The 57,671-nt window shown below is 70.4% G+C and carries 47 protein-coding genes (2 of these 47 only partly in view); 16 read left to right on the plus strand and 31 right to left on the minus strand.

Annotated elements, in window-relative coordinates; translation table 11 throughout:
- From purD to ACN28F_RS15435, 7 genes are all read right to left on the minus strand, one after another.
- A protein-coding gene (purD, locus tag ACN28F_RS15405; protein WP_421358354.1) for a phosphoribosylamine--glycine ligase crosses the window boundary here: on the minus strand, nucleotides 1–1,182 show its 5' portion. The gene continues 63 nt to the left of window position 1, outside the view; 1,182 of the gene's 1,245 nt are visible here — the first part of the coding sequence; its start codon is at nucleotides 1,180–1,182; its stop codon lies off the left edge, out of view.
- An 11-nt stretch (nucleotides 1,183–1,193) separates the two neighbouring features.
- Nucleotides 1,194–2,558, minus strand: a complete 1,365-nt coding sequence (locus ACN28F_RS15410) for a NarK family nitrate/nitrite MFS transporter (RefSeq protein ID WP_421358356.1) — start codon at nucleotides 2,556–2,558, stop codon at nucleotides 1,194–1,196.
- Between the two features lie 196 nt (nucleotides 2,559–2,754).
- On the minus strand, nucleotides 2,755–3,147 hold the full coding sequence (locus ACN28F_RS15415; RefSeq protein ID WP_421358358.1) for a Rieske (2Fe-2S) protein: 393 nt from the start codon (nucleotides 3,145–3,147) through the stop codon (nucleotides 2,755–2,757).
- Nucleotides 3,144–5,630: a nitrite reductase large subunit NirB gene (gene nirB / locus ACN28F_RS15420; RefSeq protein WP_421358359.1), complete on the minus strand. Its 2,487-nt coding sequence runs from the start codon at nucleotides 5,628–5,630 to the stop codon at nucleotides 3,144–3,146. Before nirB ends, ACN28F_RS15415 begins: the two co-directional genes overlap by 4 nt.
- A gap of 1 nt (nucleotide 5,631) precedes the next feature.
- Nucleotides 5,632–5,979 carry a molybdopterin oxidoreductase gene (locus tag ACN28F_RS15425; RefSeq protein ID WP_289208652.1) on the minus strand — a complete coding sequence of 116 codons (348 nt, stop codon included), beginning with the start codon at nucleotides 5,977–5,979 and terminating at the stop codon, nucleotides 5,632–5,634.
- A gap of 15 nt (nucleotides 5,980–5,994) precedes the next feature.
- Nucleotides 5,995–8,154 carry a molybdopterin oxidoreductase family protein gene (locus tag ACN28F_RS15430; RefSeq protein WP_421358361.1) on the minus strand — a complete coding sequence of 720 codons (2,160 nt, stop codon included), beginning with the start codon at nucleotides 8,152–8,154 and terminating at the stop codon, nucleotides 5,995–5,997.
- 96 nt (nucleotides 8,155–8,250) lie between these two features.
- On the minus strand, nucleotides 8,251–9,195 hold the full coding sequence (locus tag ACN28F_RS15435) for an NAD-dependent epimerase/dehydratase family protein (RefSeq protein ID WP_421358362.1): 945 nt from the start codon (nucleotides 9,193–9,195) through the stop codon (nucleotides 8,251–8,253).
- A 111-nt stretch (nucleotides 9,196–9,306) separates the two neighbouring features.
- Between ACN28F_RS15435 and ACN28F_RS15440 the strand changes: the two genes are divergently transcribed.
- A complete protein-coding gene (locus ACN28F_RS15440) occupies nucleotides 9,307–9,999 on the plus strand; it encodes a TetR/AcrR family transcriptional regulator (protein ID WP_421358363.1) in 693 nt (230 codons plus the stop codon).
- On the opposite strand, the gene ACN28F_RS15445 is transcribed toward ACN28F_RS15440, so the two are convergent.
- From ACN28F_RS15445 to ACN28F_RS15465, 5 genes are all read right to left on the minus strand, one after another.
- Complete coding sequence (locus tag ACN28F_RS15445; RefSeq protein ID WP_289208656.1) at nucleotides 9,996–10,511, minus strand: hypothetical protein; 516 nt, start codon at nucleotides 10,509–10,511, stop codon at nucleotides 9,996–9,998. The two genes, ACN28F_RS15440 and ACN28F_RS15445, sit on opposite strands and share 4 nt — an antisense overlap.
- Before the next feature lie 10 nt (nucleotides 10,512–10,521).
- Nucleotides 10,522–11,736, minus strand: coding sequence for an ABC transporter permease (locus ACN28F_RS15450; RefSeq protein ID WP_289208657.1), 1,215 nt, complete (start codon nucleotides 11,734–11,736; stop codon nucleotides 10,522–10,524).
- On the minus strand, nucleotides 11,724–12,458 hold the full coding sequence (locus tag ACN28F_RS15455) for an ABC transporter ATP-binding protein (RefSeq protein ID WP_289208658.1): 735 nt from the start codon (nucleotides 12,456–12,458) through the stop codon (nucleotides 11,724–11,726). Before ACN28F_RS15455 ends, ACN28F_RS15450 begins: the two co-directional genes overlap by 13 nt.
- Complete coding sequence (locus ACN28F_RS15460) at nucleotides 12,455–13,711, minus strand: efflux RND transporter periplasmic adaptor subunit (protein WP_421358364.1); 1,257 nt, start codon at nucleotides 13,709–13,711, stop codon at nucleotides 12,455–12,457. The genes ACN28F_RS15455 and ACN28F_RS15460 overlap by 4 nt, the downstream gene beginning before the upstream one ends.
- A gap of 77 nt (nucleotides 13,712–13,788) precedes the next feature.
- Nucleotides 13,789–15,255 carry an efflux RND transporter periplasmic adaptor subunit gene (locus tag ACN28F_RS15465; protein ID WP_421358365.1) on the minus strand — a complete coding sequence of 489 codons (1,467 nt, stop codon included), beginning with the start codon at nucleotides 15,253–15,255 and terminating at the stop codon, nucleotides 13,789–13,791.
- 197 nt (nucleotides 15,256–15,452) lie between these two features.
- Here ACN28F_RS15465 and ACN28F_RS15470 point away from each other — a divergent pair, with 197 nt between their 5' ends.
- Entirely contained in the window at nucleotides 15,453–16,034 is a 582-nt protein-coding gene (locus ACN28F_RS15470; protein ID WP_289208661.1) for a hypothetical protein, read from the plus strand.
- 29 nt (nucleotides 16,035–16,063) lie between these two features.
- On the opposite strand, the gene ACN28F_RS15475 is transcribed toward ACN28F_RS15470, so the two are convergent.
- Together ACN28F_RS15475 and ACN28F_RS15480 are read right to left on the minus strand one after the other, a co-directional pair.
- Entirely contained in the window at nucleotides 16,064–16,987 is a 924-nt protein-coding gene (locus ACN28F_RS15475; RefSeq protein ID WP_421358366.1) for an NAD-dependent epimerase/dehydratase family protein, read from the minus strand.
- 16 nt (nucleotides 16,988–17,003) lie between these two features.
- Nucleotides 17,004–18,287, minus strand: a complete 1,284-nt coding sequence (locus ACN28F_RS15480) for an alpha/beta fold hydrolase (protein ID WP_289208663.1) — start codon at nucleotides 18,285–18,287, stop codon at nucleotides 17,004–17,006.
- 276 nt (nucleotides 18,288–18,563) lie between these two features.
- Between ACN28F_RS15480 and ACN28F_RS15485 the strand changes: the two genes are divergently transcribed.
- Nucleotides 18,564–19,805, plus strand: a complete 1,242-nt coding sequence (locus ACN28F_RS15485) for a hypothetical protein (RefSeq protein WP_421358368.1) — start codon at nucleotides 18,564–18,566, stop codon at nucleotides 19,803–19,805.
- Nucleotides 19,806–19,886: 81 nt separating this feature from the next.
- Here ACN28F_RS15485 and drmC read toward each other — a convergent pair whose 3' ends face one another.
- The 3 genes from drmC to drmA are packed head-to-tail and all read right to left on the minus strand — an operon-like array spanning nucleotide 19,887 to nucleotide 26,204.
- Nucleotides 19,887–20,708, minus strand: a complete 822-nt coding sequence (drmC, locus tag ACN28F_RS15490) for a DISARM system phospholipase D-like protein DrmC (RefSeq protein ID WP_421358370.1) — start codon at nucleotides 20,706–20,708, stop codon at nucleotides 19,887–19,889.
- Nucleotides 20,709–20,721: 13 nt separating this feature from the next.
- Complete coding sequence (gene drmB, locus ACN28F_RS15495; protein WP_421358372.1) at nucleotides 20,722–22,584, minus strand: DrmB family protein; 1,863 nt, start codon at nucleotides 22,582–22,584, stop codon at nucleotides 20,722–20,724.
- Complete coding sequence (drmA, locus tag ACN28F_RS15500; protein WP_421358373.1) at nucleotides 22,581–26,204, minus strand: DISARM system helicase DrmA; 3,624 nt, start codon at nucleotides 26,202–26,204, stop codon at nucleotides 22,581–22,583. The genes drmB and drmA overlap by 4 nt, the downstream gene beginning before the upstream one ends.
- Before the next feature lie 1,224 nt (nucleotides 26,205–27,428).
- Between drmA and ACN28F_RS15505 the strand changes: the two genes are divergently transcribed.
- The 4 genes from ACN28F_RS15505 to ACN28F_RS15520 all read left to right on the plus strand — a co-directional run bounded on the left by ACN28F_RS15505 (nucleotide 27,429) and on the right by ACN28F_RS15520 (nucleotide 29,697).
- A complete protein-coding gene (locus ACN28F_RS15505) occupies nucleotides 27,429–28,229 on the plus strand; it encodes a hypothetical protein (RefSeq protein WP_421358375.1) in 801 nt (266 codons plus the stop codon).
- Between the two features lie 25 nt (nucleotides 28,230–28,254).
- The gene (locus ACN28F_RS15510) at nucleotides 28,255–28,716 is read left to right on the plus strand and encodes an NUDIX hydrolase (RefSeq protein WP_421358376.1); all 462 of its coding nucleotides are present in this window, start codon (nucleotides 28,255–28,257) and stop codon (nucleotides 28,714–28,716) included.
- Nucleotides 28,713–29,201 (plus strand): hypothetical protein, encoded by a 489-nt coding sequence (locus ACN28F_RS15515; RefSeq protein WP_421358377.1) that lies wholly within the window; start codon nucleotides 28,713–28,715, stop codon nucleotides 29,199–29,201. The genes ACN28F_RS15510 and ACN28F_RS15515 overlap by 4 nt, the downstream gene beginning before the upstream one ends.
- Nucleotides 29,202–29,331: 130 nt before the next feature.
- Entirely contained in the window at nucleotides 29,332–29,697 is a 366-nt protein-coding gene (locus ACN28F_RS15520) for a hypothetical protein (protein ID WP_421358379.1), read from the plus strand.
- Here the strand turns inward: ACN28F_RS15520 and ACN28F_RS15525 are convergent.
- Both ACN28F_RS15525 and ACN28F_RS15530 read right to left on the minus strand, forming a co-directional pair.
- Nucleotides 29,654–30,130: a DNA-processing protein DprA gene (locus ACN28F_RS15525; RefSeq protein WP_421358381.1), complete on the minus strand. Its 477-nt coding sequence runs from the start codon at nucleotides 30,128–30,130 to the stop codon at nucleotides 29,654–29,656. The two genes, ACN28F_RS15520 and ACN28F_RS15525, sit on opposite strands and share 44 nt — an antisense overlap.
- A 176-nt stretch (nucleotides 30,131–30,306) precedes the next feature.
- Nucleotides 30,307–30,636, minus strand: a complete 330-nt coding sequence (locus ACN28F_RS15530) for a hypothetical protein (RefSeq protein WP_421358382.1) — start codon at nucleotides 30,634–30,636, stop codon at nucleotides 30,307–30,309.
- Nucleotides 30,637–30,773: 137 nt separating this feature from the next.
- Here ACN28F_RS15530 and ACN28F_RS15535 point away from each other — a divergent pair, with 137 nt between their 5' ends.
- The 3 genes from ACN28F_RS15535 (at nucleotide 30,774) to ACN28F_RS15545 (ending at nucleotide 32,223) form a co-directional block, all read left to right on the plus strand.
- Nucleotides 30,774–31,670, plus strand: coding sequence for a helix-turn-helix domain-containing protein (locus tag ACN28F_RS15535; RefSeq protein ID WP_421358383.1), 897 nt, complete (start codon nucleotides 30,774–30,776; stop codon nucleotides 31,668–31,670).
- Nucleotides 31,667–31,873, plus strand: a complete 207-nt coding sequence (locus tag ACN28F_RS15540) for a DUF397 domain-containing protein (protein WP_421358385.1) — start codon at nucleotides 31,667–31,669, stop codon at nucleotides 31,871–31,873. Before ACN28F_RS15535 ends, ACN28F_RS15540 begins: the two co-directional genes overlap by 4 nt.
- 170 nt (nucleotides 31,874–32,043) lie before the next feature.
- Nucleotides 32,044–32,223: a type II toxin-antitoxin system VapB family antitoxin gene (locus ACN28F_RS15545; protein ID WP_421358386.1), complete on the plus strand. Its 180-nt coding sequence runs from the start codon at nucleotides 32,044–32,046 to the stop codon at nucleotides 32,221–32,223.
- Nucleotides 32,224–32,290: 67 nt separating this feature from the next.
- On the opposite strand, the gene ACN28F_RS15550 is transcribed toward ACN28F_RS15545, so the two are convergent.
- From ACN28F_RS15550 to drmD, 4 genes are all read right to left on the minus strand, one after another.
- Nucleotides 32,291–32,917, minus strand: a complete 627-nt coding sequence (locus tag ACN28F_RS15550) for a DUF6879 family protein (protein WP_421358388.1) — start codon at nucleotides 32,915–32,917, stop codon at nucleotides 32,291–32,293.
- A gap of 184 nt (nucleotides 32,918–33,101) precedes the next feature.
- Nucleotides 33,102–33,629, minus strand: a complete 528-nt coding sequence (locus ACN28F_RS15555) for a hypothetical protein (protein WP_421358390.1) — start codon at nucleotides 33,627–33,629, stop codon at nucleotides 33,102–33,104.
- 76 nt (nucleotides 33,630–33,705) lie between these two features.
- A complete protein-coding gene (locus tag ACN28F_RS15560; RefSeq protein ID WP_421358392.1) occupies nucleotides 33,706–37,842 on the minus strand; it encodes an Eco57I restriction-modification methylase domain-containing protein in 4,137 nt (1,378 codons plus the stop codon).
- Complete coding sequence (gene drmD, locus ACN28F_RS15565) at nucleotides 37,842–41,126, minus strand: DISARM system SNF2-like helicase DrmD (RefSeq protein WP_421361408.1); 3,285 nt, start codon at nucleotides 41,124–41,126, stop codon at nucleotides 37,842–37,844. The genes ACN28F_RS15560 and drmD overlap by 1 nt, the downstream gene beginning before the upstream one ends.
- Before the next feature lie 135 nt (nucleotides 41,127–41,261).
- Here drmD and ACN28F_RS15570 point away from each other — a divergent pair, with 135 nt between their 5' ends.
- On the plus strand, nucleotides 41,262–43,376 hold the full coding sequence (locus ACN28F_RS15570) for a UvrD-helicase domain-containing protein (protein ID WP_421358394.1): 2,115 nt from the start codon (nucleotides 41,262–41,264) through the stop codon (nucleotides 43,374–43,376).
- Between the two features lie 63 nt (nucleotides 43,377–43,439).
- Nucleotides 43,440–45,611 carry a DUF262 domain-containing protein gene (locus ACN28F_RS15575; RefSeq protein ID WP_421358395.1) on the plus strand — a complete coding sequence of 724 codons (2,172 nt, stop codon included), beginning with the start codon at nucleotides 43,440–43,442 and terminating at the stop codon, nucleotides 45,609–45,611.
- Nucleotides 45,612–45,634: 23 nt separating this feature from the next.
- Here ACN28F_RS15575 and ACN28F_RS15580 read toward each other — a convergent pair whose 3' ends face one another.
- From ACN28F_RS15580 to ACN28F_RS15595, 4 genes are all read right to left on the minus strand, one after another.
- On the minus strand, nucleotides 45,635–46,243 hold the full coding sequence (locus tag ACN28F_RS15580) for a hypothetical protein (protein ID WP_421358397.1): 609 nt from the start codon (nucleotides 46,241–46,243) through the stop codon (nucleotides 45,635–45,637).
- A 21-nt stretch (nucleotides 46,244–46,264) separates the two neighbouring features.
- The gene (locus ACN28F_RS15585) at nucleotides 46,265–46,873 is read right to left on the minus strand and encodes a hypothetical protein (RefSeq protein WP_281552476.1); all 609 of its coding nucleotides are present in this window, start codon (nucleotides 46,871–46,873) and stop codon (nucleotides 46,265–46,267) included.
- An 85-nt stretch (nucleotides 46,874–46,958) separates the two neighbouring features.
- Nucleotides 46,959–47,642: a response regulator gene (locus tag ACN28F_RS15590; protein ID WP_289208681.1), complete on the minus strand. Its 684-nt coding sequence runs from the start codon at nucleotides 47,640–47,642 to the stop codon at nucleotides 46,959–46,961.
- Nucleotides 47,639–48,844, minus strand: a complete 1,206-nt coding sequence (locus tag ACN28F_RS15595; protein WP_421358399.1) for a sensor histidine kinase — start codon at nucleotides 48,842–48,844, stop codon at nucleotides 47,639–47,641. Before ACN28F_RS15595 ends, ACN28F_RS15590 begins: the two co-directional genes overlap by 4 nt.
- 173 nt (nucleotides 48,845–49,017) lie before the next feature.
- On the opposite strand from ACN28F_RS15595, the gene ACN28F_RS15600 reads away from it, so the two are divergent.
- Together ACN28F_RS15600 and ACN28F_RS15605 are read left to right on the plus strand one after the other, a co-directional pair.
- A complete protein-coding gene (locus tag ACN28F_RS15600) occupies nucleotides 49,018–49,716 on the plus strand; it encodes an ABC transporter ATP-binding protein (protein WP_421358401.1) in 699 nt (232 codons plus the stop codon).
- On the plus strand, nucleotides 49,713–51,020 hold the full coding sequence (locus tag ACN28F_RS15605) for an ABC transporter permease (RefSeq protein ID WP_421358403.1): 1,308 nt from the start codon (nucleotides 49,713–49,715) through the stop codon (nucleotides 51,018–51,020). The genes ACN28F_RS15600 and ACN28F_RS15605 overlap by 4 nt, the downstream gene beginning before the upstream one ends.
- 104 nt (nucleotides 51,021–51,124) lie before the next feature.
- Here ACN28F_RS15605 and ACN28F_RS15610 read toward each other — a convergent pair whose 3' ends face one another.
- Complete coding sequence (locus ACN28F_RS15610) at nucleotides 51,125–52,348, minus strand: hypothetical protein (protein WP_421358405.1); 1,224 nt, start codon at nucleotides 52,346–52,348, stop codon at nucleotides 51,125–51,127.
- A gap of 404 nt (nucleotides 52,349–52,752) precedes the next feature.
- Here ACN28F_RS15610 and ACN28F_RS15615 point away from each other — a divergent pair, with 404 nt between their 5' ends.
- Nucleotides 52,753–53,181: a DinB family protein gene (locus tag ACN28F_RS15615; RefSeq protein ID WP_421358407.1), complete on the plus strand. Its 429-nt coding sequence runs from the start codon at nucleotides 52,753–52,755 to the stop codon at nucleotides 53,179–53,181.
- 164 nt (nucleotides 53,182–53,345) lie between these two features.
- Nucleotides 53,346–54,212, plus strand: a complete 867-nt coding sequence (locus ACN28F_RS15620) for a S1 family peptidase (RefSeq protein ID WP_289208687.1) — start codon at nucleotides 53,346–53,348, stop codon at nucleotides 54,210–54,212.
- Here the strand turns inward: ACN28F_RS15620 and ACN28F_RS15625 are convergent.
- The 3 genes from ACN28F_RS15625 to ACN28F_RS15635 form a co-directional block, all read right to left on the minus strand.
- The gene (locus ACN28F_RS15625) at nucleotides 54,206–55,465 is read right to left on the minus strand and encodes an FAD-dependent oxidoreductase (protein ID WP_421358409.1); all 1,260 of its coding nucleotides are present in this window, start codon (nucleotides 55,463–55,465) and stop codon (nucleotides 54,206–54,208) included. The genes ACN28F_RS15620 and ACN28F_RS15625 overlap by 7 nt on opposite strands.
- A 115-nt stretch (nucleotides 55,466–55,580) precedes the next feature.
- Entirely contained in the window at nucleotides 55,581–56,876 is a 1,296-nt protein-coding gene (locus ACN28F_RS15630; protein ID WP_421358411.1) for a ferric reductase-like transmembrane domain-containing protein, read from the minus strand.
- A gap of 296 nt (nucleotides 56,877–57,172) precedes the next feature.
- Nucleotides 57,173–57,671, minus strand: partial view of an adenylosuccinate synthase gene (locus ACN28F_RS15635; protein WP_421358412.1) — the end only. 788 nt of this gene lie beyond the right edge of the window; the window shows 499 of its 1,287 coding nt (coding positions 789–1,287); its start codon lies beyond the right edge, outside the window; the stop codon is at nucleotides 57,173–57,175.

The raw sequence follows: 57,671 nt of genomic DNA on the forward strand, positions 1-57,671 counted from the left end.
GGCCAGGCCGATCCCGCCCAGCAGGCGGTACGCCGCCGCCCGCGCCTCGGCCAGGTCTGCCCCGGTGGCGGTGGCGGCGAGCACCCGGCCGCCAGCGGAGACCAGCTCGCCGGTGTCGGCACGGGCCGTACCGGCGTGGCTCACGCCCGGCTGCTCCGCGCCGGTGAGCAGGTCACCGGCGCGGGCGCTGGCCGGATAGCCGGCCGAGGCGAGGACCACGGTCACCGCAGCCCCGTCCCGCCAGCGCAGCGGCGGGTGGTCGGCGAGCGTGCCGGTCGCCGCCGCGTGCAGCAGGCCGGCCAGCGGGGACTCCAGCAGGGCCAGCACCACCTGGGTCTCCGGGTCGCCGAACCGGGCGTTGAACTCGATCACCCGGGGTCCGGCGGCGGTGACCGCCAGCCCGACGTACAGCAGCCCGGCGAACGGGGTGCCGCGCCGGCGCATCTCGGCCAGGGTCGGCTGCACCACCTCGGCCATCACCTGGTCGACCAGGCCGGGTGGCGCCCACGGCAGGGGCGCGTACGCCCCCATGCCGCCGGTGTTCGGCCCGGTGTCGCCGTCGCCGACCCGTTTGAAGTCCTGGGCCGGCAGCAGCGGGACCGCAGCCGTGCCGTCGGTCACCACGAACAGTGACACCTCGGGACCGGCCAGGTACTCCTCGACGACGACCTGCCCGCAGGCGGCGGCGTGGGCGAGCGCGGCGGCCCGGTCGTCGGTCACCACGACACCCTTGCCGGCGGCCAGTCCGTCGTTCTTCACCACGTACGGGGTGCCGAACTCGTCGAGGGCGGCGGCCACCTCGTCCGCCGTACGGCAGGTGGCGGCCCGGGCGGTCGGCACGCCGGCGGCCGCCATCACGTCCTTGGCGAAGGTCTTCGAACCTTCGAGTACGGCGGCGGCCGCCGACGGCCCGAAGCAGGCGATGCCCTTGGCGCGTACCGCGTCGGCGACGCCGGCGACCAGCGGTGCCTCCGGGCCGACGACCACCAGGTCGGCGGCGACCTCGACGGCCAGGGCGGCGACCGCCTGCGGGTCGGTGGCGGCGACCGACCGCAGCTCGGCGACGGCGGCGATGCCGGGGTTGCCGGGGGCGGCGATCAGCTGGTCGACGGCGGGGTCGGCGGCGAGGCTCGCCGCGAGGGCGTGCTCACGTCCGCCACTGCCGATGAGAAGTACGCGCACGAAGGGAGATCCTAGACGCCGGCCTGCGCCATCCGTGAGCCGCGCCGCAGGTAGGCGAACCAGGTGACGGCCAGCATCACCAGGAACAGGACCACGTAGAACCGCAGTGCCGGTTCGATGTCGCCGTAGGTCGACCGGGCCCACGCGTAGCAGATCGGCACCAGGAAGCCGCCGAAGGCGCCGACCGAGGAGATGATGCCGAGCGCGCCGGCAGCTTCGCGGCGCATCCGCAGCATGGTCTCCGGGGAGCCGCCCCGGTCCTCACCCTTCACCCGGAAGATCTTTGAGATCATCCGGTACGTGGACCCGTTGCCGACTCCGGTGGCGACGAACAGCACCATGAAGCTGACGAAGAAGACGCCCAGGTTCTGCCGCTGTACGGCCCAGAGCGCGGCGTAGGCACCGGCCGCGAGGACGATGAAGCTACCCGCGGTCACCCGGGCACCGCCGATCCGGTCGGAGAGCCGGCCGCCGAGCGGGCGGCTGATCGAGCCGATCCCGGCCCCGAGGAAGGCCCAGCCGAGCGCGATGTCCGGTCGGTTGAACACCGCGTTCAGCAGGGTGGGGAACGCCGCCGAGTAGCCGATGAACGAGCCGAACGTGCCAATGTAGAGCAGCGACATGATCCAGGTGTCGCTGTGCCGCAGCGACGACCACACCGGCTCCACGTCCGCTTTCGCCTCGGCCAGGTTGTCCATGTAGAGGTAGGCGCAGACAGCCGCGATGACCGCCAGCGGGATGTAGATCAGGCCGGCCCAGGACAGGGCCAGCCCACCGCCGAGGACGAGCACCTTGGGCACCACGAACTGCACCACCGCGACGCCGATGTTGCCGCCGGCCGCGTTCAGCCCGAGCGCCCAGCCCTTTTCCCGTTCGGGATAGAAGAACGAGATGTTCGCCATGCTGGAGGCGAAGTTTCCGCCGCCGAATCCAGCTGTCGCGGCGATCAGCAACAGGGTGCCGTACCCGATCTGTGGGTTCTCGACCGCCCAGGCGAGACCGGCACACGGAATCAGCAGCAGCAGCGCGGAGACGACGGTCCAGTTGCGGCCGCCGAAGATCGGCACCGCGAAGGTGTACGGCAGGCGCAGGAACGCCCCGACGCCGCTGGGCACGGCGGTCAGCCAGAGCGACTGGCTGACGCTGAGGTCCCATCCCGCGCTGCCCAGGCGTACCACGACGATGCTCCAGAGCAGCCACACCGAGAAGCCGATGTGTTCGGCGAAGATGGAGAAGATGAGGTTGCGTCGGGCCACCGGCCGTCCGACGGTCTGCCAGAAGTCGGGGTCCTCCGGCTCCCAGTGAGCGATCCAGCGTTTCCGATTCTCGCGAGAGTGGTCCGCGACCTTTTCGGTATCGAGTGACCTGTTGACCATTGGATGGCTCCTTGCGATCGGTGACGGAGGGTGACGATCGACTACCTCCGGGCGGATTTCCGGAAGCGACCAGGGAGCGGGGTTTTCCGGGTGGATTGAGTGCTCACCCTACGAAGCGAGTGTTTACTACGATGGGAAACAGTGATGTCGGTACGTGGTCATCATCCGCACCGGCCGACCATCGGCATTGTGAGGTCTATCCGTCGGTGTCGGCCCGAGCCGACACCCACACGGTGCCGTCCGCATCCTGGCGCACCGGATAGACCCGTAGCGACCGCTGCCCGCTGCGGGAGCAGCCGGTGGCCAACTCGAAGACGTGCTGATGCAGTGGGCAGATCACCACCTCGGCGTCGACGAGGCCGTCGGCGATCGGGCCGCCGGCGTGCGGGCAGACCGCCGAGACCGCCCGCAGCGCTCCCGTGCTCAGTCGGAACACCGCCACCATCTCGCCGTCGACCGGATAGGCCCGCCCTTCGCCCGGCGGAATCTCCGCCACCGGACCGATCCGGTGCTCGACCAGCCGCCCGTCGACCAGCCGCCCGTCGACCATGCCGCTGTCGACCAGCCGCCCGTCGTTCACGGCGGTCACGGCCGGTCCCCGGCGCGCACCGGCACCGCCGGTAGCGGCAGCAACGGCAACGCGGTCCGGAACTGGCCCGGGGTCGCCGGCGCGTCCCGCTCCCGCCACGGATCCCGGTACGCGGCCACCGACGCCGCCATCCGTTCGTCCAGCCCGGCCCCGAGCCCGTCGCTGTCCTCGACGATCAACTCCCGCAGCCGTTCGATGCCGACCCGGGGCACGAACGCGTAGGTGCGTTCCAGCCAGTTGGCGTTCTCCCGGTAGTACTGCAGGAACCGGCCGGTCAACGCCATCACCTCCTCCGGGGTGTCCACCGTGGCCAGGAGATCGCCCTTACGGACGTGGGCGCCGGCCGCCCCGCCGACGTAGATCTCCCACCGGCCGCCCTCGATCGCGACGACACCCAGGTCCTTGACGTACGCCTCGGCACAGTTGCGCGGGCAGCCGGTGACCGCCAGCTTCAGTTTGCCCGGTGCCTCCAGCCCCTGGAAGCGTTCCTCGATCGCGATGCCGAGCGCCGTCGAGTCACCGAGCCCGAACCGGCAGAACTCGCTGCCGACGCAGGTCTTCACGGTCCGGAAGCTCTTGCCGTACGCGTACCCCGACGGCATGTCCAGGTCGGCCCAGACCTTCGGCAGGTCCTCCTTGCGGATGCCGAGCAGGTCGATGCGCTGCCCGCCGGTCAACTTCACCAACGGCACCTGGTGCTTCTCGGCCACGTCGGCGATCCGGCGCAGCTGGGCCGGGGTGGTGCAGCCGCCCTTCATCTGCGGCACGACCGAGAAGGTGCCGTCGCGTTGGATGTTGGCGTGCACCCGGTCGTTGATGAACCGGGCACCGCGCTCGTCGACGTACTCGTCGCCCCACATCATCCGCAGCAGCGACACCAGGCCCATCTTGCTCCTGGCGTCCTCGCGGCCGTCGGCGAGCGCGTCGAACACCGCCGACACGCTGCGCAGCCCGCGGGCGCGGATCTCGGCCATCAGGGTCGGTTTGTCCATCGGCACCCCGGGCACGTACCAGTTGGCGGCCGGATCCTCCGCGACGTCGCCGCCGGCGGCCCACTCGACGATCTGCGCGACCAGGCTCTTGCAGGAGCCGCACCCCTTGCCTGCGCGGGTGGCGTCCATCACCCCGGTCAGCGTCCGTACTCCGCCGGTGACGGTGGCGACCAGCGCGCCCTTGCTGACGCCGTTGCAGTTGCAGACCTGGGCGTCGTCGGCGAGTTCGGCGGCGGAGACCTCGGCCGACGGCCCGCCGAGGTCGAACAGCAGCCGGACCCGTTCCTCCGGCAGCGGCAGACCCCGGTCGAACGCCTGCATCAGGAAGCCGACCTTGCTGACGTCACCGACCAGGGTGGCGCCGATCAGCCGGTCGTCGCGGACCACCACGCTCTTGTAGACGCCGCGCCGGGGCTCGGCGAAGACCACGAACTCGTCGTCGTCGCGTTCCGGGGCGGTGACGCCCATCGCGGCCACGTCGACCCCGGCGACCTTCAACTTGGTCGCGGTCCGCGAACCGTGGTACGCCGCCGTCGGGTCGGTGCCGGTCAGGTGGCCGGCTAGCACCTTCGCCTGTTCCCACAGCGGGGCGACCAGGCCGTACGTCTGGCCCCGGTGCTGCACGCACTCGCCGACCGCGTAGATGTCCGGTTCGTCGAGCACCCGCAGCTGGTCGTCGACGACGATGCCCCGCTCCACCGGCAGCCCGCTGGCCTGGGCGAGCGCGGTGTTCGGTCGGATCCCGGCGGCGATCACCACCATGTCGGCGGCGAAGGTGCGACCGTCGGCGAGCCGGACCCCGTCGACGGCGTCCCTACCGAGGATCCGTTCGGTACGGGCCTGCGTGACGACCTCGATGCCGAGCCGTTCGACGCTGCGTCGCAGGATGTCCCCGCCGGTGGCGTCGAGCTGGGCGTTCATCAGGTGGCCGGCGGCGTGCAGCAGGGTCACCGACACGCCGTACTGCTGCAGCCCACGGGCGGCTTCCAGGCCGAGCAGGCCGCCGCCGATCACCACCGCCCGCTGGTGATCGCGGGCGTAGCGGATCATCGCCCGGGTGTCGTCGAGCGTGCGGAAGGTGAAAACGCCCTGGTGGAAGCCGCGCCGGGGATGGTGGGCGCCGTCGATCGGCGGCACGTACGGCACGCTGCCGGTGGCGACGACCAACTTGTCGTACGGGGTGACGCTGCCGTCGACGGCGTGCACCACCTTGGCGAACCCGTCGATCCGGGTGACTTCCAGCCCGGCCCGCAGGGTGATGCCGTTCTCCTGGTACCAGGGCAGGCTGTTGAGGAAGATCCCGTCCTCGGCTTCCACTCCGGACAGCACGTTGGACAGCAGGATCCGATTGTAGTTGCCGTACGGTTCGGCGCCGAACATGGTGATCGCGTACCGGTCCGGGCCGACCCGGTCGATGATCTCCTCGACGGTACGGGCACCGGCCATGCCGTTGCCGACCACCACCAGCCTCGGTCGTCGCTGCTGAGTCATCTCACACCTCGACCAGGCCGAGGTCGAGCACGACGGTGCCGGTGGCCCCGGCCGGGGCGGCCACCTGCAGTTCCAGCACGGTGCCACTGTCGAGGTCCTCGACGACCCGCAGCGGTACGTGCACCGCGTCGCGGGCGCCGATCGGGAAGTAGCGCATCGGGGCACCGTCGCGCAGCAGCAGGACGTAGATCAGCTCGCCGGAGCTGTTGCCGCCCCGGAAGTAGACGGTCTGCCCGACCAGCCCGTCCGGGACGGTGTAGCGCAGGGCGTCGTCCAGCGGCAGCGGAGTCTCCAACCCTTTGCCGTCGAACGTGAACACTCCTTGCAGGAAGCGTGGGGTCGACTGCATCGTGGGTCCCTTTCGTCAGGTGGCGGGATCGTCCGGGGCGGCGCTGCTCCGGCCGGCTCCGTCCGGGCCGGCGAGGCGGCGTAGCGCAGCCGCGCAGACCTTGAAGGCGGGCATCCGGGAGTGGCGGTCCAGGGTCGGGTCGGTCAACGCGTTGGCGCTGGCCAGGCCGCCCCAGTGGAACGGCACGAAGACGGTGTCCGGGCGGATGTGCTCGGTCAGGTAGGCCCGGAACACCGCCCGGCCCCGCCGGGTGGTCAACTCGACCAGGTCGGCGGTGCCGATGCCGAGCCGGCGGGCCAGGTCGGGGTGGATCTCGGCCTTCGGATCGCTGGCGGTGCTGGCCAGCGACGGCGAGCGACGGGTCTGGTTGCCGCTCTGGTACTGGCCCATGAGCCGGCCGGTGGTGAGCAGGTACGGGTAGCGGTGGTCGGGCAGTTCGGCCGGGTCGCGGTGTTCCACCCGGATGAACCGGGCCCGCCCGTCACCGGTGGCGAACCGCTCGGTGAACAGTCGCGGCGTACCGGGGTGGTCGTCGGTCGGGCACGGCCAGAACACGCCGTCCTCGGCCTCGATCCGCTGGTAGCTGATGCCGGCGTAGTCGGCGATTCCGCCGGCGCTGGCCCGGCGCAGCTCGTCGTAGACGGTCTGCGGGTCGGCGGAGAAGTGGCTGCCCCGGCCGAGCCGGTCGGCGAGCGCGGCCAGCACGCTCAGGTCGTCGCGGACCCCGTCGGGTGGCGGCAGCACCCGGCGGCGGCGCAGCACCCGACCCTCCAGGTTGGTCATAGTGCCTTCTTCCTCGGCCCATTGGGCGGTGGGCAGCACCACGTCGGCGACGGCGGCGGTCTCGGAGCGGAACATGTCTGAGACGGCGAGGAAGTCCAGCGCGGCCAGCCGGGCGGCGACCCGGTCCCGGTCGGGCGCGGAGACCAGGATGTTGGAGGCGAAGACCAGCATCGTGCGTACCCCGCCGACGGTGCCGATCCGGTCGATCATCTCGGTGGCGGAGACCCCGGGGCCGGGCAGTTCGGCCGGGTCGACGCCCCAGACGGCGGCGACGTGGGCGCGGGCGGCCGGGTCGTCGAGACGCCGGTAGCCGGGCAGCTGGTCGGCTTTCTGGCCGTGTTCGCGACCGCCCTGGCCGTTGCCCTGACCGGTGACGGTGCCGAAGCCGCTGCCGGGGCGGCCGGGCAGCCCGAGAGCGAGGGCCAGATTGATGTACGCCTGGGTGGTGTCCGTACCGCTGCTGTGTTGCTCGGCACCGCGGGCGGTGAGGATCATCGCGGTCGGCGCGGTCGCGAGGGCGTGCACCGTACGCTGCAGCAGCTCCTCGGAGACGCCGGTGATCCGTTCCACCCGGTCCGGCCAGTAGCCGGCGACGGCGGTGCGGACGTCGGCGAAGCCGGTGGTGCGGTCGCGGATGTACGACTCGTCGACGTAGCCGGCCCGGATGGCGATGTGCAGCAGCCCGTTGGCCAGGGCCAGGTCGGTGCCGGGGGCTACCGGTAGGTGGATGCCGGCGCCCCGGGCGGTCGCCGTACGCCGGGGGTCGGCCACGATGTGGGTGGCGCCGGCGGCCCGGCCGGCGTCGAAGTACTGCATGGCGGGTGGCATCGTGTCGGCGGGGTTGCCGCCGACGACGAGTACGGCGCGGGCGTCGGCGATGTCGGCGAGCGGGAACGGCAGACCCCGGTCGATGCCGAAGGCCCGGTTGCCGGCGGTGGCCGCCGAGGACATGCAGAACCGGCCGTTGTAGTCGATGTGCGGGGTGCGAAGCCCGACCCGGGCGAACTTGCCGAGCTGGTAGGCCTTTTCGTTGGTCAGCCCGCCGCCGCCGAACAGACCGACGCTGGCCGGTCCGTACCGGTGCTGGCCTGCTTGAATCGCGGCGGTGATCCGGTCGAGGGCCTCGTCCCAGCTGGCCGGGCGCAGCGGGCTGCGCCGGTCGGCCGGGTCGGTCCGTACCAGTGGGGTGAGCAGTCGGTCCGGGTGGTCGAGCAGTTCGGGAGCGCTCCAGCCCTTGGCGCACAGCCCGCCCCGGTTGGTGGGGAAGTCGGCTGGCTCGATGACGGGTGGCCGGGGCGGCGCCGGCCACATCCGTACCCCGCACTGCAGGGAGCAGTACGGGCAGTGGGTCGGCACACCCCCGCCGAGGTCGAAGCTGCCGGGGTCGACCATTGCCCGATCCTCATCAATCGACGTTGCGCTATCGTGTTGCCCGCGTCACGTCGGTGTTGCCAGGAGTTATTGGTTTTACCGGCATGAATTTGAGCGTCAGCGTGTCGGCGAGCCGCTGACCGGCGTCCCGCCGAGCAGGGCGACGGCCTCCCGCAGCGCCGCGTCGATCGGCTGGTGGTGCAGGCCGAAGGTGGCGGTGGCGGCGGTGGAGTCCATCACGAACGGTCGCGCGAACTGGTACGCGGTGGTCTGAAGTTCGCCGAGCAGCGGGGAGAAGCGCCCGGCGGCCCGCACGAGCGGCGCGGGCAGGGCAGTGAGTTTCGGCGCAGGTGCCCCGGCGGCGGTGGCGAACCGGGTGGCGAGTTGCCGGATGGTCAGCGGCGGTGCGCTGGGGGTGTGCCAGGCGCGGTTCCAGGCCCGCTGGTCGGTCGCGGCGGTGATCAGCATGGCCGCCATGTCGTTGGTCGAGGTCCAGGTGTGCGGCACGTCGAGCGGAGCGGGTACGTACGCCCGACGCCCGGCGAGCAGCGGGGCGCCGAGCACGTTGGTGAAGATCGACTGCGCCTGCAGGTAGTCGCTGCCGCGTACCTCGGTGACCGCACGGATCCGGCCGGTCTGCTGGGCGGCGAGGGCGTCGCGCCAGATGTCGGCCCGCATCTTCAGCTTGGGGTGGCGGGCGGCGAGTGGGGTCTGCTCGGTCATCGGGCCGGTGACCTCGCCGTAGCCGTACAGGCAGCCGGCGATGACCAGCGGGGCGCCGCTGCGTTCGGCGGCGGTGAGCAGGGCGGCGGCCATCGGGGGCCAGTCGGTGAGCCAGCGGTGGTAGGCCGGGTTGAGGCAGTTGTAGATGGCGGTGGCACCGGCGGCGAGGGTGGCGAGCCGGTCGGCGTCGGCGGCGTCGGCGGCAACCCGTTCCACCAGGGGGTGGGCCGGGCCGCGACCGGAGCGGCTGACGATGCGGACCTGTTCGCCCTGGTCGGCCAGGTGGCGGGCGGCGGTCGTGCCGACCAGGCCGGCGCCGAGGATCAGGTGTACGGGCATTGACGTCTCCCCTCAGAACGAGAGCAGCGCTCTCTGTCGAGATTAATGCTCGCGCACGAGAGCTCACGCCGTCAAGAGCACTGCTCTCGATTGTGTGCGACACTCTCTGACATGCCGGCTGCCAGCATCCGGGCCCGCGCCCGGGCCGAGATGATCAACGAGATCAAGGCGATCGCCCGCCGCCAGCTCGCCACCGACGGCGCGAACCTGTCGCTGCGGGCCGTCGCCCGCGACATGGGGATGGTCTCCTCAGCGATCTACCGCTACTTCCCAAGCCGCGACGACCTGCTCACCGCGCTCATCGTGGACGGCTACCGCGCCCTCGCCGACGCCGCCGAGGCCGGTGACACCGAGGTCACCGACCGGGCCGACCTGCGCGGCCGGTGGCTGGCCGTCTGCCACGCGATCCGCCGCTGGGCGCTGGCCCACCCCGCCGAGTACGCCCTGCTGTTCGGCAGCCCGGTGCCCGGTTACGCCGCACCGCAGGAGACCACCGCCGCCGCCGTACGGATTCCGACCGTCCTGATCCGGATCCTCATCGACGGGGTGACCGCCGGTCAGCTGGCCGACCCCGGCGGCGACAGCCTGCCCGGCCCGGTCCACGCCGACCTCGCCGCCGTGCGCGACGCGCTCTTCCCGGACCTGCCCGAAGCGCTGCTCGCCAACGCCGCCCTCGGCTGGACCCAGTGCTTCGGCACCGTCAGCTTCGAACTCTTCGGCCAGCTCGACGGCACCATCCACGCCCGCGAGGAGTTCTTCGACCACCAGATGCGGCAACTGGCGACCCTGATCGGCCTGCCCTAGTCGCCGGCCACGATGGACGCGGCGGTCACCGTACCGTCCGACGCCGTCTCCCCTTCCACCGTGACTGCCGTACCGACGGTCAACCCGGTCAGATCGCCCGGCACCCGGACCGCCGTACCGTCGTCGGTCCGGACGATCACCACCGCGCCGGTCCCGGTCTCGACGTACACCGTCGCACCGTCCACCAGCTTCACGGTGCCGGTGGCCGCCGCGGTCGCCGTGGCAGGCTGACCCGCAGCCGCTGTCGGCGTCGCCTGCGCCCCGGCCGCGTCAGCCCGACCGGACTGCCCGGCGGCGTCCGCCCGGCCGGGCAGTCCGCCGGCACCGAACTGGCGCTGGCCGGCGCCGGTGACCGTACCGCCGGTGTCGCGCGGCACCGCCACCCCGGCGGCGAACCCGGCGGCGAGCAGCGCCGCCGCCGCCAGCCACGGAGTGACCCGGTTCGTCCAGCGCCGTGGCGCGGCAGCGGCCAGCCACTCGTCGTCCCGCACGTCATCGCCTACCTTCGTCATGATCGGTCGCCTACTCGTACCGCAGGGCGTCGATGGGGCGCAGGTTCGCCGCCCGCCGCGCCGGGACACTGCCGAAGAACAATCCGATCGCCACCGACACCCCCAGCGCGAGCAGCACCGACGCCGGCACGATCACCGGCTCGACCCCGACGATCGTGAACCGGCTGCCCAGCACCGCCACCGCGACCCCGATCGCGCCACCGATCACACTGAGCAGGATCGCCTCGACCAGGAACTGCGTCATGATCGTGCCCGGTGGGGCACCGAGGGCCTTACGGATGCCGATCTCCCGGGTCCGCTCGGTCACCGTCACCAGCATGATGTTGGTGATACCGATCCCGCCGACCAGCAGACTGATCGCCGCGACCGCGCCGAGCAGTACGGTGAACGTCTCCGCCGTCGACGCCTGGGTCTCCAGCAACTGCGCGGCGTTCTGGATCCGGTACGCCTGGCCGGTGCCAGCGCCCGCACCGCCGGTCGTGCCGCCGGTCGCACCGAGCCGGCGGTCCAGAATCGCGCCCACCTGTGCCTGCGCGGCCTCGACCCGGTCCGGAGCAGCCGCCTCCACCAGCACCGAGTTGACCGTGCCGTAGCCGGTCAACGCCTGGCGTACCGCCGTCAACGGGGCCACCACCAGGTCGTTGGCGTCCTGCAGCCCGCCGACGGAGGTCCGCTCCGCGAGCACTCCGACCACGGTGAACAGGACCCCGTCGACGGTGACCTGACTGCCCACCGGATCCACCCCGGCGAACAGTTCGTCGACCACGGTCTGCCCGACCAGGGCCACCCGCCGGCCCTGCGCCACGTCGGCGTCGGTGAAGGCGGTGCCGGAACCGACCGTCATGTTGGACGCGCCGAGGTAGCTCGGGTAGGTGCCGACGAACTGGCCGACCGAGTGGTCGGCGGTCGCGTAGGTGAGGGTCGCCGACGTGCTCACCACCGGGGAGACCGAACGGACGTCCGGGGCGAACACCGGGTCGAGCAGGGCCTCGGCCACCTCGACGGTCAACCCGCCACCGCCACCGCCGGACGCCGACACGGTGATCGTGTTGGTGCCCAGCGCCTCGATCCGCTCGTTGATCGACTGCGCCGAGCCGTTGCCGACCGCGACCAGCAGGATCACCGCGGCCACACCGATCAGGATGCCGAGCGTGGTCAACGCCGAGCGCAACTTGTTCGCACCGATCCCGCCGAGCGCGGAGCGGACGATCTCTACCGGACCCACCCGCCGACCTCCTCCTGCTCCTGCGCCTGCCGGTCGTCGGAGACGATCCGGCCGTCGAGCACCCGCAGCAGCCGCCGGGTCCGGGCCGCGACCTCCGGTTCGTGCGTGATCAGCAGAATCGTCCGACCGTCCGCGTTGAGCTCGTCGAAGATGGCCAGAACCTCCTCGGTCGACGTGCTGTCCAGGTTCCCGGTCGGTTCGTCGGCCAGCACCAGGGCCGGCTCGGTGACCAACGCCCGGGCCACCGCGACCCGCTGCTGCTGGCCGCCGGAGAGTTGATTCGGCAGGTGCCCGGCCCGGTCGCCGAGGCCGACCCGGTCGAGTGCGGCCATCGCCCGACGCCGCCGGTGCGCGGGCCGCACCCCCGCGTACGCCAGCGGAAGCTCCACGTTGGCCACGGCGGTGGTACGCGGGATCAGGTTGAACGACTGGAAGACGAATCCGATCTGCCGGTTGCGGACCAGCGCCAGCTGCCGTTCGCTGAGCCGGCTGACGTCGACGCCGTCCAGCAGGTATTGGCCGGTGCTCGGCACGTCCAGGCAGCCGAGGATGTTCATCAGCGTCGACTTGCCGGAGCCGGACGACCCCATCACCGCGACGAAATCACCCCGGTCGACCCGCAGCGACACGCCGCGCAGCGCCGACACCGCGGCCGCACCGGTGCCGTACGTCTTCGTCACGTCCCGCACGTCCAGGACGGCCGGCTGGCTGCTCCGGGTCACCGTCCACCACCACCGGTGAAGCCGCCGCCCGGACCGCCACCGCCGGTGAAGCCACCGCCCCCGGTGCGACCACCACCGCCGGTGAAGCCACCGCCGGGGAACCCGCCGCCCGGAATGTCGCCGGTCCCGCCCTCCGACTCCGTCGGAATCGTGACCACCACCTGCTCACCGGCGGCCAGCCCGGAAACGACCTCGACCGTGTCGTCACCCTGCAGTCCGATCTCCACCGTCCGGACGACCTGCGCACCGTCGGCCGCGACCGTCACCACCTGCCGGGAACCGGTGCCGGTCAACGCGGCCGAACTGAGCGTCAGCACGTCCACGGCCTCACCCACCACCACCGTCACCTCCACGGTCTGGCCGGGCCGTACCCCGTCGGGCAGGCTGGCCAGGTCGAGAATGACCGGGTAGCTGACCACACCGTTGCTGGTGGTCGCGTTCGGGTCGATGACACCGACCGTGGCGTCGACCTCGGTGTCGGCAAGGGCGTTCCACCGTACGGTCGCCGGCTGTCCGACCGCGAGCCGGGTCGCGTCGGTCTCTGACACCGAGGCGGTGACCTCCAGCTGGGTCAGGTCCGCCAGGTCGATGAAGCCGCTGGCGGAGGTCGTCGACCCGGTGCCACCTGCGCCGGTGCCGTCGGCTCCGGTCGCCGATCCGGTGCCGCCACCGGACGTCGATCCGCCACCGGACGTCGACCCGCTGCCGCCGGTCGACTCGCCGACGCTGCCGTTGACCGCGACCACCGTGCCGGCCATCGGGGCGACCAGCGTCGTCCCGTCGACCGCCGCGCCCGCCTCCTCGACCGCCAGCTCGGCCCGGGTCACCTCCGACTCTGTTTCGCTGGTGTCACCACCGGCGGTCTCGGCCCGGTCGACCGCCTCGCGCGCGGCGACGAGATCGGCCTCGGCGGCGGCGAGTTCCCTCCTGGCCACCGTGTCGTCGACCCGGGCCAGAACGTCTCCCTCGGCGACCTGCTGGCCGACGTCGACCAGGATCTCGGTCACCGGGCCGGCGGTGGCGAAGTCGGCGACCGCGGTCTTCGCGGCACGTACCGAGCCCGAGGCGGTGACCGTCGCGGTTACCGTGCCCTGGCCGACCGGGACGGTCACGGTGCCCGCGCTGCTGGCGGCGGCTTCGTCGGCCACGCCGAGTCGCAGATAGACCCAGCCGGCCGCACCCACCAGCATCGCCACCAGAACGGAATTGACGACCAGCGGTCGGGACAGACCGCTCAGACGACGCAGACGCATGGCCGACAGGGTCCGGGCAGGACCTCGATGCGAGGTCGGCTCCGGCTGAGGAAAAGCTGGGAACCCGCCGCCCGTCGTCACTCGCCACCTCCGGCGCCAGTGGTCAGGATCTCCTCGCCAACGGTCAGACCGTCGATCACCTCGACGTAGCGGTCACCGCGAACGCCGACGACCACCACCCGGCGTTGCTGGGCGCCGTCGGCGGCCCGGACGGTCACCACGTCCTCGCCGCCGTCGCCGCGCAGGGCGGTCACCGGTATCCGTACGGTGTCCGTCACCTCGTCCACGACGATCCGTACGCTGGCGCTCTGACCGACCAGCAGGTCAGCTGGCACCTCGTCGAAGTCGACGAGCACGCCGTAGCGGACCAGTTGCCCGTCGACGGTGCCGACCGGATCGACCTGCCCGACCCGGGCACCGAACTCGTCGTCCGGCCGGGTCGGCAGGGTGACCACCGCGGGCTGGCCGACCGCCAGCCGGGCGGCGTCGGCCTCCGGGAAACTCGCCGTCACCTGCATCTCGGCGACCGCCGCGAGCTCGATGAAGGTGCCGCCGGCCCGGACCGTGCTGCCGACGGCACCAGCGACGGCGAGCACCTTGCCGTCGATCGGGGCGCGGATCACCGTACCGGCGAGTTCGTCCTCGGCTGCGGCCAACCGCAGCTCGGCTGCGGTGACCTGCTGCTGGGCCCGCAACACCTGGTCTCCACTGCCTGAACCGCCACTGCCTGAACCGCCACTGCCGGATCCGGCAGCGTCCGAACCGGTGCCGCTCTGCGCGTCGGACGAGCCGCACGTGGTCCCGGTGCCGTCCGTCGACGGTGTCGGCCTACCGGGCGTGCCGGCAGACGCCGTGGGCGACATCGACGGTACGGGTGTGGGCGACACCGTCGGTGCGGGGTTGGCGGTGGCAGTGGGCTCCGGGGCGGTCGGCGTCACCGCCGGTGCCGACGGGGCTGCCGGCGTCGGATCGGCCGGTGAGCTGGCGTCGGTGGTCGGCTCCGGAGTCGTCCCGGCCACCAGTGCGACGCCGGCCACCAGTGCGACGCCGGCCGGCAGCACGGCACTGGTCCGTACGAGGCTCACCGCCGAACCGGTGCGGGTCGTGGCGCAGTCGTCCACGCCTGCGGCGTCCGCAGCCGATTCCCGGGCCGCCGCCAACGCGTCCTGCGCGTCGGCCACCTCCGACTGCGCCTGCTCGACCTCGGCGACGGCGTCGCCGTCGTCGATCGACGCCAGGACGTCGCCGGCCGCCACGTCCTGACCGAGCCGTACGTCGAGTTGGTTCACCGTGCCCGCCACCGCGAAACTCAGTTGGCGGTCCTGCGCCGGCTGCACGCTGGCAGCGGTCGCAATCTCGACCGTGACAGGTCCCCGATCGACCCGAACAGTGGTCACCGGGTCGGTCTCGTCGGCGCGGCTCGCACCGGACAACCCGTACGCGAGCGCTCCGGCCATGGTCAGCGTCGCGCCGACAGCTGCTACCGCCAGCCGCCGTCGGCCACGCCACCGCCACGCCGGCCTCTGCCAACGGCTGAATGTCATGAGCGCGCAGTGTTACGGCGCCAGCTCGGTGACGGCTCGGTCCCGCCTCGACGTTCGCTGTGAAACCTGCCCGCCCCAGGGGACGACGCTCAGCCCGGTCACAGCAATCCCTGACGCGCTCCGGAGGTACGCCGGTTCTGCTTGCCGGTGCACTGTCGACGACCGTCGCGGGCTGAACGGATGGGGAGGGTACGGCTGTGCTCGTTGCACTCAGGCAGTCCGCGTGGGGTGCCGCTGGCGGTATCTGCCTGCTGCTACTGCTCACCGCGTGTGCCGACTCCGATCCGCAGACCAGCGACCAGGAGGCGACGGCCGGCGGCGGGATGAGCGGGTACGTCGAATGCCTGCGGAACAACGGGGTCGACATCGGCGATCTGCCGACCGGCGCTCCGGACGCACAACGGTCCGGTCGGCCGGAAGGCTTCCCGTCGGATCGACCGTCAGGTTTCCCGTCGGGCCGACCGACCAGCGTCCCGTCGGACCGGGCGGGCAGCCGACCCGGTGGTGGCTTCGCCGACATGCTGCGCCCCGACGGGGTGGACGACGAGACCTGGGCCGCAGCTCAGGAGGCGTGCCAGTCCGAGCTGCCGGCCGGCGGACCCGGCGGTCGGGGCGGACCCGGCGGCAACACCGGAAACGACGCGGAAGGTAGCGCCACCGTCGCCTATCGCAACTGTCTGGCCGAGCACGACGTCCAGTGGGCCGACGACCTGGACTCCTCGGATCCGACCGTCGCCGCGGCGCTGGACGCCTGCGAACCTCTGCAGCCGGCCGAGTGACCGCTGCACGTCCGCTGGGACGAGACCATTCACCCGCCGGCAGGTGACGCTGCGAAGGTCTCGCGGATCGCCGGGTCGAGCGACCGGCCGGTCAGCGGCTCGATGAACAGCTCGGCGAGGAGCAGATCGGCCAGGTGGGCGGGGTCGAGCCCGGACTCCTTGCGGGTCAGCGCCTGCAGAGCGCCACCGAGCCACAGGCCGCCGCGCAGCGCGCCGGCAGGCAGCCGACGTACCGGCCGAGGCCGGCCCACCGCCCCGGCGATCCGCCCGACCATCTCGGCCCAGGTGAGGTTGGCGTCCGCGACCGGAACGTCCGCGCCGTCCGCGCCCTCGAGCGCGCCGACCGCCGCGACGGCGACGCTGCCGGCCGAGGCCGCGGCGGTCCCGCCGACCGGGGCCAGCAGCGGTGCTGCGGACCGCGCCCACCGGTCCAGCGGGCCGGCCCAGTTCGGCAGCCGGTCGCCGGCCCGGCCGAAGACGAAGGGCAGTTCCAGCACCGTGACCGGCAGGTCGGGTCCGGCCGCCGTCCGCGCCTGCCGGGCCTGCTCCAGCCGGCACCGGATGTACGCGTGCCGGTCGCCGAGCCGCCACTGGGGACGGAGCCGGTCGTGGTAGGTGTAGTAGGAGCCGAGCAGGACGCCACGGGTCAGACCGGCGTGCCGCGCGGCGGTGAACATCCGCTCCACGGGATCGACGAGCTCGGCGCGGAGCACCGGGTGGATCGGTGCGGGGAGGACCCGCTGCTCGTCGACGCGGATGCCGTACACGATGCCGTCCTGGCCGGTGAGCAGCGGCCGCAGGTCGTCGACCAGGGCGGGCCCGACATCGAGCACGTGGTCGACCCCGGCACGGGCGGTCCGCGCCACCGTGGTCACCACGTGGCCGCGCTCGCGCAGCAGGTCGACAACGTGGGTGCCGATCAGGCCGGACCCACCCACGACAAGGATCCTCATGCCGGCTTCCCCCTGGTCAGTCGGTCAGGAACGCGTCGATCTGGGCCAGGAACTCCGGCCACGCCGGCTCGGTCGCGCTGAGCAGATGGTTACGGCTGTCCAGCAGGACCAGCTGGCTGTCCGGGATGAGCGTGGCCAGCTCGCTGGCCTGCGATATCGGCACCCGCAGGTCGTCGCGGCAGTGCAGGATCAAGGTCGGGCACTGCACCCGGTGGGCGATCGCCGACACGTCGATGCGGGCGAACTCCTCCAGGAAGCGGACCCCGTTGGCCGGCGACGTCGTCCGCCGTTGGAAGCCGATGAACTCCTCGAGCTCCTCCGGCGTACCGTCCGGCAGGAACTGGGCGGCGAACACCCCGAGGAAACTCGGATCCTGATGGGACCAGCCGACCCGGGCCAGGTTCAGATCCAGCGCGGCCTCGTCGCGTTCGGCCTGGTCGCGGGCCCGGACCAGGCGACCCCGGGCGTACGCCCCGGCGAGAATCAGCCGGCTGACCCGCTCCGGACGACGGACGGCGTACGCGACCGCCACCGCACCGCCCTGCGAGACGCCGAGCAGCGGGAACCGGTCGAGGCCCACCGCGTCGACCACGGTTTCCAGGTCGTCGACCCAGTCGTCGAACGAGAAACTCGGCACTTCCCAGTCGGACAGGCCGCAACCCCGCTCGTCGTAGCGGACCAGCTGGCGGTTGCGAGCCAGGCCGCTGAGCCAGTGCGACCAGACCGGGGTGGTCCACTCCAGATCAAGGTGGGACATCCAGTTGGCGGCCTTGAGCAGTGGCGGCCCGGAGCCGACGGTCGCGTACGCGATACGGGTGCCGTCGTCGGCCCGGCAGAACCGGACGACCTGGCTCTCCGGGACACCGATCGACGCAGCGGCCGCGCCGGCTCCCGCACGGGAGCCGGGCTCGGTGAGATGGCGGGTCGCGGGCTCGGCGCGGTGGCGGATGCCGCCCGCGCCGCCCGCCGTACCGCTGACGGGGAGCACCGTCACCGGCGCCACGAACTGGTACCCGCGTCGGTGCACCGTGCGGATCAGCTGCTGGTGGCGGCCGGTGTCGCCGATGGCCAGGCGGGCGGTCCGCAGCCCGGTGGTGAGCGCCGCCTCGCTGACGAACCGGTCGCCCCACACCTGGTCGAGCAGCTCGGTCTTGGGCACCACCCGGTCCCGGTGCTCGATCAGATACTGCAGCAGGTCGAGGGCACGGGGCTCGACATGGACCGGTTGGCCGGACCGGCGCAGCTCGTAGCGGGCCATGTCCAGTTCGTACTCACCGAAGCGGTAGGTGTCGCCGGCCATCGGCTGAGCGTACCCCCGGTGCGCGCCCGGCCCTCGACGGACGATCTTGGCCACCGCCTCGCGGCGACCAGAACGCCCTGGTCAGCGGCGCCACGAATGGTCGCACTGTTTCAGACCCGACAGAAATGCTGTAGGGTTTCGGGCAGAGTCAATGTAACGGCGATCACTGACTCCACCGGAAAGAGCACTGGCCATGTTCCTTCCTCATATTTTCCTCAGCTGATCCTTCGAATTCCACCAAGGCTGCGCGGTCCTGCATCACCAGACTTGGCACTCATGACATTCCTGCAGCGCCGTCGGATGTTCCGACACGCCCGCACCGCGACCGTCCTGTCCGTACTGATGCTGGGTCCGATGCTCGCCGTGAGCACCCCGGCCGCCGCCTCCTCCACCGTGCCCACCGCGGAGATGGCCGACTGTCTGCTCTACGAGTCCGCCGAAGAGCTGGCCTGCTACCGCGACTTCCGGACCGCCATGAAGGTGGCGACCGCCGGGGCGGTCACCGACGCCCCGCGTGACGGCAGCCGACTCGACGCCGCGACCACCGAGCGGATCGCCGCCGCCGGCACCGCCGCCACCCGCGCCATGGCTTCGGGTACGTCCGCGGCCGCCCAGGTGGTCCTCGGGATCGCGTACCAGAACGCCAACTACACCGGCGGCTCACTGAGCATGGTCTCGCGATCCGGCACCTGCAGCGGCGGCAAGTACTACAACTTCAACAACCTCGCTGACGCCGGCGCCGCCTGGAGTAACGTGATCAGTTCATACAAGAACATCACCGACTGCGCCAGCAACTATTACGTCAACACCAACCAGTCCGGCACCCCCCACATGTGGTACTCGCACGACCAGCTCGCGCAGGTGCCCGCCGACAACCAGTACAGCTCGGTCAGGTTCTGGGACGGACCGTCCCGCGCGGAGCTTTTCGAGCACTGCGACAGCCGGGCCGTGTCCTGCCAGTTCGTTGCGGGGACACCGGTGACCGAGACCACCGCCGGCTTCCACGAGGTCGCCTCGCACTTCAACTGCACCCCGTACGACAACAGCCTGTCGGTCGAATGGTCCGACACCACCGGTGGGTCGATCAGCATGACCGCCGAGGTGCCCGCGACCACCTTCGGCTCCAGCGCGCTGAGCAACGTGTCGACGAGCATCAGCCAGAGCATCGGCCGGCAGTGGAACTGGGAGTCGACGGTCTCCCGGACCACGTCGCTCAACGCCGGCCCGTCGGGCTGGGCCGCGCTGGACCGCAGCCCCAAGCTGCAGACCGCCCAGGGCACGATCGAGATCAAGCTGAAGAACAAGGCCTGGGGCCGCAAGGAGTGGTACATCTGGGACTTCGAGGCGACCGTCGAGGTCCCCGACCACCTGGGCGTCACCCGGTCCCGGGGCGGCCCGATGACCGAGGCCCAGATCGCTGAGCTCTGCACCGATCAGGCCCGCCGGGCTGCCGCCGCGCCGACCCGCTCCGAGACCCGCCGCGAGCTCGCCGACGGCCAGCCGGCCACCGCCAGCTGATCCCTGCCCCGCCTTCCGGCCCGGGGTGTCCGCCAGCGGACACCCCGGGCCGGGGTGCCTTGTGAGGCCGCGACCTACCGGTCAGAGTCGCCGCAGGACTCCGGCGCGCGGGTCCGTCAGCGCGGCGAAGTGGTCGACGAGTCGTCGTACCGCGTCCGGGTCCCGCACCACCACCCCGACTTCCAGGTTGTCCGACAGCGCCCGGTCGGTCAGGTTGGCGCTGCTGACCAGGGCGGCGTCGGTGTCGGCGGCGATCACCTTGGCGTGCAGGGCCGGAAGCGACCGGCCGGGCTGTCGCCGCGCCGCCACCGGCCAGTGCCAGCAAGTGACCCGGTCACCGAGGCCGGCGAAGACGTCGGCTCCGGTCACCCCGCGCAGCGGTCCACCGTCGGCGGTGCCGCTCTCGGACACCAGGTCGACCCGGACGCCGCGGTCGGCGGCGGCGGACACCTCGGCGACGACCTCGGCGACGCCGTACGCGGCGAAGCTGACCATCAGCAATGATCGGCGGGCCTGCCGGATCAACTCGACCACCACCGACCGGGTCAGCCGGACCGCGACGGCCGGGCTGCTCGGCCCGCTGACCACCAGCTCGGTACGCCGTACTTCGGCCCGTCGCTGCAGGTGGGCGGCGCTGCGCAGAGCGAGCGCGACGGCCGCACCGGGCAGGTCGGGGGCGTGACTTCGCCAGACGGCGACCAGCCGCCGGGCGTGGGCGGCGACCGCGTACCCGGGGCGGGCGTCGATCAGCGCGGCCTCCACCGTGGCCTCCGACCGCTGGACCGAGGCCAGTACGCCGGCCCAGGCGGCGACGTGCCCGGCCGGCAGCTCGGCGGCCAACTCGGCGACGGTCTGCGCCAGCGCCTCGGAAGGAAGTCCGGCGGTGGCCTCGGACGGGTTCACCGCTGGCAGCCGGTCACCTGAAGAAGCCGCACTCGTTGTCGGCGAGGGTGTCGACCAGCAACGACCGGTCCAGGTAGTGGTTGCCGCCTTCGCAGGACGTTTCGGCGGCGTACAGGCAGGCATGACAGGCGGCTCCGGCGAGCCGGCCGTGCACCGTCGGGTCGTGTTCGGCACAGAGCGGGTCGGAGCTGCACAGCCGGGCACCGTGCAACGCGCGGTCGATGAGTGGGCCGAGCCGGTCGGCGCGGCCGAGGGATACCAGCCCGCCGAGGGTGCCTTCGCTGTCCGGGGCGGCGGTGTAGAGCAGCACCCCGGCCATCGGCACTTCGCCGGTACGCGCGTACACCCGCTCGCCGATGCCGGAGGCGCTGTAGCCGCATTCCAGCGCCAGCTCCCGGATCAGGGTGTGCCCGAAGGTGTGCAGCAGCAGGTAGCGCAGGCCGGGCCAGGCTCCAGGGGGTAGTTCCCGCTGCGCCCGCCATTTCTCGTGGGCCCGGATCAGCAGCTGTTCGCGGGCCTTGACCCCAGGGTCGTGCTCCCAGGCGACGATGCGGTCCTCGGCGAACCGCAGGAAGATGCCTTCGCCCCGGGTTTCGGCGCACGGCACCCAGGTGGGCGGCTCGGCGGACAGCGGTGCGCGACGCCACTCGGGGGTGTCGAGCGCGTCGCGCTCGGGGGCGTCGATGCGGGTGAAGCCGTACAGTGCGGCGACCCGGCGCAGCCGGGGCACCAGCACCAGCTGGCTCAGCCAGTCCTGGTGCCCGGCCGGAACCCGCTCCGGTCTGGTGGTGAAGTCGGGCAGTGACGCGGCGGTACTGGCCGTGAACGCCCGCCACTCGGGCAGGTAAAGGTCGAGATGGTCCCGGTCACCGCCCGGCCGGTCACCGCCATCGGACCGACCGTCACCGCCGGCAGCGAACCGCCGCTGAATCGCCGTCCACACCTTGTCCACACCGTACGGTTGCAGCTCGGGCCAGCAGGTCTGGGTGGGCAGGATCGCCTTGCCGGTCTCCGGTGGCAGCGAGGCGAGCACGCTCAGCTTCTCCCAGAATTCGTCGACCGTGTGATCCACCGGATGCTCGGCTTTCGGCACACTGAACACCGGTGCCTGCATCGCGAACCAACTGTTGGTCGCGCCCAGGGCCAGGGTGCGCGGCGGCGCGTCACACGGCTCGTAGGTGCCCAGGTGCGGGTGGCGGCCCCGGCAGGCGGGCAGATTGCGTTCGGCGAGCGCCCCGATCGCCTCCGACATCGGCCGGTGGGTCGAACACTGGTCGCAGGTGACGAAGATGTTGGTGGTCTCACCGGTGCTACCGCGTTCGGACAGTTGCAGCGGATGCCCGGCGCCGGGGTCGCTGCCCCGGTGTGCGAAGTACGACCAGGGGAAGTCGTCGAGGTGTCCGTTGCCGCAGGCCAGCACGAACCGAGCCGGTACGGCGGTCGGCCGACCGCCGCCGTTGCCCCGGCAGGGGTGTGCGTAACGGACCTTGTCCGGCGTCTGCGCCGAGACCAGCTCGAACAGACCCGACTCGACCGGGGCGAGCCGGTTGCACTGGGTGTCGGAGCAACGCAGCCAGGCCGGGAACAGCGCGACCGGCACGCCGATGCGAGCCCATTCGGCATACGGGTCGGAGGTTTCCGGCAGGTACGGCGGCAGCCGCAGCGCCTGCACCTGCTTGCCGAGTTTGGCGCGCATCGCGTCCAGCAGCCGATCTTCGGTGATGGTGTTGGCTCGGGCCAGTTCCCAGTGGTCGAGGCCGAGCGGCATCACCGACAGACTGGGCAGGTCGGCGACGGAACCGATGCCATAGGTGTGCAGCAGCTGGTTGGGGCGCAGCGCCCCGACCCGCAGCTGCCGTTGCTGTGGTTCGCTCACGCCGACACCTCCGGCCCGTCGGCCGCGTCGTGGGCCGCCCCGCCGGCCCGGCCGGCGATGGACGCAGGGTCGGCGCGGGGGACGAACGGTGGCGGTGGCTCCGCCGTGGCGGCCCCGGTGAGCTGCAACTGCAGCTGCACACCGGGTTCGACGTCGCGCAACGAGGTAGGGCAGGTGGTCTGCTGCCAGCGGCCCTCCTCAGGGCGGTGCAGCAGGCCGGCGATGTCGTCGCTGCGGCGTGGCTTGTCGTACGCGAGTCGCCGGGCGGGCATGGCCCGTTCCCGCGCCCACACGTCGAGCCGCGCCTCCAACTCGTCTTCTACCCGCTGCCGTACGGCGTTGTCGGCGGCGACGTCGCTGCGCCGGGCGAGGAAACGCACCACATGGTCGGCGAGTGGACCGTACCGGTCGAAGTGCTGGGCGCTCAGGTTGCCGTTGTAGGTGGGTCCGAGGTTGCGGATCAGGGCGACCAGCACCCCGGTCAGGCCGCGGTCGATGGCCCGATCGGCGAACGGGGTGACCGACAGCGCTTCGACCTGGCGGTAAACGGTGGCGTGGAAATGGTCGAAGCGTTCGTAGTGCGACAGGTCGCGGGGCCGGGCCCAGTTGTAGACGGTGAAGACGATGCCAGGGGCGGCGCGGCCGACCCGGCTGGTGGCCTGGATGTATTCGGCCGCCGACTTGGGCTGGTTGGCGACGACCATCACGCCGAGCCGGGACACGTCGACCCCGACGGAGATCATGCTGGTGGCGAGCAGCACGTCGATCGGGCGCGGGCCGGCTTTGCCGCGCTTGGCGGTGAACCGGACGGCGAGGCGGTCCAGCAGTGGCCGGATCGCGTCCGACGACATCCGGGAGGTCAGCTCCTCCAGCAGCGGGTCGTAGCGGCGGGCGAGGCCGCGTTCGTCAGCGCGGGTAAGTCGGGTGGAGACGTCGTCTTCGACGAGGCGTCGCATACCGCCGAGGTCACGCAGGCTGTTGAAGTAGCCGACCAGGGTCATGTACGGGTCGGTGACGTCGTTGCGGCCGTAGCGTTCGTGCAGCTTCTGGGCGGCGCCGAGGACCGACACGTAGACCCGGATCAGGGTCGACTTGATCCGGGTGCCGTGGGCGCAGATGCCGATGTAGCGCCGGCCGGGACGCTGGTCGGGGTGACGCTGGCGGGCGAAGAAGCTGTCGGCGGCGTCGAGGCCGGGCGGCGGGAACACGTGGGTGCTGCGGTGGAACAGCGCGCCGATCTGCTGGTGGGCTCGGCGGACCGTCGCGGTGGAGGCGATCACCTTGGGCCGGGTCGAGTGGCCGGTCATCGGCTGCCAGGTGGCGAGCCGGTCGACGGCGGTCTCGTAGAGGCCGACGAGGGAGCCGAGCGGCCCGGAGATCAGGTGCAGCTCGTCCTGGATGATCAGGTCGGGGGGTCGCAGTCGGGGACAGTCGACGATGCGGGCCGGGCCGGCGTTGCCGGTGGCCCGGTGGTACGTCGCTTCCCAGTCGGTGCGCTCCAGGTCTTCGGTGACGTAGCCGTGCCGTTCACAGCGCCGGCTGACCTGCCCGAACAACGCTGCGGTCTCGCCCTTCCAGGCGAGTTGGGCGAACTTGTCGACGGTGGCGATCAGCAGGGCCGGCGGGTGCCGGTAGATCTCCTCGTCGACCACGAGCACCGGGAGCCCACGCTGGTCGTCAGGCCGACCGAAGCCGGCGAGCTCACCGAACGGACATTCGATGTCGGGGCAGCGCACCAGCGTCCGGCGGTACGTCGGGTCGATCATGATGTCCCGGCCGGGTTCGATCCGGCTGCCGCACCACGGGCAGCTGGTCAGCTGGTGCGGCGATCCGTGGCCCCGGGTGGCGGCACCGCGACCGCCGCGCTGCTGCTGCAGCCACTGCCGAGCCTGGTCGGTGTAGTTGGGGGTGACCTTGCCGCCGACCCACAGTCCGATCCGGATCGGCGTGTCACCCCAGGTGGTTTCGTCGGCACGGCGCAGGGTTTCGGCGGCGCAGATCAGGGTGGCGGCCCGCTCGAACTGCTGGATGGTGAGCAGCCGCAGCGTGTAGCGCATCAGCACGGCGAGGCCGTCGGCGGCGACCAGGCCACCGTAGGCGGGTTGCAGCCGGCGGATCGCGATGGTGAAGGCGGTCAACCCGAGGTACGCCTCGGTCTTGCCGCCACCGGTCGGGAACCACAGCAGGTCGGCGACGGCTCGCTGTAGATCCTCTGTGCGTTCGGCGTGCCGGGGGTCGGCCAATGCCGGCAGGTTGATCAGCAGGAAGGCGAGCTGGAACGGCCGCCAGCGGTGGTTGTCGGGCTGGTCGGCGGCGTCGGTCGCCCGCCCGAGTCCGAGGCCGGGGTGCTCGCGCCGGGCGGCGGCAACGTTGGTGTGCACCCGTTGCAGGTACATCGCCTGGTTGGCGAAGCCGAAGGCACGGCGGGCGGCCGGGTCGGTGGCGAGCAGGCCGATGCCGGCGGCGATCCGGTCGGCGGCCCGGCGGGCGTCGCTCAGCGCCTCGATGACTTGGCGGCGGTGCTCGGCGAGCCGGCGGTGCGGTTGGTCGGCGGCGGCTTCGTTGCCGGCGATCCACGCCCGGTAGCCGTCGACCAGCGGGGTCAGCGCCGCCAGCAGCGGATCACCGGCCGGACCGGCTGTCACTACCTTGGTCGGACCGGCCGCCGGAGTCACGGCCGGGGTCGCGGCCAGCCCGGCGAGGCGTTTCATGTCGAGCTCGACGGCGGCCAGCTCCGGCAGGTCAGGATCGGTGTCGGCGGTCGGCACGTCGGTGAACGGCAGTTCGTGTACGGGCACCGGGCAGGTGCGGATCCGGTGGGCGCGCAGCGCGTGGTCACCGACGGCCGGGTCGGCCCGCACGGCGGTGCCGTGGCCGACGGCGTACTCGGGGTGGAAGCGGTAGGCCATTGCCAGCCGGCGGCGTTCGGCCTGGTCGGAGGCATCGCCGCCGGTAATCTGCTCGGGTCGAGGCCAGAACACCGGCTGGTCGCCGTCACCGGTGGCGGACAGCTCCACCTGGAAGATCCAGGAGCTGGCGTCGCGCCGCGCGCCGGGCCGCTGCCGGTTTTCCAGGAACAGCGAGATCAGCCAGCGGCCGTCGCGGCGGCGGGCCCGACCGCGTACCACGATGTCGGGTTGGTCGGGGTCGAGGGCCTGCGGCGGCAGCGGGCCTTCGGCGAGTACGACGGTGATGGTGCCGCCGTGGCTCTGGCGCTGCCAGACCCGCCGGCCAGCGTGCTCCTCCCGCTGCGAGGCGACCCGGTCGTAGCGGCCCCAGTCGGCGGTGACCCGCAGCGCGACGGCGGCACCGCCCACGGTGGCGGTGAAACCGAGCGCGGACGGGGCGAGGCTGGGCACGTTGGGTGCGCTCGGCTCCGGCTGGCCTTCCATGATGTCCGGTGCGCTGGCGTCGGACAGCTCGTCCTGGGTGTCGGGCTCGACGGCCTGGCCGTTGGGGGCGAGCCGGCCGAGCAGGTAGCGGTCGAGCGGGCTCTCCTGGGTGCCGAACTCCTCGTCCGGCCCGTCGAGCGGCCCGAGCAGGTCGGCCAGGACCAGCGCCTGCAGTTCGTCGCGGATCACGCCCGCGTCTGGTCTGCCGAGTACGCCCGCCTCACCCATGCCCGCCACCGTAACGGCTTCCCCCGACACCGTCCTCATGCGATCGCCCAATGACGAATGGATCAAGAGCATCCGCACTGCCCCAGCGGGCTGGGCACTATGCCACAGGCTGCGCAGACGTCAGGCCGGACCATCGTCTGCTCCGGTTGCGGCTTACTGCGGCCACGTGCCGGCTGAAAAGACTTTGCCGGTCGGCGGCGCGCTGATGCATCCTGCGACGAGACCAGGGTGAGCGCCTTCGAGACATCTTCCTTGGAAGCCTGCGGCCAACCGTTGACTCGGAGGATGCGGACCACCTCTGCCGTTTTCCGCACCTGGCCGCTACCCTCCGGCTGGCGGGCATCCCGCACCGCCGCGATGAACTGCGAAAAGTCCTTGCCGTACTTCGTTGACTGAGGGCCCGTCCGGCTGGCCTTGCGAGTCGGTGTCGCCCCTCGGCTCGGACTTTGCCGTGTACGGGCCACAGGGCTCGCCTTCTTTGCCGGCTGTCGAGCGGGTTCCGCTCGGTTCTTCTTACCTGTTTGCGGCACCGGGTCGCCGACGACTGCTTGCACCTGGGCGGTGGTGGCATTCAGCCAGCCCTTCTCCCGCAGCTTGCGCGCGATGGTCTTGGCCTTGGCGCCAGGCAGCTGCGACCGGAGCAGCCGAGCCGCCTCCTTCAAGACCGGCGCACTGGCCGGAGCCACACGCCTGTCGGCCGCCGAGGCGGTCGAGCCCGTCGTAGCCCGCCGCCGGGACGGACCTGGTTTGCGGGGCGAACCCGACCTTGCCGGAGGGACTCGCTGAGTCTGTGGCGGCAGGCGGTCTATCCACGAATCAGGAGTCTGGTCAGGCTTGTCATCGTTCTCCCAGTCGTAACCAGGAACATCCCAATGCCTACCCTCGGCGTCGGCATACCAGTCTCCGATCGTGCGCCCGGTCATGCTTCCTCCCGAACTTGCGTCGCAGGGCAGTCAGGCTGACGAGGGCCAGTTGACCATCCATCTTGAACTACGACGCTATTGACGCCCACCGACCGATGTAAGGTCCGATCAGGCAGTGCAGGATCGACAGGCGTACAGCCGACGACAGAGTACGGCTCCCGCCGCTACGGTCTTTTGTCCTGTAGACGATCCGGCAGCCCTGTTGATCGACTCGCCGTACATCGACTATCGCCCTTGTCGATCATCGTTTGGCTCGACAATGCCGCAGGAGAGCGGCGACGCCACAGGACGGATGATCAAGATGAAGGTTCAGGATTCGGTCACCACAGCCGGCGGGGCCAGGTCGAACGAGGACCGGGTGGGCCACGCAGGTTCGCTGGCCTGGGTGATCGACGGTGCCACCGATCTGTACGACGACGCTGCCCTGCCCGCAGAACGCGACGTGGTGTGGCTGGTCGACCTGGTCGGGGCGCTCCTCACAGAAGCTGGGACGGACGGCTATCAGGGCAGTGGCACCGACTTGTTGGAGCGGATCGCCGTCGAGGTGCAGCGGCGGCAGGACGCGTACGGCTTCCCGTCGGACCGGATGCCGCCGGCCTGCTCGATCGGTCTCTGCGTCGACCAGGGCGACGGTTTCGAGCTGACCCGCATTGGCGACGCCACCGCTGTCATCGACGGCGACACCACCCGTGTCCTCGCCACCAGCTACTTCGACGGGCGAGAGGCGGCGGCGGTGCGGGCCCGCGAGACCGACCCGGCAAAGGTCGTCGCCGCCATGCAGCAGCGACGCCGGCACACCATGACCTCCGGTGACGTCGAGTCGGTCTTCTCTGGCCACCCGCAACGCCGCCTCGTCCCGCACCGGATCACCGCGGACTGGGCAGGGACCGGCCACATCCTGCTCTGCACGGACGGGTTCGCCCGGCTGGTCACCGACTACCAGCTCTTCGCCGGGTGGTCCGAGGTCGTCGCCGAGGCCCGGGAGCGCGGGGTGGCGTACCTGGAGAAGTTGATCCGGCAGACGGAGAGCGACCCGGCCATCGGCGGTGACCGTTTCAAACGCGCCGACGACGTCGCCGCCGTCCTGATCTGCGCGGGCTGAGGCCGTACAGATGGGAGCACCTGCCGTGTCCGACCGGCCGCCGTACCTCGTCGAACGCAACCCGGGCTATTTCGAGTACCAGTTGCCGATCTCGGTGAAGCTGGTCGTCGACCACCACGGTCGGGTGCCGCTGCTGAAGAACGAGCGCGACGAGTGGGAGTTGCCCGGCGGCAAGCTGGAGGTCGGCGAATCCCCGGAGCAGGGCGTCTGCCGGGAGGTAGCCGAGGAGCTGGGCCTGACAATCACCGGCGTGCAGATCATCGACTCGTGGGTGTACGAGATCACCCCGCTCCGACACGTGTTCATCGTCAGCTTCGGTGCGGTCTACACCGGTGAAGAGGAGTTGACCTACACCGACGAACACAAGGAACTCGGTGTGTTCAGCTACGACGAGGTGCCCGACCTGCACATGCCGGCACCGTACAAGGCGACGATCGCCCGTTGGCGCGACCTCGTCTCCGGTTCGACGCAACCCGCGACGACATGACCAGGCGGGAAAGCCACCGCCGCCAGGCTGGCCAGCCCACTCGGGTGCTCCTCGCCGCGCTGTCGGCCGCGGTGTGTTTCGGCTGTACGTCGAGTCCGCCGGTCTCCGTGGCCGAGTCGGACCCGGCGCTGCTCGTCCACGACGTCCGACGCGGCGGCGACGACGCGCAGATCGACGGCTATCTGCGTCACCTGGCCGACGCGGACTGCTTCGTCCTCGAACCGGACGCGGCGACCGGGCCGGACGGGATGCGCAACGTCGCCGTCTGGCCGCCCGGCACGACGGTGTGGCGGGACGGTGGGCAGGTCGCCGGGGTCGAGGCGCCAGGCCGGGAGCCGATCGCGATCGGCAGCCGGGTCGTCGGCGGTGGCGGCTACGCCAACCCCTCGACCAGCGACCTCGACCTGCCCGACGTGTCCCCCGACTGCCTGACCGGCGGCGGCGAGTTCGCCATGCTGCACACCATCGTCAGCGTCACGCCGTGAACGACAGGATTGCGATCGACCACCGGATCATGGCTTCGCCGCACAGGCGCTCGATCAGCGAACGCTTTCGCTGGGCTGACCCCATAGGATCTCTGTCGGCAGGTTGACGCAGCGTCGAAGCGGAGTGCGGGTGTCGGATCCGGGCAGCGCAACCCAGGCAGTCCGCAGCAAGGGCTGGTGGCCGTTGGCTGGCGGCATTGGCGCTGCCGCGCTGGGTCACGCGCTGGCTGTCGCCGCCCTCGCGATCCCGGTTACGAAGCTCGGCCCGTCCGATCCCAACGCGAACCTGGATGCCGGGGACCGGTTTGGCGTCTTCTACGGGGTGTTGTGCACCTACGCTGCCGTACATGTGCTTCTGCTGAACGTCGGCCTCGTCTTCGTCTGGTCCGAACGCGGCAATCGAATGTTCAAGCGAGGGCTGGTCGCCGGTTGGGTTGGCGGCTGGGCCTTGATCATTTCCATCGTTGCCACATGGTTCGCGCTTGCGGAGTCGTAGCGCCCTCCACGCCGGTTTCGGCGGGCAGTCGGTTGAGGATGCCGTTGACGGCTTCGATCAGCTCTGCTGTGCTGCGTACGACGTGGACGCCCGGCCTGGTGGCGAAGGCTTGCGCCCATCGACTTCGCATGACATGGCTGGTCAGGATCACCGGCCGGCCGTGCCCGAGGGCAAGGCGTGCCTGGATCCGGGCACCGCTGGTCTCGCCGGCTTCGACGACGAGGGTCGCTGCCGCGTACCCGCTCATCACCGCGTTGCGCATCTTGATGCCGCGCAGCTGGGCGGGGTAGCTGTCGTCGGAGACGGCGTGCACGCCGATCCCGTCCGCCCGCCAGCCGGCGATCTCGTCGGCAGTGGCGGCGACCAGCTCAGCAGCAGAGCCGGTCGTGGCCGCAAACAGTGCCTCGGGCTGACGCAGCGCCCGGGCGGGCATCGAACCTCCCACTTTCGATGGACTCGGCCCAGTCGAGCATCCGCCGACCGGGCGGCCGGCTCGGCTGCCGGACGGGTCGGACCGCCGCTGGCGGCCGTCGGTGACGGCCAGCCAGCAGCGCAGGGTCGACGGCGGTACGCGGAGCAGCCGGGCCGCTGCCGCTTCGGTGAACGCGGCTATTCGGCGGCAGGGACGAGTACCTGCGAGCCGGACCAGTTGATGTCGAGGTTGCCGAGGTCGCTCTCGGGTTCATCGTTCTCGTCGAGGATGCTGAAGGTGGCGTGGTAGCAGCCGAACCCGTGGCCGCCGGCGGCGAGGGTCGCGACCGCCCAGCCGCGCAGGTTCTCCCCCAGCTTCTCCGGCTGACGCGGGTCGACTGCGACCCGGATGACTCCGAGCAGGTCGTACGTCTGGTCACGCGTGCCGGCGTCGTCGATGCGGCACAGCGAGAACCCGTACCGCTGCTCTTCCTCCTGCTGATAGATCAACTTTCCGAATCGGTACACGGGAACCTCCTCGTTGCGGCGGGACTGCCGACCGTGACTAGCATCAGGGAAGCCGGTTGTTATATCAACCCCCTAGTCTGTATCGACTTCTTGAAGTAGGCTCACCCTGCTATCCGGTCCTGTAAGGAGTGAGGAACATGATCCAGCCACCGACGGGCCAAGAGGTAACCGACGGCGCAGACGTCTCGCCCACCGTGCAGGCATGGGAACTCGGCATCAGGTTGCGCCAGCGCCGCGAAGAGTTGGGCATGACAGCGGTTGCCGCCGGCAAGGCGACCGGCATCGCCCAGGCGTACATCTCGGGCGTCGAAGCCGGCCGGGTCAAACTGCCAGCCGGTCGACTTGCTCAACTCATCGAGATCTATGAGCTCGATGAGGAAGACGCAGCCGAGCTGGAAGAGCTGCGGGTGGGAGCAACCCGTCGCGCCTGGTGGCACCAGTACTCTCAACTCTTCCCCGCTGACTTCCTCCGCTTCCTCGGCTACGAGGCCGGCGCGGATCACGTCCGCAGCTACGACAACGAGCTACTCCACGGACTGCTCCAGACCGAGGACTACGCCCGTGCCGTGATCCGTGGCGGCAACACCTACGTCCGGCTGACCGAGATGACCAGGCGAGTGAAGGCGCGCATGGCACGGCAGGCTCGGCTGACCAGCCCCAACCCCTTGAACGTGAGCACCGTCATCAGCGAGGCAGTCCTCCGTCAACAGATCGGCGGTCCGGCGGTCATGCGCGACCAGCTCAACCACCTGGCCGAGCTGGTATCCACGCATCCGGACCAGATCCGAATCAGGGTCGTGCCGTTCACCACCGGAGCACACCCCGCGCTCGGCGGGCCGTTCCAGATCCTCTCGTTCCCATCGCCCCGGCTGCCTGACCTGGTCTGGCAGGAAGTCCTGACCTCCAGCGACATCATCGACCAGTCCGCTCGCGTAGCCGACTACACGATGACCTTCGCTGAGGCTGAGGAACGCGCGTTAAGCTCGCAGGACTCACTCTCGCTGATCCGCCAGATAGCCAAGGAGATGGGATGACCCCGCAGGTCGGCACCCCTGACCGGGACTGGTTCACGTCGTCGCGCAGCTCCAACAACGCCGCCTGCGTCGAGGTCCGCTTCGCTGGCGGCCAGGTGGACGTACGCGACACCAAGGACCGCACCGGCCCGGCTCTCGCCTTCGACGCCACCACCTGGACCAGCTTCGTCACCGGGCTCAAGCACACCAACACTCAGCCCTGACCCGCAGGACCCTGCGGCTCGACGGCTGCGCCGGCTGACTCCAGGATCTGATGCGCTCCATCTGCTCCGCGCTCAGCGTGTCGCGCAGATGGAGCGCATCCGATCATCAGCCGAGGTTGGCTCCCGCTCACAGCGTCGCCGTCCGCTCGATCTGCCCTCAGAGGTTGCCGATGACCGTCACACAGATCGACCTTGACGACGAAGCGCTGGCTGAGGCAATGCGCCTGTCTGGAACCAGGAGCGAACAGGAAGCCGTCAACCTCGCGCTACGCGAGTACACCGCTCGCCATCGGCGTATCGCGGCGCTCGAACACGACCCAGCGGCAGCACGTCACGAGATGCCAACGTAGTCCCCCGACCGGCTAGCGATCCGTTGGGCTACCGCCGCCGAGTCGTCGCCACGGCCGGTACCCGGTCTCACCCAGGTAGCTTCGCTGTGCCAGTGGGCGGGTCCAGTGTTGCCACTTCGCGATCGAAAAACGTGTCCAGCGACTCACCTTTCCGGTACAACCCTTCGATGAGTTGCTGACACCGGGCGATCAGGCCCGGATCGGTGAAGCGACGGGCGGCGGCGAGCACACCCGTGTCGTCGTAGACCGCCTCGTACATCACGTCGAGACCGAGCGTGTAGATCTCCGGCAGCGGACCCCCGTTCTCGTACGGAGCGACCTGCTCCGGACCGACGACGTTGGTCAGGCCGCCGTACTCGTGACGGAGCCGGAGCAGGTGCAGCTCCCATTGCAGGTACGGGATGATCGGCTTCTCGACGACTCGCACCCGCCGGTTGACGAAGCCTTGTCGCGCGATCCGGCCGTAGTAGTCGGCGAAGTCGTCGCGCTGCTCGTCAATCAGCCGAAGCGACTCATCCCACCGACCGTCGACGAAGGCCTTCCAGCTCTTGTTGCCGGGCTCCTTGAAGAACTGCTGCCGCTCCAGCTTCCAAAAGCCGACCGACTCTATCCGCCAGAAGTGCTCGTAGAAGTCAGACCAGTAGTCATCGAGCGTCAGCAGTTCACCGGTGTCACAACCGAGGATCTCATGCATCTTCCACCACCGATCAGGCAGATGTCGTCGCAATACAGCGCAACCGTCGCGCTCATAATACTGCACTTTGACCTACACGGAAACGGGAGACACAACCAAAGCACAAAGTGGTGAGTTCGGCGAGAATTTCTCGCATGATCACAGGGCGCAGGGCTAGACCAACTCAGAAATCACTGCAACAAGATCAGTCGACAGAGTCGGGCCTCCTGCCATAAATAACACTTCTGATCCGAAAGAAAAAAATGCTTGCAGCAAAGAAAATCCACGCGGACATCGAACCAAGAACAGATCTCCAAAGAGAATCTTCGAAGAAGAAGGTCGCAACAGAAATGGAAATGCCAGAAAAAATACAAAACAAGCCACCAAAAATGGGCGCGAACCGCCCACTCGCAAACCTAGCAGCAACCCCAAGAGTTGCCGTCACAAATAGTGTTATCAACATCAACGAGACTGCAACCAGATCCCACCGAGGAGGAAGAAGGCCTGCAAGTGTCGCGAATAGGTAGATAACTGCGGCAGCAATCAAGTTCGCTAGTACGTTCACAGAAACATCTCGCAGGAACCCTACAGAACGGCCTAGACTGTCCGCCATCCTGCGAGGATTGATCCCTAATAGATCGACCAACTCCTGCCTGAACCACCAGGAAAGCATGCCCAGGGCAGCAGGGGCCGCAACCCACACCACAAGGAACGCCCACTTGCTTGCACCCAACCGAAGCCTCCGAATCGCCGTCTAAAATCCTCCGGGTGCCCATTACTACCGGTCGCCCAAATTATCCCCAAACAGATCAGAACAGGGCGTCGGGGCGGGGGAACAGGGCGTCGTCGAAGGCAGGGGGTAGCGACTCGGATTCCGCTGCCTTGCGGGGTCGCGGGACAGCCTTGGTTGATTTGCGCGGGGTGCGCCGTGCGCCGGAGTGCAGGCCCTTGCGGACTTCTTCGGCGTAGCGCTGGTGGTTGAGCTCCAGCAGAAGGTCAAGGATCTCGACCTGCACCGCCGGGTCGATCGTGTAGCGGGTGCCCTGCCGGGTCTCGTGGAAGCCGTGGTTGAGCCGCAGGTCCGACCAGCCGTACGCCTCGGCAACCGCCTTGTCGATCTCGACGTGAATTTCCCGCAACCGCCTGATGTCCGCGCTGGTCACCCCTTCGTCGTGGAACAGGTTGTAGAGCTTGGTCAGCCCCAACCCCCGCCCCAACATCACCGACCGCCGGTACGAGTCCAACTCCTCGCCCACCCGATCCATCCGGCCCGTCAACTCCGGCTGCGGATAAGTCTCGAAGCAGTCGGAAGGCGTGTATTGCAGGTCCGACTTAAGCGTGGCCGAGTATCTCCAGGCCCACTCCACATGAATATCCGAACTCAAAAGGGTCAGCAGACCCGGACGATCGGATGCGAATACGACAATCTTCTCGTTTAGAACTTGATCCGTGGCGACCAGCGCAGGACGTCCCGTCCGACTGACACGTGCGATGGCGAGGACGCGGTCGAGTCCTTCGATGGCCTTGTACAGTTCGGGGCGACGGCGCTCGTACTGCCACCAGCGATTGCGAGCACTAGCACTGTACTTGTTGCGCTCACGCTCAGGTTTGACTTCGCGTTCGACGATGGCGAAGCAGTCTGGGTATTGCTGGGCGCGTTCGATGGGCCACTCGTGGAAGTTGATGACCCAGCGGCTTGCCGAGCAGTCCGGGCTGGTGTTCAGGTCTTCACCGTTGAGGTAGGGGAAGAGCACGTCCTTGTTACGTGGATCCTTGGCGATCAGCGTCTGTGCCTGTTCCGGCTCCAGCAGGAATCCGGTACCGAGGACGTACGAGCCGATGAACGACTGGCCGGCGTTGGCGGCGAGGCGGTGCGGGTTGCCGGTCACTCGGGACTCGGCGTCGAGCGACGGAGTGATGCCCCGCACCTTGCGGCCGTCGAGGATGCGCTCCTCACCGCTGCCGGCGTGCCCCACCCAGAGCAGCGACACCTCCAGCGAGGCGGTGCCCGGCCACGGCTGCGACTTGTTCGCCCGATAGATTGTCCAACCCATGTCGATCGCCTGGTCCAGGCCGACCTCGCGGGTGTCGCCCTGGGCGATCGTGTTCGTGGCGATCAGCCCGACCCGGCCCTTCCCGGTCACCGCCAGTTTGCGCAGCAGGAAGTACGAGCACAGGTCGGCGCTGCCACGTCGACCCCGGCCGACCCGCTCCACCAGATATTCGCGCAGGTCGACACCGATCGATCCGGTTAGCCGCTGCCCGCCCACGAACGGTGGGTTGGCGATGACGGCGTCGAAGCCGGCGCGGTTGATGACTTCGGGGAACTCCAGCGGCCAGTGCAGGGGGCGGATCGGGGCGGGACGGCTGCCGCGCAGCCAGCCGCTGATCGTGTCGGTCAACTGCCGGGTCTGCTCCGTCGACGCGTGGTCGTGCAGCACCGCGTACACCTGGTCGCTGATCGCCGACAGCCGGTCGTCGTACCTGTACTCCGGGTCGTCGTCGGGGTCGTCGTCCGAATCCCACGGGCGGCGCTGTGCCCGTACGGCGGTGGACAGCGCCGCGCCCACGACGGCGTCGGCGGCCAGCCGCAGCCCGTGCCCCATCTGCTCGATCAGGCCCAGCTTCGCCGCCTTGTCGGCGGCGTCTCGGGTGTCCTGCACCACGCTCGCCTCGATCTGCTCCCGCAGCTCGGTCATCTCGGCGACCAGTTCGTGCAGCCGGTCGGTGACCGAGCCGTAGAGCCGGGCGTGCAAGGATCGCCCCTGCTCCGGGTCCAGGTGGAAGGCGGTCAGCTGGTCCAGCGAGGTGATGCCGACCAGCGAGTCACCGCAGCGCAGCGCATGGTCGAGGAAGCCGAACGGTCGCCCCTTGGCCAGGGTGACCAGCCACAGCGACAGCTTCGCCAACTCGACGGCCATGTCGTCGCGGTCCACCCCGTACAGGCAGCGGGCGGCGACCATCCGGCGGGCCACCAGCCGCAGCTCCTCCTCGGTGCGCCCGTCGGCGGGCAGGTCGGCCAGCTCAGCCGGCAGCTTGTCGCGCTGCCAGGCCCGCACCACCACCTCGGCCAGGTAGCGGCAGGCGGCCACCAGGAACGCGCCGGAGCCCATCGCCGGGTCCAGCACCTTCAGCTGCAGCAGCTCCTCCGCGCTCTTCGCCCGCCACACGCCTTCCTCGGCGACGCCCTGCGCCGGGCCGGGCGCGAAACACAGCGGTGCCAGGGTGTGCCGGACGACCTCCTCGGCCAGCTCCTTCGGCGTGTAGTGGGTGCCGGTGGCCCGTCGGTCGCCGACCTGGGTGAACAGCACCGACCCGGCCGGGAAGATCGTCGGCAGGCCGCGCAGGTCGGTGCGGAGCAGCCCCCAGTACGGGCGGGCCCGCTCAGCCAGGTCGGCGTCGTTGTCGCAGGCGGCGTGCAGCGCCGCCACCTCGTCCGGCCGGGGCGTGCGGGCCAGCGCCCTGCCCACCTGACCGGCGGTCAGGCCGCAGCGTTTCACCAGCCAGCCGCGGAACTCCGGCTCACCGAGCGCGGCCTGCTCGACCAGCTCGGTCAGCGGCAGCTCCGGCTCCAGTTTGCCGACCAGCCCGACGTGCGGCTGATCCACCCGCAGGCAGGAGAAGTCGAGCAGTCCTTCGTAGACGTGGCCGATCTGCTCCACCCCGAGGCTGGAGTAGCTGAGCTGCTCGGCGGCCTTGCCCCGGTGGCGCAGCACCAGCAGCGCGTCCAGGATCTCCAGGATCACCCGGTCGGTGACCGCCGCCCGGTGCAGCCAGCCGAACCGGGCCGGGTCGAACAGCGACCCGCCGTGCGCCGGGATCATCAGGTCCGGGTGGGTGCAGCCGCCGTGCACCGCCGCGAACAGGGCCAGCAGCCGGGGCCAGGCCGCCGCCCGCCGGTCGGTCACCTCCTCGCTGTACAGGTCCCGCGCCAGGCTCAGCTGGGCGTGCAGCGTGGTCGCCGCGTACGCCTCCTGGTAGAGCGGGTCACCGAGTGGCAGCAGCCGCTGCTCCTCGGCGTACAGCAGGAAGACCAGCCGCATCAGCACCGTCAACGCGCCCCGGTAGATCTCCCGGTCGGCGACGTCGCGCAGCAGTTCCCCGCCGGATTCGCGGTCCAGCCGGGCCAGCTCGCCGACGAACAGCTCCACCGCCCGGCGGACCTGGTCACCGAGGGTGGTGGTGACCTGGGTGAGGGCGTCGGCGCTGCGGACGAACAACCCGGCGAGGCTGGTCGACGCGGTGCCGTCCGGGTTGGCCGCCGGTGCCAGCACCCGGGTCGCCGCCAGCAGGGTGGCGAACGCCCGCAGCAGCAGCGGCTCCTCCAGCCACAGGTCGGCGTCGAAGACGGCGACCCCGGTGGCGGTGCCGGGGCGGGCGTGCACCAGCGCCCAGTGCTGGCCGTTGGTGAGCAGCGCAACCGGGGTACGGGTGTCGCGGCACAGCTGCGCGGCCTGCTCGGTGGGTGCCGGCCGGTCGCCGTCGGGCCTGGTCAGCGGCGTGTCAGCCGGCAGGTGGTAGACGTGCAGCCGGGCGGCCCGGCCGCCGCCGGGCTCCGGCCCGTACATGATCCAGTCGGGTCGACGGCGACGCCGGTCGGCGCCGGCGAGGATCTCCGACGGCAGCGCGGTGCCGTCGCCACGGGCGCTGGCCGGGTAGCGCAGCAGCTCGGTCAGGATCAGCTCCACCCAGGCCGGGGCGAGCAGGTCCGGCGGGGCGTCGAGGATCTCACCCCAGCCTTGGCGGATTCGCTGGCGGACCTCGTCGGGCACGGTGTCCAGGCCGTCGGGCAGGGCGACGGTCAGCACCGGCACGGTCAGGAACGGCCCGTCCGGGCCGAGCAGGCCGAGCCATTCGGCGTGCTGTTCGTCGGCACGTTGCGGAGCCGGCCGGTACGGGCGACGGCCGGCAGTGACTGCGGTGGCGGTGCTTCGGGTGGACGGCATCAGCGGGCACCTCGGGCGAGGGAAGCGGGCACCAGGCAGGTGACGGCGGCGGGGAACCAGCGGGCGGTCGGGTCGGCGTAGCGGCGGCGCAGCGCGTCGGTCTCCCGCTGCCGCTGCGCCGGGATGTCGCGCAGCCGGTTCCGCAGGGCGTCCCGGTCGGCGTGCAGTTGTTCGCGTTCCAGCTCGAACAGCGACGGCTGTTCCCAGGACGGCGTGTCGTCGAGGCGGGCCCGGATGTTGGCCGCCAGCTCGTCGAGCACCGCCCCGATCGCGGTGACCTCCTCGGCGCAGCGCTGCTCCAGCAGGCTGTACAGGCTGCGTTTGCGCTGGTCGGCGCGGACGGCGAGAGCCCGGCTGAGCGGCTCGGACAGCGTCGGCCACAGCTCGACGAGCTGGCCCAGCATCGGCTCCGCCGGTGTCTCGTCGGTGGCGGCGGCGAGTAGCGCGTCCAGCTCCTCCTGGCGGGCGCGGGTCAGTTTGCCGGCGACGATCGGCCCGCCCGCGGTGATGATCTCCTCGTGCAGTCGGGTGCCTTCCGCGCCGGTGATCACCACCCGGCCGTGGGCGATCAGCGCCGGGCTGCGCAGCAGCTCGCCGGGGACGATCCGGGCGGTGACCCGGTGCAGCCGCTTCCCGGTGCCCGCGTCGGGGCCGGTGCCGGCACCGGAGGTGCTGCCGCTGGACCCGCCGCCGGTCCGTGACCACAGTTCGGCGCGCAGCAGCCGCAGGCACATGCCGACCAGCCGGTGCCCGAGGTGCAGCAGCACCACGTCGGTGCGGCCCTTCGCGGCGTCCGGGTCGAACGTGACCGGCCTTTCCCGGCCGGTGACCGGATGCAGCAGCCCGTCGGTGCGGGCCGTCGCCCACGCGCCGGGCAGCTCCGGCAGCCGGAACCAGGTGCCGGTGGCGTCCGCCGGGGTCGGGGCCGCGATCAGGTCGCGGCGGTGCGCCAGCCGCAGCGCCGTGCGGACCACCCGCTCCACCGTGGCCGGGGTCAGGTTCAGCTGGGTACGGCTGGCATGCAGCTTCTCGGTGAGCCGCTGCAGTTCACGGGCCAGGTCACGCTCGTACCGTAGCCGGGCACGGCTGGCCCGCCGGCCGATCTCGGCGTCGGTGGCCCGCCAGTCCGTGCGCTTGCCGGTCATCTTCTGCTCGACCTGGGTGGCGATGACCTCACCGGCGCTGCCCAGGTCGGTGCGGATCGCCTCGACCTTCTCCACAGCCAGCCGCAGGAACGCCAGCTCGTCCTCAAGGGACCCGTCGGTGTAGTCGGCGTGCTGCCAGCCGGCCGGGACGAAGTGCAGCACCTGCACCTCGGCGGCCCGTTGACCGTGCCGGTCGATGCGGCCGTTGCGCTGCTCCAGCCGGTTGGGATTCCACGGGATCTCCCAGTGCAGCAGCCGGTGGCAGTGGCGCTGCAGGTTGATGCCTTCGCTGGCGGCGTCGGTGGCCAGCAGCACCCGTACCGGGTCCAGGGCCGGGTCCTCGGTGAAGACGTTCTTGACGTGTTCGCGGTCCTGCGGGTCCTGGCCGCCGAACAGCAGCGCGATCCGTTCCGCCGGGAAGCCGGCGGTGATCAGCCGTTCGTGCAGCCAGCGCTGGGTGTCGCGGTACTCGGTGAAAATGATGACCCGTTCGTCGGACCAGTCGCCGCCCGGCCGCACGATCGGGTCCAGCCAGGCGCGCAGCGCGGTGAACTTGGCGTCCGGCTGGTGCTGCGCCGACCGGGCCCAGGTCCGCAGCTCGGTGAGCAGCGCCTTCTCCTCGGTGGACAGCGGCGGCGCCCAGCGGCGTACGGCGGTCAGGGCGTCGGCTTCGACCTCGCCGTACGCCTGGTCGTCCTCGGCGGTCTCGTCGAGGCGGTCGATCACCGGCCGGAGCACCTTGTCGGCTTTTTCACGTACCGGGGTGGTGTCGCCGGACCCGCTCGGGGCGCGCGCGGACATCGTCGCGAGGTGGGTGTCGACGGTTTCGGCGAACGCCTTCGGTGACGAGAAGAGCCGCCGTTTCAGCAGCGTGGTGACGAAGTCGGCGGCGAGTTGCCCGGCCCGGTCGGCGGCGGCGTCGCGGCGGCTGGCGGCGTAGCGGGACAGCAGCGCGTGGGCGTGCCGTTCGGCGGCCGGGTAGTCGACCTGCAGGTAGTCGAGGCGGCGCACCGGGAACCGTGGGCTGCCGTCCCACTTGGGCGGCAGTTCGCTCTTGAGCCGGCGGACCATCACCCGGGCCAGCTGCTCGTCGGTCGGTTTCACGCCTCGGGCGAAGCGCTGGTCGTCGAGCAGCTCCAGCAGCGCGGTGAAGGACTCCAGGTAGCCGTTGTGCGGGGTCGCGGACAGGAACAGCCGGTGCTCGCAGTGCGGGGCGAGGGTCCGGATCGCCTTCGTCCGCTGGGAGTCGGTGGCGTAGCGGCCCCGGCCGGCGGGCGCGCAGGTGTGGATCTCGTCGACGACCAGCAAATCGATGGCGCGCGGGTAGCGGGGGGTGACCGGCAGCACCTCGCGGAGCAGCCGCAGCGGGCGGTCGCGTTTGAGCCAGTCGACGCTGACGATCAACCGGGGGTAGTGAGTCCACGGATTCGCGTACAAACCACGGCTGCGTCGCAGGTCACGCAGCAGTGCGCTATCGACGATGCGGAATTCGAGGCCGAACTTGTCGCGCATTTCGTCGCGCCACTGCCGGGTCAGCCCGGCCGGGCAGACGATCACCATCGTCCGGGCCCGGTGCCGCAACATCAACTCCTGCATGACCAGGCCGGATTCAATTGTCTTACCCAGTCCGACATCATCAGCGATCAATAGATTGGTCCGCGGCATGGACAGCGCCCGCACCACCGGGTCGAGCTGGTAATCCTCGATCTCCACGCCGGAACGGAACGGGGCCTGCAACGCCGTACGGTCGGCCGAGGCAATCGCACCCCAACGGACCGCGTCGAGGAATGCGTCCAGTTGGGCCGGGTCGTCGAACCCGTCACCCGGACCGGGCAGGACGGTGGAGTCGTGCACCGCCCGACCGGGCTCCAACTCCCAGACCACCCGCAACTCCTCGTCGCGGGCATCGTCCTCGACGCTGACCAGCCGTACCAGGTGCGGTGCCTGCCCGGTGAACACGTGCGGATCGGCGCTGGCGACCTCGCCGCGATGCACCTGCGCCGCCACCCACCTGCGGTTTCGTACCGTTACCAGTTGACCTTCGGCGGGCACGGCCGGCTGGTCCGTCAGGGTTGGGACAGCAGATCCACCACGCTGACCATCGTCGATAGTTTGGTGCGAAGTGTCCGAACGGCCCATTCCATACGTACGTGCCTCCACTCTGCACCTTTCGTCGTTTCCTGAGCCCCGGGCCGCTGCGTAACATGGGCTCTTCGCGAACGCAGGCGTGCAGGTTAGTGCAATCTGTCTACACAGTCGACAGGGGTTACGACAGTGGCCAAGCTCGGAATCGCCAAGGACTTCCTGGCCGACTACGCCAAGCTGCAGAAACCCGTCCAGAAATCGGTTTCCGCCGTGATCGACAAGTTCGCGGCACACACCCACGCCGGCATCCACCTGGAGAAACTCGCCAACGCCAAGGACTCCCGCATCCGCACCATCCGGATCACCCAGTTCTACCGGGGCGTCGTACTCGCCCCGACCAGCGGCGACGAATTCCTGCTGCTCACCGTCCTGCCCCACGACGACGCCATCGAATACGCCAGCAGCCGGCGGTTCACCGTCAACCAGGCCCTCGGCGTCCTCGAGGTCCGCAACCAACAGGCCCTCGACAGCATCGAGCCAGCCCTGCAACAGGCCGCCAAGGCCAACCCGAGCCTGCTGTTCAGCCGGGTCAACGACGCCGACCTGATCCGGCTCGGCGTCGACGCCGACATCCTCCCCCTGGTCCGGCTGCTCACCACCGACGCGCACCTGGAAGCCCTGGCGAACCTGCTACCCACCGCCCAGTACGACGCACTCACCGGCCTCGCCGCCGGATACACCCCGGAACAGGTCTGGGACGAGGTCAGCGCACACCTGCCGACCAGCGCCCCCGCCGAGCCGGTCGACCCGGACGACCTGACCGCCGCCGCCGCCCGCACCCCGGACCGCTTCCACCTGGTCTCCGGACCCGCCGAACTGGCCAGCATCCTCGCCCACCCGTTCGACGCCTGGCGGGTCTTCCTGCACCCGACCCAACGGGAGATCGCCCACCGGCCGTCGTACGCCGGACCGGCGCTGGTCACCGGCGGTGCCGGCACCGGCAAGACAGTGACCGCCCTGCACCGGGCGGTGTTCCTCGCCGCCCGGACGGCCGACGGCCCGGACCGGTTGCTGCTGACCACCTTCACCCGCAACCTCGCCGACGCCCTCGACCGGCAACTCGGCCTGCTCACCGACGATGCGTCGGTACGGGACCGGATCGACGTGCTGAACGTCGACCGGCTCGCCTACCGGATCGTCGCCGAAACCCTCGGCCGCCAACCGGCCATCGCCGACGCCAGGACCGTCACCCGGCCGCTGTGGGAACAGGCCGCCACCGGCGGGCAGCACAGCGCCGCCTTCCTGCAACGCGAATGGGAGCAAGTGATCCTCGCCCAGGGCATCACCGAGCCGGCCGGCTACCTCGCCGCCCGCCGGCACGGCCGGGGCGCACCGCTGCGCGCCGACCAGCGGCTCGCCGTCTGGGAAGCGATCCGGCAGGTCACCGACGCGCTGCGGCAACAGGACCAGCACACCCACCTGCAGCTGGCCGACCAGGCGGCGACGATCCTCGCCGAACGGCCGGACCGCCCGTACCGGTACGTCATCGTCGACGAAGGCCAGGACCTGCACCCGGCGCAGTGGCGGCTGTTGCGGGCCGCCGTCGCCGCCGGCCCCGACGACCTGTTCATCGTCGCCGACCCGCACCAGCGCATCTACGACAACCACGTGTCGCTGGGCAGCCTCGGCGTCGGGATCCGGGGGCGCAGCCGGAAACTGACCATCAACTACCGCACCACCCAGGAGATCCTCGCCTGGTCGGTACGGCTGCTCACCGGAGTCGACCCGACCGGACTCGACGACCAGCCGGACAACTTGACCGGCTACCGCTCGCCGATGCACGGCCGGCGGCCCCGGATCGCCGGGCACCCCGACCGCGACGCCGAGCACGACCAGCTCGTCGACCAGGTACGCCGCTGGATCGACGACGGAGTCGAACCGCACGCGATCGCCGTCGCCGCACGCAACGGCCACCTGGCCCGCGCCGCCCGCGACCGGCTCGGCACCGCCGGCATCCCGGTCAGCACCCCCACTGCCAGCAAGACCAACGCGGTACGGGTCGGCACCATGCACGCGATGAAAGGGCTCGAGTTCCGCTGCGTCGCGGCGATCGGCGTCGACGCCGACACCATGCCGGCCCGATCGACGATCACCGCAGCCGACGACGACCCCACCGCGCACCGGCACGACCTGCAACGGGAACGCTGCCTGCTCTTCGTCGCCTGCACCCGCGCCCGGGACTCGCTCTATGTCTCCTACGCCGGTGCGCCCAGCCCGTTCCTCGACGCCCGGCCCGCCCACTGACCACCACCGACCACCCAGCGACCACCCCCATGACCGCCCACGACCCCTCGCGAGGCACCCGACATGCAGGCACACACCCTCACCCCGACCGCGATCTTCGGTCACCAGGTCCGGCACGTCGTGCCACTGTTCCAGCGGCCGTACGTGTGGAACGAGCAGGACCAATGGGTTCCCTTGTGGGAGGACGTCGCCAGGGTGGCGGAGGACGTGCTGACTACACCGGCCGGATACGGCAACCTACCGGTCGCCCCGCACTTTCTCGGCGCGATCGTGCTCGACCAGCCGGCCGGCTCATCCGGCTACGTCACGATACGCCAGGTCATCGATGGCCAGCAGCGGTTGACCACCCTGCAGCTGATGCTGAACGCGGCACAGCGGGTCGCCGCACAGCACGGCAGCGCTCTGCACGCACAGGCGCTGCAGGTCCTGGTCCGCAACCAGCCCGAGATCCTGCAGCACCCGTCGGAGGCGTACAAGGTCTGGCCGACCGACCGCGACCAGGACGCCTTCCGGGCCGCGATGGACGGCGACGGCACGCCCGACGCGGAGCTGGCCGGCTCAGCGCTGGTGCGCGGCCACGACTTCTTCGTCCGGGCGATCGCCGAGTGGGCCGAGGTCACCGGTGACCCGGACAAGGCCGCTGCCCGACTTCAGGCGCTGGCCCAGGCGCTGCGCGACCACTTGAAGCTGGTGGTGATCCAGCTGGAGCCGGGCGACAACGCCCAGGTGATCTTCGAGAGTCTCAACAGCCGGGGTATGCCGCTGCTCGCCGCCGACCTGATCAAGAACCTGGTCTTCCAGATCGCGCAGGCACAGCAGCTCGACGTGGCCAGCCTGTACCGCAAGCACTGGGAGCAGTTGGACACCGACCACTGGCGGCTGCGCGTCGCCCGTGGCCGGCAGTACGTGCCCCGGATCGACATCTTCCTCCACCACTGGCTGATCACCCGGACAATCAAGGAGGTGCCGGCCGACCGTCTCTACCTGTCCTTCAAGGAGCACCTGCCGGCACCGGTTCAGCTCGATCTGCCGGCGCTGCTCGCCGATCTGTCCCGCGACGCCGCGAACTACGCGGCCCTGGACAAGTGGCCGGCCGACTCGGCTGTCGGCAGGTTCCGCTACCGGGTGCTGCAGGCGATGGACTCGGCGGTGGTCACCCCGGTCCTGCTGTGGCTGCTGCGCTGGACCGACCAGGAGCTGCCCGCCGCCCAGCGGGACAAGGCCCTCGCCGCGCTGGAAAGCTGGCTGGTACGCCGGGCGCTGTGCCGGCTCACCAGCAAGGACATCAACCGGCTGACGCTCGATCTGCTGCGCAGACTCGACGAGACCGGCCCGGCGACCGCCGGCGACGTCACCGAGACCTTCCTCGCCGGACAGCGGGCCGACTCCCGGTTCTGGCCCACCGACGCCCAGGTACGCGAGGCACTGACCACCGCGCCGGTCTACCGGACGCTGCTGCGGGCCCGGCTGCGCATGGTCCTGGAGGCCGTCGAGGAGCACCGGCGTACCCCCAAGAGCGAGCAGCCGCACTGCCCCCGCAATCTCACCATCGAGCACCTGCTGCCACAGAAGTGGCAAACGTACTGGACCGCCGGACTCACCGAGGAGTTGGCCGCTGAGCGGGACAAGCTGCTGCACACCATCGGCAACCTGACCCTGGTCAACAACAAGCTGAACCCGTCCATGTCCAACCGGCCGTGGACCGACGAACAGGCCCAGTCGGTCGGCGCCGCCCCCACCGGCAAGCTGACCGAGCTGCAGAAGCACACGACGTTGAAGATCAACGCCGACATCCTGCTGACCGCACCGCACGGCTGGGACGTCGAGCAGATCCGCCAGCGCACCGCCGAGTTCATCGAGCGGATCCTCAAGATCTGGCCGGCACCGGCCGCCGTCGCCGCCGTCGCCCCCCTGGCCACGGCCGAGAAGGACAAGCTGCCGGCCGAGAAGGTCGACGAGACCGAGGATGAGTCGACCCCCGGCCACTCCGTCGCCCTGACCAGCAAGTACAAACCGCTGACCGACTGGCTACGTGAGCAGGACGCCGAATCGCTGCCGGTCACCTTCGACGAACTGGAGACCGTCATCGGGGGTCCGCTGGCACCGTCTGCCCGCGCCGGCTCGGGGTACTGGTACTCGCAGTCGAACTCGCTGAGCAAGGCGATCGCGGCCGGTGGCTACCAGGCGACCCGCGCCCAGCTCGTCGACGAAACCGTCGTCCTCGTCCGCCGGTAGCTGACGGGTCCGTCGAGCCCGCCTCAACACTCGGCCGTCGAGGCGGGATCGACGCAGACGGAGAGCCGGTGCGGGAAGTCGATCGAGCGAACGCCCCCGGTCGACCGGTAGGTCACCGTGACGGGTGGGGCCTCCCACAGGCCGGGCCGGACGGCCGTGATCTTGAATACGGCCGAGTAGCGTTCTTGGCTGGGATCGCTCGGCAGGAGCTCGACCGAAGCCGGGTCGACGGCGGTCAGACCAGGTGCGAACACGGGCGGGAACCGGTCGGTGAAGCCGACGCCGTCGGGTTGGTCCGGCGCCAGCGCCACCAGGCCGACGGAGTCCACGCTGACGACCGCCGAGTCGCTGGTCGCCATCTCAACGGAGATCAGCTGGACCGGAGAGCTTGTCACGTTCCGGAAGACGACCAGGCCGTCGTAGCGGCTCTGGCTGACCTCCAGCTGTGAGCTGTGCTGGCTGCCGCGCCCGGCCGATTCGAGGGCGACACCCCGATGATCGTCGTCGGCCAGGCCTGCGGACGACGACTGCCTGGGCGCCCCGCTATCCGGGCCGTCCGAGCCGCCGGTGCACCCGGCGACGCCGAACGCCAGGACCACAGCGAGACCCAGGGCGGTAGGCAGCCTTCCCATGTCTCCCCACGTCACCCCTTGTTAACACCCGCCCTGCGGGTTCGGATACCACCAGGCCGTCGCCGGGTAGTCGTCCCGCTTCCAGCAGTAGTAGTTCGAACTGTGTGACGCGAGTGGGGCGTACGCCACCGCGTCAGCCGACGTGGTCACCGTGCAGTTGGTGTTGAGCCGATGCTTCCTGAAGCCGAACAGCCGGCCTTCTTTCGTCCGTACCAGGCGGGACGTCACCCCCGACGACAGCGGGATCGAGTGGCTCCAGCTGGTCGTGTGGCTCGACCCGACGGTGAGGTCGACACCGAAGGTGGTCTCAGCCGACGCGACGAGCGCACCGGCCGAGACCGAAAAGCTCGCCGACGTGGTGACCGAGATGTCGATCGTGCCGCTACCGGTGAAGTCGATGGACCCGGGACCGGTCTGCCAGTCGCTCGCGGTGTCGGTGGAGATCCAGACCTTCTGTGGCGACCAGACCTCGTAGGTCTCCTCGATCGGGCAGGCCTGGGGGACCATGTCGGCGGCCCGCACCGGAGCGACCGCGAGCAACGACAGCGCCGTGCCGGCCGCCACGACCATGGCGGCCCGTACCCCGCTCGGCAGGCACCCCCGCCCCATCAACAACAATGATCGGGACATATCGATACGGTAGGCGGGCCAGTCCACGGACCACAAGGCGGACCCGGGCAGCACGGTGCAAGATCTCCGACAGACGCCTCGGCACTCAGGTCAGGCCGGGGGTAAGCAGGCCGCTCTCGTACGCGAGGATCACCAGCTGGGCGCGGTCGTGCGCGTACAGCTTGGTCATGATGCGGTTGACGTGGGTCTTCGCCGTGTGCGGCGAGATGACGAGATCCTGGGCGATCTCCTGGTTCGACCGGCCGCGTGCGACCAGCAGCAGCACCTCGCGTTCCCGGTCGGTCAGCTGCCCGACGGTCTCAGGGACCACAGGCAAGCCGCCCACCGTGGCCGTCGGCGGGGCCGGCAGCACGTACCTCTCGATGAGGCTGCGGGTCGCGGCGGGTGACAGCAGCGCGTCGCCGGCGTGCACCGCGCGTACCGCCCGGACGAGATCCTCCGGCTCGGACCCTTTGCCGATGAAGCCGCTCGCGCCGGCCCGCAGCGCCGCCACCAGGTACTCGTCCTCCTCGAAGGTGGTGAGGATCAGCACCCGGGTCCCGGCCAGCGCCGGATCGGCGCAGATGGCCGCCGTCGCGCCGATGCCGTCGAGCTCCGGCATCCGGATGTCCATCAGTACGACGTCGGGGCGCAGCGAGCCCGCGAGCGCGACAGCCTGCGTACCGTTGACCGCTTCGCCGACGACGCTGATCCGGCCGTCGTCGGTCAGGATCGCTGTCACGGCCTGCCTGATCAGTGCCTGGTCGTCGACGACGAGCACAGTGGTCACCGGGGTTCCTCCTTGGGTAGCGGCAGGGTGGCGGCGAGCCGGTAGCCGCCCGGGGACAGGCCGGTTTCGACGACGCCACGGACCGAGGCGACCCGTTCCCGCAGGCCGACCAGTCCGTGCCCGCTGCTGGGCACCTCGGACCGGTCGTCGGCCGACCGGCCGGACACCGGATTCGTGACCATCACGTGGATCCGGTCAGGGTCGACCTCGACCTGGACATGCGCGCGATGCCCGGCACCATGCTTATGGGCGTTGGTGAGACCTTCCTGGATCACCCGGTAGGCGACCACGTCCACCGCGCCGCTGACCGCCGCCAGGTCCCCATCGGTCCGCAGCGACACGTGGAGTCCCGCCCCGGTGAAGCCGGCGACCAGCTGGTCGAGCCGGTGCAGACCGGGCTGCGGGGCGGTCGCCGCCCCGTTGGTGGGGTCGTCGTCCTCCGTACGCAGGACCCGCAGCAGGTCGCCGATCTCGGTGAGCACGGTCCGGGAGGCGCCACGGATGGCACCGAGGGCCTGCTGGGCCCGGTCCGGGCGGGTCTGCAGCGCCGACGACGCCACCCCGGCGTTGAGGCTGATCACGGAGATCTGGTGGGCGACGACGTCGTGCAGGTCACGGGCGATCCGCAGCCGTTCCTCGGTGACCCGTCTGCGGGCCTCCGATTCGCGGGTCTGTTCGGCGCGTTCGGCGCGTTCGATGATGGCGCGCAGGTATTCCCGCCGGGAGCGGTGGCCGTCGCCGGCGGCAGCGGCGAACGCGACCAGGACGGTGACCTGGAACGCCCGGGGATCGAACACACTCCCGATCGCCGTCAGGAGGTTGAGCAGGGTCGTCGCGACGACGGCGGCGCAGGCTGCGGTGAGCGTGGTCCGCCGGTCCGTGCGGTTCGCCGCCCCGAACATGGCGATCGACACGGCGAGCACCACGCCCGGCTCCAGCGCCCCGGTGGCCGCGACGAGTCCGTAGATCGCGATACAGCCGGCGAGCACCGGCAGCGGCCAGCGCCGCCGCAGCGGCAGCAGCACGGCCGGGACGATCGCCAGGGCGATGGTGACGGGTCCGGCCGCCTCGTGCTCGGGGACCTTGAACGGGGCGAGCGCCGTCGCGACGATGATCACCGCAGCGGCCAGGTCACCGACCCACGGCGGTACGCGCGGACGGCCGTACCTCGGGTCCGCCGGCACGGCCGCAGTGGTCGTCATGGCCCCAGTCTGCCGGCCGCCGTGACCAGGCAGGTCCACCTGGCGCGGTATTCCCCCGTACCGCGAACGCGGTACGCGAATGCCCGCCACAGAGTGACGCGGCGGACCGTGCCGCCGACGACGATGGAGACACCAGCCGGAATTCGGCCTGGTCGGCGAATACGAGGAGTCCGATGGAAAGCCCTGTCATCTCGGCTGTCGACGTACGGAAGACGTACGGTCGGGGCGCGAACAGTTTCGACGCGCTGAAGGGAGTCAACTTCGACATTCATGACGGCGAGAGTGTTGCGATCCTCGGTAAGAGCGGATCCGGCAAGTCGACCCTGATGCACATTCTCGCGCTGCTGGACGCCCCGACGTCGGGCACGATCACGCTGGGCGGGGTCGATACCCGTACGCTGCGGGGCAGCCGCCTCAACCAGACCCGGAACAAGACGTTCGGGTTCGTCTTCCAGCAGTTCTTCCTCACCCCGAACACCTCGGTCCTCGACAACGTCATGCTGCCGCTGAAGATCGCCGGCGTCGGGCGGGCCGAGCGTAGGCGGCGCGGCATGGCCGCCCTGGAACAGTTGGAGCTGGCCGACAAGGCGAAGAACAAGGCGGCGAATCTCTCCGGCGGACAGAAGCAACGGGTGGTGATCGCGCGGGCGCTGGTGAACAATCCGCGGATCATTTTCGCCGACGAGCCCACCGGTAACCTCGATTCCGCCACCGGCGCCGTGGTGGAGGACATTCTCTTCGGCCTCAACCGGCAGAACGGCATCACCCTGATCGTCGTCACCCACGACGAGGAGCTCGCGTCGCGCTGCGACCGCCGCATCCTGGTCCGGGACGGCCAGCTGGTCGACGACCTGGCGGCGGTGCCGGCATGAAGATCTCCGATCTGGTCGGCTCGGCCACCGCGAACACTTTCCGGTCCAAGACCCGTACGCTGCTGACGATCCTGGCGATCTTCATCGGCGCGTTCACCTTGACGTTGACCAGCGGGCTGGGCACCGGCATCAACGCGTACATCGACGACACGGTGACGGCGATCGGCGCGTCCGACGTCATGTCGGTCGTCAAGACCCCGGACGCCGACGACGGGTTCGGTTCCGCCGACGCCGGGCCGGCCGAGTACGACCCGGACACGGTGTCGAGCGGGCAGGACGGTCCGCCCGGTCAGCAGACGGTCGTCGCGCTCACCCCGGCCGACCTGGACACCCTGGCCGACATCGACGGTGTCCTCGACGTACAGGCGACCCGGTCGATCAGCGCCGACTACATCCAGGTCGGCGACGGTACGCGGTACGTAGTGGACGTGGGCGGCCTGGTCGCCGGGCAGCGGACCCCGCTGGCCGCCGGGTCGGAGCCGGACAACGCCTCGTCGCAGTCGCAGCTCGCGCTCCCGACGTCGTACGTCGAACCGCTCGGCTTCGCTGACGACGCTGCGGCGGTCGGGCAGACCGTCTCGATCGCGGTGACCGACGCGCAGCGCACGCAGCAGGTGATCGAGGCGACGATCGTCGGGGTGGCCGAGGAGACCCTGGCGACCGGGGGCGGCGTCGTGCCCAACGACGCGTTGACCGATGCGCTGTTCGACGCGCAGAACACCGGTGTCCCGGCCGCCGAGGCGCAGCGGTACGCCCAGGCGGCCGTCTGGTTCGACCCGGCCGCGACCGACGAGCAGATCAGCGCACTGAAGGACCGGCTGGCCGACGCCGGCTACACCGGGAGCACGGTCGCCGATCAGCTCGGCGCGTTCCGTACCGTCATCGACGGCATCGTCTGGGTGCTGAACGCCTTCGCGGTGATCGCGCTGCTGGCGGCGAGCTTCGGGATCGTCAACACCCTGTTCATGTCGGTGCAGGAGCGGACCCGTGAGATCGGCCTGATGAAGGCGATGGGCATGGGCTCGGGCAAGGTGTTCGGCCTGTTCAGCCTGGAGGCCACGTTCATCGGCTTCCTCGGCAGCGCCATCGGCGCGGTGCTGGCGGTCGCGGCGGGCACCGCGATCAGCAGCGCACTGGCCGGCAGTTTCCTCGCGGACCTGCCGGGGCTCACGCTGATCGCCTTCGAGCCGGTCTCCATCGCGGCGATCATCGGCCTGGTGATGGCGATCGCGTTCCTGGCCGGCACGCTGCCGGCGTCGCGGGCGGCCCGGGCTGACCCGGTCGACTCGCTGCGCTACGAGTAGCCGCAGCTGGCAGGTAGGCCACCGGACGCACGAGGTGCCTGGCGGGATGGAACTCCCGCCAGGCACGTCGCCGTTTCGTCAGGGTCAGTCGGGCCGACCGTGGATCAGAGCCGGAAGTACGAGTTGGTGGTGGAGCTGTTGTACGGGGAGTAGGTCCAGTAGTGGTACATCAGGCCGAGCTGGCCCCATTTGGACCGTACGTACTCGCCGGACTCGCCCGCCCAGATGCCGGAGTGGTCGTCGCTGGCGTACGACAGCTTCATGCTGGGAAACCACCGGTACGGAATTCGCCAACGGGTGTAGCTGCCGTCCAGCCAGTACTGGTCGTCGCCGGGGGTGTTCATCCACCGGTCGTTCGCGCTGGAGGTGCTGTACCAGGCGTACGAGTGGCAGTTGTACTTGCGCGAGGCGTTGCGTTCCCGCGACGCCGACGGATAGTTGGTCGCCACGTAGCTGTTGTAGCTGCTGATCTGGGCGCTGGTCAGCTCGGACGTCATGGTGATCACCGAGACGGCCGAGCCGTTGGGGGTGTAGGCGGTGCTGGCGTAGTCCAGCGTCCCGACGTCGTCGCTGACCGGGTGGGCGACGCTGGGGTCGGCCAGGTGCGCCCGTACGGCCGCGACGGTGGTTTCCACCGCGCCCGGCCGCAGCTGCACAGCTTCGCGCAGCAGCTCCGAGCGGGACCAGTCCCAGCTCTCCCGGGTGGCGAGCGCGCGACCGAGCAGCACCGCGGTCGGTTCCAGGCCGGCCTGGCCGTACGTCGTGGCGTCGGTCTGCTTGGCCCGGTGTACGGCGAGGCCGAGCCGCAGCAACTCCTCGGACTGCGCGGCGGTGAGGGTGGCGAGCACCTGCGGCTGGGCGAGGACGGTCTCCAGTTTCCACACGGCCAGCGCCCGGTCGCCGGCGTCGGCGAGGGACTCACCGCCGCGGGCCGCGACGTTCAGGGTCCGGTAGCGCGTGAGCAGTTCCTGGCCGGCGTCGGGGCGGCGGAGCAGTTCCTGTAGTCCGGTGAAGCGGGCGGTGACGGTCTCGAAGCCGTGTTGGACGCTGTTGAAGGCCAGGGCGTCGGGCAGCAGCGGGTACGCCAGGACGGCGTCGACGAGCAGCGGGGTCCGCAGGACGGCGGCGGTCTTGGCCGGCATCTGTACGGCGTCGACCATCTCCTGGTGGCTGCCGAGCGCGCGCCACTGCGCGGAGCCGGGGGTCACCTGGTAGGTGAAGGGTCGGTCGGCGGCCGAGACCGGGGTGCCGGGCGTGAGGGTGGCGACGAGGGCGCCGGTGACGGCGGCGACGAGGGCGCGCCGGGTCAGGCGGGCAGGACGGGACATCCGTGATCCTCTCGACGAAGAACGGGTGCGGCACCATCATGATTCAGATACTTCGATTGATGCCGACTTCGAAAAGGTAACAAGATCCACAATGGATTGTGATGTCCGGGCGCAAGCCGGAGATGGTCAATGTCAGTAACTCGTCGGCCACGGGTCGGACGACCCGGACGGGTTGCCCGGTTGCGTCCGATCTTCATGGGCTCCACTGGTCGACGGCTCATAAAGTGACGTCGCACCATCCGCATAATCGGGTACGCCCGATCGGGTCGGAGCTGGCATGATCGCCCGATGCCGTCCGCCCGCGCCACTCTGCTCAGCTGGCAGTTCGAACTGACCTGGTCGCTGTTCGAGTACCACCTGGAACGGCTACGGACCGACGACTTCCTTGCCGAGCCGGCACCGGTGTGCTGGACGATGCGGCCGTCCGACGACGGCGGCTGGGTGCCGGACTGGGCCGAGACCGAGCCGGATCCGTACCGGTGCCGACGATCGCCTGGCTCAGTTGGCACATCGGCTGGTGGTGGACCGTCGCGATCGACCACGTCGAGGGGCGACCACCACACGACCGTACGGAGATCCACTGGCCGGGCATCGGCGAGCCGACCGTGCGCTGGCTGCGCGAGCTGCGTTCGGACTGGACGGCGGCGCTCGACCGGCTGACCGACGCCGACCTCGACCGGGCCGTCGCCTACCCGTGGCCCGCCGACGCCGGGCTCAGCCTCGCCCACCTGGTCGGCTGGGTCAACGCGGAGCTGATGAAGAACGTCGCCGAAATCGGCCAGCTGCTGATGATTCGCGCCGCACATGCCGGGTCGGACCAACCGGCATCCTGACCGGCACGCGACCCCACCTCGCCAGACAATTGCCAGAATGGTTTTTCCAATTGGTCATTGTCTAAGTAATGTTGACGTGTTAGCGCTTGCATCAACATCAACGGACAACAAAACTGTCAATATCCAGTAGGTCCGAGATCTCCAGTCCCATTCAGGAGGGAACAGTGCGGATCCGCAGCATCCCGAGCCGGTCGACGCGGCTGCTCGCCGTCGTCGTCGGCATCGTCACCGCCGGTACGCTCACCCTGCCGTCCGCCGGGGTCGCCGCCCCGACGGTCTACACCGCCAGCGAACTCGCCCAGGTCAGTGACCTGGTGGAAGCCTCCGGCGTCGAAGGCATCGCCTGGCACGTCGACAGCGCCACCGGTCGGGTCGTGGTCACCGCCGACAGCAGCGTCTCCCGCGCCGAGATCACCAAGATCCGGCTGGCCGCCCGCGGCAAGGCCGGTGCCATCAAGCTGGAACGCACCTCCGGGGTGTTCACCCGGCTGGTCTCCTCCGGCGACCCGATCTACGGCAGCGGCGGACGCTGCTCGCTCGGTTTCAACGTGGTCAGCGGCAGCACCTACTACTTCCTCACCGCCGGGCACTGCGGTGAGGTGATCGACACCTGGTACAGCAACTCCGCGCTGACCAGCCTGATCGGCCCGACCGTCGACTACAGCTTCCCCGGCGACGACTACGGCCTGGTCCGGTACGACAACCCGGCGCAGAGCCACCCGGGTGGCTTCACCGTCGGCGACGCCTTCGTCGGGCAGTCGGTCACCCGTACCGGTTCGACGACCGGCACCCACAGCGGTACGGTCACCGCGCTCAACGCCCGGGTCCGTTACCTGGGCAGTGGGGTCGTCCGAGGCCTGATCCGGACCGATGTGTGCGCCGAGCCGGGCGACTCCGGCGGCCCGCTCTACTCCGGATCGACCGCGCTGGGCCTCACCTCGGGCGGCAGTGGCAACTGCCGGACCGGCGGCACGACCTTCTACCAGCCGGTCCGTGAGGCAGTCGACGCGTACGACGTGACGATCTACTGACCGACCCGGGCGGTGTCCGGGTCGGTCGACGCGGACACCGACCCACCCGGGTCGGTCGACGCGGACACCGACCCGCCGGTGGCGGTCCGCCACCGTACGTCGATCGCCCGGCCCGCCCGGCGGTAGAAGTCCCGGGGCAGTTCCGGTGCGGCCGGGCGGTGCCGGCGCAGTGCCTGATCCAGGGCACGCGCCTGCGCCGCCACGGCCGTCACCCCGTACATGTGGATCGGGTTGCCGCTGTGGACGGCGTCGCCCAGGGCCAGGAATCCGGCCGGGGTGCGGTCCAGTCGTTCGGCGTACCGGCGCTGGTCGGTCGGGGTCCGGTGGGTCAGCACCGGACCGAGTGGCTCGGCGCGGGCGAGGACGTCGGCGATCGCGGGCGACGCCAGGCGGCGGGCGAACGATTCGTACGCGGCCGGGTCGCTCGGCGGCATCTCGCCCTGCCAGGAGCCGAGGGTGACCATCCACCGGTCACCCTCCAACGGCAGCATGAGGCCGATCCGGCCACCCGGCACCGGGTCCCCGGTCACCACGGCGAGCGCGCCGTCGAGGTCACCCGGGCGGCGGCGGACCAACTGCGAGGCGTACGTCACGTCGACCGGCACGGCCGAGATCTCCGGGGTGGGGAATCCGTGCCTGGCCAGCTGGTCGAAGAAGTGGGTGTTGCGCCCGGTGCAGGCGACGACCAGGTCGGCGTGGTGGGCGGCCCCGTCCACCCGGACCCCCGTCACCCGGTCGTCGGTGATGACGGGACCGTCCACCGCCGTGGCGTCGACGACGCGGACGTTGCGGCGCAGCCGCAGCAGGTGGTGGCGGACGACCATCTCCAGCAACGGCTGGCTCGCCGACAGGACGACCGGCACCGGCCCGCTCGCTGACAGGAGGTCCGGCGCCGGGTCCGGCCCGAGCGGGCGGTCGGTGCCGTCGTGGCGCCACGCCAGGTCGGTGCCGTCGCGGTGCCACGCCAGCTCGGTGCTGTCGTGGTGCCACATCAGCTCGGTGGCGGGCACCGCGACGGCACCGGCGTCGGCCAGTCGCCGGGCCAGCCCGGGAAACTGTGCCTCGAGCAGGCGCTGGCCGGCCGCCGGCACGAGATGGCCGTGTCGACCCTGCGGCGCACCCCGACGCGGGAGGGCCGCGTCGGGCAGCCGGTCCCGTTCCAGGACCGTCACCTGGTCGACGTGCTCACTGAGCACCCGGGCGGTGACCAGGCCGGCGATGCCGGCACCGACCACGATCGCGCTGCCACCCACCTCGTTCGTCCTCCCCGGACCAGGACCAGGACCCCCGTCGAACAACTGAGCTGTCACTCAGCCGAGACCGCACCGCTCAGCCGAGACCGCACCGCAGGGGCCGAGACGGAACCACTCAGCCGAGACCGAACCGTTCGGCGTGGATCTGCGCGTTCGGCACACCGATGGTCCGTACGCTGTCGACCACGGCGGCGGTCAGGGCCGGCGGCCCGCAGACGAACACCTCACGTTCGGTGATGTCCGGCACCAGCGCGTGCAGGTTCGCCGGGTCGAACGGCCGGTTCGGTGGCGTACCGGCACCGGTGCGGCCGGTCAGCAGGTGCACCTGGGCGCCCCGCGTGGCGGCCAGCCCCTGCAGTTCACCGAGCAGGACCGCGTCGGTCTCCTTGGCCGCCCGGTAGAGGACCACGGTCTGCCCACCCGACTCCTCCAGCAACGCGCGGATCGGGGTGATCCCGACACCGCCGGCGACCAGCAGCGTCTTGTCCCGCTTGCGGTGCAGGTTGGTGAAGGCGCCGTACGGCCCTTCGATGAAGACCCGGTTGCCGACCTTCAGCTGCCGCAGCCCGGCGCTGGTCGCGCCGGCCGCCTTGGCGGTCAGCCGCAGCGAGCGGCCATCGGGGGCCGCCGACAACGAGAACGGGTTCGCCTGCCACCAGCGGTTGTGGCCGGGGAAGCGCCAGATGCAGAACTGCCCGGCGCGGGCCGGCAGCCGGTCCAGGTGCCGGCCGGTGACGTGCACCGACACGACGTTGTCGGCCTCCGGCACGACGGCGGCGACCCGGAACCGGTGGTACGCGTTGCGCCACACCGGCACGACGAACCGGTTGATCACGAGTGAGCCGAGCACCAGCGTCCACAACGTCCACCAGTAGCCGGTGGCCAGGACGGAGGAGAAGGTGGTCGCCTCGATGAACTGGTGCACCAGCCCGGCCAGCAGCGCCAGGTAGATCAGCACGTGCAGCGCGTGCCAGGTCTCGTACGGCAGCCGTCGCCGGACGTACCGGATGGAGACCCCGACCACGACGATCATGATGCCGGCGGCGATCATCCCGAGCAGTGCGGCGGGCACCCGGGCCAGGCTGAGGAAGGTCTCGCCGAACCCCATGTCGTAGAGGGTGGCGTAGCCGGTGATGACGAACGCCGCGTGCAGCATCACGGTCCAGAACAGCCCGAAGCCGAGCCAGCGGTGCCAGGCGGTGAGCCGGTCCATCCCGAGCCGCCGGTCCAGCCAGGGGATCCGGGCGACCAGCGTCAGCTGGACCATCATGATCATGGCCGCGTGCAGGCCGAAGAACTTCGCGACGGTCAACACCGGGTGCTGACCCTGGCCGTACGCGAAGAAGACGATTTCGAGGATCACCAGGTTGACCGCGACGACGCCGCCCAGCGTCACACGGGCCAGGGTCATCGGTGGGACACCTGTCGGTGGTGTCGGGGTCGGGGTGGCTGCCATCGAGCGTTGCGCCCGAGTGGGATCGCCGTACAGCCGGCTCACTGCCTTGCTCCCTGCTATCCGCTACATCGATCGATTTCGGAGGAAGTGTCCCGTCCGTCGGCCGATGGTGGCCGACGGACGGGACCGGGTCGATCATGCAGCGGGCAGGCGCCGCCATGCTTGATGGAACTCTGAGGGTTTCCTGAGGGAGCCGGCCACGCCGGCACGGACCCTGGCGAAACGGTACGGATCAGCGCAGGCCGTACGGATCAGAGCAGCTCGTGGCGGACGACGTTCTCCTCACGGCCCGGGCCGACCCCGACCACGCTGACCTTCGCCCGGCAGAGCTCCTCGATGCGCTCGACGTAGCGGCGGGCGTTGGTCGGCAGCTCCGCCTCGGTGCGGGCCTTCGTGATGTCCTCCCACCAGCCGTCGTGCTCCTCGTAGATCGGCTTCGCGTGGTGGAACCCGGTCTGCGTCATCGGCATGTCGTCGAAACGCTCGCCGTCGATCTCGTAGCCGACGCAGATCGGCACCTTCGCCAGGCCGGTGAGCACGTCGAGCTTGGTGACCACCAGGTCGGTGATGCCGTTGAGCCGTACGGCGTACCGGCCGACGACGGCGTCGAACCAGCCGCAGCGGCGCTCCCGCCCGGTCGTGGTGCCGTACTCGACGCCGACCTTGCGCAGGTGCTCACCGTTGGCGTCGAACAACTCGGTCGGGAACGGCCCGGAGCCGACCCGGGTGGTGTACGCCTTGGTAACCCCG

It is taken from the genome of Solwaraspora sp. WMMA2101 (assembly GCF_049179175.1).
GTDB lineage: Bacteria > Actinomycetota > Actinomycetes > Mycobacteriales > Micromonosporaceae > Micromonospora_E.

Coding starts and splice junctions, on each gene's coding strand:
- ACN28F_RS15575 (WP_421358395.1), top strand. CDS start 43,440: ATGCAGGCACACACCCTCACCCCGACCGCGATCTTCGGTCACCAGGTC.
- ACN28F_RS15445 (WP_289208656.1), bottom strand. CDS start 10,511: ATGACGAAGGTAGGCGATGACGTGCGGGACGACGAGTGGCTGGCCGCT.
- nirB (WP_421358359.1), bottom strand. CDS start 5,630: ATGACTCAGCAGCGACGACCGAGGCTGGTGGTGGTCGGCAACGGCATG.
- ACN28F_RS15535 (WP_421358383.1), top strand. CDS start 30,774: ATGATCCAGCCACCGACGGGCCAAGAGGTAACCGACGGCGCAGACGTC.
- ACN28F_RS15580 (WP_421358397.1), bottom strand. CDS start 46,243: ATGGGAAGGCTGCCTACCGCCCTGGGTCTCGCTGTGGTCCTGGCGTTC.
- ACN28F_RS15525 (WP_421358381.1), bottom strand. CDS start 30,130: ATGCCCGCCCGGGCGCTGCGTCAGCCCGAGGCACTGTTTGCGGCCACG.
- ACN28F_RS15465 (WP_421358365.1), bottom strand. CDS start 15,255: ATGACATTCAGCCGTTGGCAGAGGCCGGCGTGGCGGTGGCGTGGCCGA.
- ACN28F_RS15440 (WP_421358363.1), top strand. CDS start 9,307: ATGCCGGCTGCCAGCATCCGGGCCCGCGCCCGGGCCGAGATGATCAAC.
- ACN28F_RS15550 (WP_421358388.1), bottom strand. CDS start 32,917: ATGCATGAGATCCTCGGTTGTGACACCGGTGAACTGCTGACGCTCGAT.
- ACN28F_RS15630 (WP_421358411.1), bottom strand. CDS start 56,876: ATGACCCTGGCCCGTGTGACGCTGGGCGGCGTCGTCGCGGTCAACCTG.
- ACN28F_RS15435 (WP_421358362.1), bottom strand. CDS start 9,195: ATGCCCGTACACCTGATCCTCGGCGCCGGCCTGGTCGGCACGACCGCC.
- ACN28F_RS15485 (WP_421358368.1), top strand. CDS start 18,564: ATGACATTCCTGCAGCGCCGTCGGATGTTCCGACACGCCCGCACCGCG.
- ACN28F_RS15595 (WP_421358399.1), bottom strand. CDS start 48,844: ATGACGACCACTGCGGCCGTGCCGGCGGACCCGAGGTACGGCCGTCCG.
- ACN28F_RS15605 (WP_421358403.1), top strand. CDS start 49,713: ATGAAGATCTCCGATCTGGTCGGCTCGGCCACCGCGAACACTTTCCGG.
- ACN28F_RS15540 (WP_421358385.1), top strand. CDS start 31,667: ATGACCCCGCAGGTCGGCACCCCTGACCGGGACTGGTTCACGTCGTCG.
- drmD (WP_421361408.1), bottom strand. CDS start 41,126: ATGGGCCGTTCGGACACTTCGCACCAAACTATCGACGATGGTCAGCGT.
- ACN28F_RS15600 (WP_421358401.1), top strand. CDS start 49,018: ATGGAAAGCCCTGTCATCTCGGCTGTCGACGTACGGAAGACGTACGGT.
- ACN28F_RS15545 (WP_421358386.1), top strand. CDS start 32,044: ATGACCGTCACACAGATCGACCTTGACGACGAAGCGCTGGCTGAGGCA.
- ACN28F_RS15425 (WP_289208652.1), bottom strand. CDS start 5,979: ATGCAGTCGACCCCACGCTTCCTGCAAGGAGTGTTCACGTTCGACGGC.
- ACN28F_RS15410 (WP_421358356.1), bottom strand. CDS start 2,558: ATGGTCAACAGGTCACTCGATACCGAAAAGGTCGCGGACCACTCTCGC.
- ACN28F_RS15475 (WP_421358366.1), bottom strand. CDS start 16,987: ATGAGGATCCTTGTCGTGGGTGGGTCCGGCCTGATCGGCACCCACGTT.
- ACN28F_RS15515 (WP_421358377.1), top strand. CDS start 28,713: ATGACCAGGCGGGAAAGCCACCGCCGCCAGGCTGGCCAGCCCACTCGG.
- ACN28F_RS15430 (WP_421358361.1), bottom strand. CDS start 8,154: ATGGTCGACCCCGGCAGCTTCGACCTCGGCGGGGGTGTGCCGACCCAC.
- ACN28F_RS15505 (WP_421358375.1), top strand. CDS start 27,429: ATGAAGGTTCAGGATTCGGTCACCACAGCCGGCGGGGCCAGGTCGAAC.
- ACN28F_RS15480 (WP_289208663.1), bottom strand. CDS start 18,287: ATGGCCGGCGACACCTACCGCTTCGGTGAGTACGAACTGGACATGGCC.
- ACN28F_RS15460 (WP_421358364.1), bottom strand. CDS start 13,711: ATGCGTCTGCGTCGTCTGAGCGGTCTGTCCCGACCGCTGGTCGTCAAT.
- ACN28F_RS15560 (WP_421358392.1), bottom strand. CDS start 37,842: ATGCCGTCCACCCGAAGCACCGCCACCGCAGTCACTGCCGGCCGTCGC.
- drmA (WP_421358373.1), bottom strand. CDS start 26,204: ATGGGTGAGGCGGGCGTACTCGGCAGACCAGACGCGGGCGTGATCCGC.
- ACN28F_RS15585 (WP_281552476.1), bottom strand. CDS start 46,873: ATGTCCCGATCATTGTTGTTGATGGGGCGGGGGTGCCTGCCGAGCGGG.
- ACN28F_RS15610 (WP_421358405.1), bottom strand. CDS start 52,348: ATGTCCCGTCCTGCCCGCCTGACCCGGCGCGCCCTCGTCGCCGCCGTC.